The sequence below is a fragment of the Nisaea sp. genome (assembly GCF_017640745.1).
GTDB lineage: Bacteria > Pseudomonadota > Alphaproteobacteria > Thalassobaculales > Thalassobaculaceae > Nisaea.
Genome location: NZ_JAEPQA010000019.1, coordinates 57,324 through 103,071, shown reverse-complemented (window position 1 = coordinate 103,071; position 45,748 = coordinate 57,324). Strand labels below are relative to the sequence as shown.

The window sequence follows — 45,748 nt, the reverse complement described above, 5'->3', positions numbered from 1 at the left end:
GTTGGTGGACTTAACCTCGAACACGCCGTCGCCGATCTCGAGGATCGAGACGTCGAAGGTACCGCCGCCGAGGTCATAGACCGCGATGGTGCCGGTGTTTTTCTTGTCGAGCCCGTAGGCGAGCGCTGCCGCGGTCGGCTCGTTGATGATTCGCAGAACCTCGAGGCCCGCGATCTTGCCGGCGTCCTTGGTCGCCTGGCGCTGGGCGTCGTTGAAATAGGCCGGGACGGTGATGACCGCCTGGTCGACCGTGTCGCCGAGATAGGCTTCGGCGTCTTCCTTCAGTTTGCGCAGGGTAAAGCTGGAGATCTGGCTCGGGCTGTATTTCTCGCCGCGGGCCTCGACCCAGGCGTCGCCGTTCTCGCCGGAGACAACCTTGTAGGGGACCAGATCGTTGAAGCGCTTGGAGGCCTTGTCGTCGAAGCGGCGGCCGATCAGGCGCTTGATCGCGAAAAGGGTATTTTCCGGGTTGGTCACCGCCTGGCGCTTCGCGGCCTGGCCGACGAGACGTTCGCCGCTTTCGGCGAAGGCCACCATCGACGGCGTCGTGCGCGCGCCTTCGGCGTTCTCAATCACTTTCGCGTCCTTGCCGTCCATGAACGCGATACAGGAATTGGTGGTTCCCAGGTCGATACCGATTACTTTGCTCATGTTTTCCTCGTCTTTCAGCAAACGTTGACGGCCTTCTCGAAGCGCCGTTCCCGTTCCCGATTGGTACGTTCAAGCCAACCGCTATATAGGCGTGGTGTGGCCGCGCTGCAACCAAGTGGAATAGGATTTCGCGACCTGCAAGTCCCATTAGAGCCAATTTTCCGGGATTCGGCCCCGATATGATCATCTCCGCGAGCTACCGCACCGACATCCCGGCTTTCTACAGCGCATGGCTGAAAGCGCGGATCGAGGCCGGATACGCTCTTGTGCCCAATCCCTACAGCGGCAAACCGTCACGGGTAGGCCTCAGGCCGGAGGAGGTGGACGGCTACGTCTTCTGGACCCGCAACGCCCGGCCGGCCCGCGCCATATTTGAAGCCCTCGCCGCGGATCGCATGCCGTTCGTTGTGCAGTACACGGTGACGGGATATCCGTCCTCCCTCGAGCAGAGCGTCCCACCGGTCGAGGCTACGATCGCGGATATCGTTTCATTGTCGGAACAGTTTGGGCCGAGGGCCGTGGTCTGGCGCTACGATCCGGTCTTCTGGTCCAGCCTGACACCGCCGGATTTCCATCGAGAGAATGTCGCCCGCCTCGCCCGCCAGCTTTCCGGGAGTGTCGACGAGGTCACCTTTTCCGCCGCGCATATCTATCGCAAGACCCGCCGCAACACGGAGGAAAGCGCCCGGAAAAGCGGCTTCGAATGGCGCGATCCGGAGCCGGAGGAGAAAGCGGCGCTGCTGCAGGAACTCGCCGCCATCTCCGCTGAGGCAGGCCTCCGCCCGACGCTCTGCTCCCAGCCGGATCTTCTCGGCGGAGACCTCTCGCCGGCACGCTGCATCGACGCGGACCGGCTCGCGGACATTGCCGGACATCCGCTCGAGAGCCGTCAGAAAGGCAACCGGCCGGGCTGCCTCTGCGCGGAGTCCCGTGATATCGGCAGCTATGACAGCTGCCCGCACGGATGCGTCTATTGTTATGCGGTGGAGCGGCGGGAGCGGGCCAAGACCGCCCTGAAGCGGCACGATCCGGCCGGGGAGATGCTGCTGCCCCCGGAGCCGGCCGGATGAAGAATGTGCGCGGGAAGCGTCAGGCCGTGGTGTCGACGCTTTCCTTCTTCTCGTCCGGGCTCTTCGAGACCCCGACCATCGCGGCCCGCAGCAGGCGGTCCTGCAGCACGTAGCCCGGCTGCATCACCTGCACGACGGTGCCCGGCTCGGTCTTGGCGTCCGGAACCTCGAACATCGCCTGATGCAGGTTGTAGTCGAACTTGTCGCCGAGCGGATCGATCTTGCGGATGCCGTGCTTCTCGAACACGCCGAGCAGTTCCTTCTCGGTCATCTCGACGCCGATCACGAGGTTCTTCAGGGTGATGTCGAGCTCGTCGCGATCTTCCGGCGCGGATTCGAGGGCCCGGCGCAGGTTGTCGGACGCGCTCAGCAGGTCGCGGGCGAAATCGGTGATCGCGAACTTGCGCGCCTGCGCGATGTCGCGCTCCGCCCGTTTCCGCGTGTTCTCCAGTTCGGCGAGCGTGCGGATCAGCTGATCCTTGAGCTGCTGAACCTCGTCGTCGGCGCGATCGTCGTCGGCCTCCGCTTCGTTATCCTCGTTCTTCAGGCCGCCCATCAGCGCGTCCATGTCGAGAATCCCGTCGTCCGGATTGACAAGCGGCTCGTCGCCCGGCGCGTCCTGGTTGGCGTGTTGCTCGGTTTTCTTGCCTTGTTCGGCCATCGGTCTGGCTCTTTCCCGTTTAGAGATCCTGAAAGTCAGGCCCAAATGTGGGCGGCCGGAACGGGAAATCAATCATTCCGGGCCCGGAGCGCCTGCTTTAGCGCGGCTCGGCCCCCGGATCAACGCTCCTCTGATCAGCCGATGACGCGGCCGATCAGCCGTGCGGTGTAATCGACCATGGGAATGATGCGGGCGTAATTCATCCGCGTCGGGCCGATCACGCCGATAGCGCCGACCACGCGCTTCTTGGTATCGCGGTAGGGCGAAAGGATCATCGAGCAGCCGGTATGCTCGAAGAGCTGGTTCTCCGCACCGATGAAGATCTGCACCCCGTCGGCATCTCCAGTCGCCTGCAACAGCTTCAGCATGCCCTGTTTCTGTTCGAGCTGGTCGAACAGCAGGCGGATCCGCTCCAGATCCTCGACCGCGGTGACATCCTCCAGCAGACGCGACTGGCCGCGCACGATGAGCGAGCCGTCGTCCGGACCGCCAGACAGCAGAGCGAGGCCGTCTTCCACCACGCGTGCGGTGAGCTCGTCGAGTTCGATCCGGCGTTGCTCTATTTCCGCTTTGATGGCCTTCAGCGCCTGATCGAGCGAGGCTCCATGGAAACGGGTATTGAGGAAGTTGGTCGCCTGCACCAGTGCCGAGGCTGGCAGGTCCACCGGCAGCTCGATGACCCGGTTCTCCACCAGCCCGAGCTCGTTCACCAGCACGACGAGCGCCCGCCCGGCGGCGAGCGGGACGAATTCGATATGGCGGAGCGATGGCTCCGATTTCGGAGAGATCACCAGGCCGGCGCAGGAGGAAAGCCCGGCCAGCGCACGTGTCGCCTCGTCCAGTACCTCGTCGTAGCCGCGGCCATTCGCGGCAAGCAGGGAGTCGATCTTGCCGCGCTCTTCCTCGCTGAGATCGCCACCGATCTCCAGCAGGCCGTCGACCACGATACGCAGGCCGCGTTCGGTCGGCAGACGGCCGGCGGAAGTGTGCGGGGCATAGAGCAGACCCGCCTCCTCGAGGTCGGCCATCACATTGCGGATCGTTGCGGGGGACAGCACTTCGCCAAGGCGGCGCGAGATCGTGCGCGAGCCGATCGGCTCGCCCGTCTCTACATAAGTGTCGACAATCTGTTGCAGGATTTCCCGCGAGCGGGCGTTGAGAGCCCCGATGCCTGACATGTGTTCCATGACGGAAAATCTAGGGAGCGCCCGTCGCACCGTCAATGTGCCATGAGCGATGGACGTGCCGTGCCGCCGATAGTAGGTTGCGCGCGATTTTGACCAGACGATCCAGAGACCGGCATGGACCCGCAGGATGCGGGCCTATCAGGCCGGATACCGAAGAGGAGACTTCCATGGCCGGAACCGCCGAACGCCCGTCCGGGCGCCGCCCCGACCAGATGCGCAGCGTCATTCTGGAGCCGGGTTTCGCCAAATATGCCGAGGGGTCCTGCCTCGCCAGATTCGGCGATACCCATGTGCTCTGCACCGCCTCCGTCGAGGACCGCGTGCCGCCCTTCCTGCGCAATTCCGGGAGCGGCTGGGTGACCGCGGAATACGGCATGCTGCCGCGTTCCACCCACACTCGCACCGACCGGGAAGCCGCCCGCGGCAAGCAGAGCGGACGGACCCAGGAGATACAGCGCCTGATCGGGCGCTCGCTGCGCGCCGTCACGAACCTGAAGGCGATGGGCGAGCGGCAGATCAAGGTCGATTGCGACGTGCTGCAAGCCGACGGCGGCACCCGCACCGCCTCCATCACCGGCTCCTTCGTCGCCCTGCATCTCGCCTTCCAGAAGCTGGTGAAGCTCGGCGCGCTGCCGGAGGTCCCGCTGATCGACCATGTCGCCGCGGTCTCCTGCGGCATCTACAAAGGCACCCCGGTCCTCGATCTCGACTATATCGAGGATTCCGGCGCCGAGGCCGATGCCAATTTCGTGCTGACCGGCAAGGCCGGGATCGTCGAGATCCAGGCGACTGCGGAGGAAGACCCGTTCGGCGACGAGGCCTTTACCGAGATGCTGAAGCTGGCCCGCGCCGGCGTCGCTGAGCTGGTCGCGCTGCAGAAAACCGCCATCGGGAGCTGAGCGATGGGCCGCGCCTTTACCGAGAAGAAGCTGGTCATCGCGAGCCACAACCAGGGCAAACTCCGGGAGATCCGCGATCTGATCGGCCCGCTCGGCATCGAGGTGGTCTCCGCGGGCGAGCTCGGGCTGCCGGAGCCGGAAGAGACCGGCTCCACCTATATCGCCAATGCGGAGCTGAAGGCCTGTGCGGCGGCGGAAGGGTCCGGCCTGCCGGCGCTGGCGGACGATTCCGGGCTGAGCGTGGCCGCGCTGGACGGCGATCCGGGGATCTATTCCGCGCGCTGGGCCGGGCCTGAAAAGGACTTCGCGCTGGCCATGCGCAAGGTCGAGGACGCGCTCCAGCAAAAAGCCGCCGACGGAAACACGGACCGCTCAGCCGCCTTCGTCTGCGCGCTTACCATCTGCTGGCCGGACGGCCACACGGAATCGGTCGAGGGACGGGTGCATGGCGATCTCGTCTGGCCGCCGCGCGGCGCCAACGGCTTCGGCTACGATCCGATGTTCGTCCCGGAAGGGCACGACCGAACCTTCGGCGAAGTCGATGCGGATTGGAAACATTCCATCAGCCATCGGGCCGTCGCCTTCGAGAAGCTGCTGAAGCAGGTCGGGCTCGACGGCAAAGCCGGCAATGCCGGATAGGACAGAGATGGAGCGCGCGGCGGCGGAGCCGTTCGGGGTCTATGTTCACTGGCCCTTCTGCCTCTCCAAATGCCCCTATTGCGACTTCAACAGCCATGTCTCGGCGCGGATCGACCATGCGCGCTGGCGCGCGGCACTGAAGCGGGAACTCGCGTATTTCCATGAACTCGCGCCGGAACGCACCGTCTCCAGCATCTTCTTCGGAGGCGGCACCCCCTCTCTGATGGAGCCGGAGACCGTCGCGGCCGTCATCGACGAGATCCGCCGGCTCTGGCCATGGCGCAATCAGGTCGAGATCTCCCTCGAAGCCAACCCGACCTCGGTCGAGGCGGAGAAGTTCGCTGCCTTCCGGGAGGCGGGAGTCAACCGCGTCTCGCTCGGCATCCAGGCGCTGAACGACCGGGACCTCGGGTTTCTCGGCCGCACGCATGACGCGGCGCAGGCGCGCGAGGCGATCGCTGTCGCACGGGACAATTTCGAACGCATGTCCTTCGACCTGATCTATGCCCGGCCGGAGCAGACCGTGACGGCCTGGAAGGCCGAACTGAAGCAGGCGCTGGCGCTTGCCGCCGACCATATCTCGCTCTACCAGCTCACGATCGAGCCGGAGACCCCGTTCTTCGCCCGCCATGCGACGGGCGAGATCGTGCTGCCGGAGGACGAGAACCAGGCCGCGCTCTACGAAGCGACCCAGGAGGTTCTCGAAGACGCGGGTATGCCGGCCTACGAAGTCTCGAACCATGCCCGCGCCGGCGCCGAGTGCAGGCACAATCTGGTCTACTGGCGCTATCACGATTATGCCGGCGTCGGTCCTGGCGCCCATTCCCGCCTGCGTGGCAGTGAGCCCGACGGCGCTCTCGTTACGCGTGCGATACATACTCACCGCGCCCCGGCGATCTGGCTCGACCGGGTCGAGAAGGCCGGACACGGTGTCGCCGCGAGTGAAGCGGTCGACCGCACCGGGCGCCTCACCGAAATGCTGATGATGGGGCTCCGCCTCGCCGAGGGCGTCGAGCGGACGCGGCTCGAGGCGGAAGCGGGGCGCGATCTCGAGTCGCTGTTCGGGCACCCGCTGCTCGCGGATCTCGAGGAGGCCGGCTATATCGAACCGGTCGGCGACCGATTGACGGCTACGCTGGAAGGCCGGCAGCGACTCAATGCGGTGATTGCCGCCCTGACGGCGCGTTTGCCGGATCTTGCCTAGTTCGTCAGCCCGTCAAACCGTTCCGGTGCGGCATCGATAACCTCGAGCGCGCGATCCTTGATTTCGAAGATCGCGAGGCCGCGCTGGTTGGTACCGTCGGCGACGAAGCGGAAAAGGCCGTTCAGCGCCACGAACCCGCTTTCCGCCATCAGCGCGCCGCCGCCGAAATCCGGTCCGGTCTCGCCGCGCTGAAGCGAAACCGTCAGCGCGATGCTGTCATAGGCGAGCGCGGCCAGGCCCGAGGGACGCCGGCCGAAGGCCGCCTCATAGCGCAGCGCGAAATTCTCCCGATAGAGCGCGGGCGGCGCGGCGAACCAGCCGCCGACCAGGCTCGGCTCGGTCCCGAGGCTCGGATCCTCCCATTGCGCCGTTCCGAGCAGTTTCACACGCCGCGTGTCGACATCGTAATAGGCGAGCAGCGGCGCGATGGTCCGCAGCACGTTGCCGCCTTCGGGAATCAGGATCGCGTCATAAGGCGGATCGCCGAGCGTATCCATCGACTGGAGCCGTGCCAGGGTCTGGCGCGAGATCTCGTCCGTCCGTCCCGCGAGTTCGTCCTTCTGGATCTTGAGGGCTTCCCGGCGGCGGTCATATTCCGCGAAGGCACGCGCCGTCTCGGTGAAATCGGTGGCAAGCGGATCATAGTAGGCGATCCTGGTGATCTCGGCGCCGGCGCCGATCGAGGCCGCGCGGGCGCTCTCCAGCACGAGATCGCCATAGCTTCCATGCGGCAGAAGCAGACCGAGCCGGCGATATCCCTTCTGCACCGCGTAGCGGATGACGCGCTCGATCTGCTGCTGCGGCATCAGACCCATCAGATAGACCGGGGGGCCGGCGACGCTGCGGTCGTTGGAAAAGGCGACGGAGTTGATCCCGGCGGCCGCGACAATCGGCCGGACAGCTGCCGCGGAGCGGCCATAGAGCGGACCGAGGACGATCCGCGCGCCGTCCGCGACGGCGAGCCTGGCCGCATCTTCCGCGCCTTCGGGAGTCCCCTGGGTGTCGTAGACCATCAGATTGAAATCTTCGCCCGCGATGTCGAAAACAGCCATCTGCGCAGCATCGAGCATGGCCCGTCCGACGGAGGCGCGCTGACCGCTCAGCGGCAGCAGGAGGGCAATCCCGTCGGGGGCGCCCGGAACCGCGGTCAGAGGGGTTTCGGTCTGGGGGCGCTCGAAAGACAGTTCTGCATCCGGAATGACCGTCCCCGTTTTCTGCGGCGCGGCGCCGGTACCGGAAGGTCCGCCGGTCGCCGGCTGCTGTTGTGGCGGCAAGGTGGCGGACTGGACGGGTTGAGTGGAGGACTCGGGCTGCAGGCCAGGCAGTTGGGGTGTCTGACATCCGGCAAGCGTCAGGCCCAGCAGCATCACGCACAGGCCCGCCGCACGCGGCGGGCGTGAGAAAAGCGCTTGGAGAAAGCCGCCGCTTCCTCCCATAACACGGTCATCGCCCTGACAAAGGCCCCGTGGGTTTCCGGTACGGTATGAAAAAGCGCGCACCTCAGACATCCTCCCGCTCTTCGGCGCCAAAGGCTAATCAAGGCGCGGGCCAGAGTAAACTGCCGCAAGATGGCACCAATGTGACTGCGCCGGTTTTCTCGGAGGAGAACGAGACCCCCGAGGCACCCGCTGCGGTCCCCGTCGAGGGATTGATACTGGTCGCCACGCCGATCGGCAATCTCGGGGATATCTCGCGCCGAGCGCTCGAGACGCTCGCGGCAGCCGACATCGTCGCCTGCGAGGACACGCGGCTGACCGGCCGCCTGCTGCAGCGTTTCGCCATCAAGGCACGGCTGCTCGCCTACCAGGACCACAATGCGGAAAAAAGCCGGCCGGAGCTTCTGCGCCTGCTTGCCGCGGGCAAGAGCATCGCGCTGGTGACCGATGCCGGGACGCCGACGATCTCCGATCCGGGCTACAAGCTCGTGCGCGAGGCGGCGGCCCAGGGCACTCCGGTCACCGCCGTGCCGGGACCGGCCGCGCCGGTGGTCGCGCTGTCGATTTCCGGGCTGCCGACGGACCGTTTCTTTTTCGGCGGCTTTCTGCCGACCAAGCCGGGCGAGCGCCGCCGCATTCTCGAGGAAGTGGCACGTCTCCGGGCCACGCTGATCTTCTTCGAGGCGCCGCGCCGACTGGCAGAGACCCTCGGGGACGCCTTGGAGATCCTCGGCCCGCGCGATATGGCGGTGGCGCGGGAGTTGACCAAGCGGTTCGAGGAGGTCACGCGCGGTCGGATCGAGGACCTCGCCCGGCACTACGCGGAAATCGAGACCCCGAAAGGCGAGGCCGTGCTGATGTTCGGCCCGCCCGAGAGCGACGAACGGCCAAGCGAGGAGACGCTCGACGCATTGCTCGATGAAGCTCTTGGCCGGCTCAGCCTGAAGGACGCGGCGAAGGAGGTCGCGGCGGAGACCGGGCTGCCGCGCAAACAGGTCTATGAGCGGGCCTTGCAGCTTCGCGACGGCGGCGCGGGATGAACGCCGGGACGCGGCGCTCTGCGGACATGGTGCTCGCAAAGAGGCGGGCACAGCGGTTCGGGCTCTATGCCGAAGCCTTCTGCCGGCTGATCCTGCGTCTGAAGGGCTACCGGATCATCGCCACCCGGCTTCGCACCAAGGTCGGTGAAATCGATATTCTGGCCGAACGGGGACAAACCCTGGCGATCGTCGAGGTCAAGGCGCGTCCCGACCTGGATACCGCGCAGGAGTCCGTTACGCATGCGCAATGGCGGCGCCTGCAGAGGGCGGCGCTCTGGGTGCAAAAGGGAAATTCGCGGCTCGCCGGCCACCGCCTTAGATTTGACCTATTCGCGGTGGCACACTGGCGTTTTCCCCGCCATATTCAGAATGTCTGGATCGCCGACCACAAGATGTAGAGTGACAGCATGCCAAGAGCCGCACTTCTCCTCCTCACATTGCTTGCCCTCCCGCTTGCCGCCGGGGGCTGCACCCCGGTCGGCGTTGCGATCGGAGCCGGTGCCACCGCCGCGACCGCGAGCCAGTCCGAACGTGGTCTGGAAGGCACCGCGAAGGACCTCGCGATAAAGACCGAGATCAACCATTACCTCTTTCAGAAGAACGTGGACCTGTTTTCCGCCGTCGGTCTTTCGGTCGAGGACGGACGCGTGCTTCTGACAGGCTCGGTTCCAAAACCCGAGGACCGGATCGAGGCGGCCCGGCTGGCCTGGCAGGCAAACGGCATCCGGGAGGTCATCAACGAGATCCAGGTGGTCGACAAATCCGACATCGTGGACAAGGCCCGCGATACCTGGATCGAAACCCAGCTCGAGACCAAGCTGCTGTTCGACGGCGGGATCAGTTCGATCAATTACGATATCGATACGGTCAACGGTACGGTCTATCTCTTCGGCATCGCCCAGAACAATGCGGAGCTGCAGCGCGTGATCAATCATGCCCGCAACCTCGAATATGTGCGCCACGTGGTGAGCTACGTCCGGATCAAGGGCTCCTGAAACCATGGTCCCCGACCCGGACAACGTCCGCGCCAGGCTGGCGGGGATCGGCGAGAGAGGGGTTGGCGAGACCGGGCTTGCGGAAGCCGCGCTGCTGCTGGCCTCGCTCGACCGGCCGGGCGTCCCGCTGGAGCGATACCGCGACCATCTGTCGGCGCTGGCGAAGAGCGCCAAGGCCTCGGAAGCCGACACGCCGGCAGCCGCACTCGCGGAGACCCTCGGCGGCGAGTACGGCTATGAGGGCGACAGCAGGACTTATGACGATCCACAGAATGCCAACCTGATACGGGTGATCGACCGGCGCAAGGGTCTGCCTGTCGCGCTCGGCATCCTCTATATCGAGACCGCCCGCGGGCTCGGCCTCGATGCCGGCGGGCTGAATTTCCCGAACCATTTCCTGATCCGCGTGCAGGGCGACGGCGTGCGGCAGATCCTCGACCCCTTCCATGGTGGCAAAGCGCTCGATGCACCGGCGCTCCGCCGCCTGCTCGCCAGTTTCCAGGGGGAGAAAGCCGAGCTGAGTCAGGCGCATTACCAGGATGTCAGCGACCTCGATATTCTGTTGCGACTTCAAAACAATATCAAACTGCGGCTCCTTCGGGACGGCCAGTTGGAGCCCGCACTCCAGATCATTCGCGACATGCGGCTGCTCGCCCCGAGGCTCTCCGGGCTGATGCGGGAGGAAGGCATGCTGCTCGCCCGCAAGGGCGAGCGCCGGGCCGCGATCGGCTGCCTCAGGGACTTCCTTGCCAGCGGCAATATCCGCGAGCCCGAACGGCTCGAAGTGGCACGCGTCCTTCAAGTTCTGGAAAGTCAATTGAACTGAGCCGGAAAGGCGGTTGATCCGGCACCGGCAATCGCCACATAGTCGCCGCTCGGAACAATAGTGGCCCGCATCGGGCTCACCGCATGGAGGAAGCAATGGGGCTCGGCGTCGCCATCCAGATGGACCCGATCGAGGCTATCGACATCAACGGGGACAGCAGCTTCGTCATGGCCCTCGAGGCCAAGCGCCGGGGCCACAAGCTCTACCATTACCAGCCGAAGGATCTGAGCTTCCGCGACCGCAAGGTGCTCGCCCGGGTCCGCGCGCTGGATGTGCGCCGCGAGAAGGGCAATCACTTCACGCTCGGCGAACCCGAGATGATCGACCTCTCGGAAATGGACGTGGTGCTGATGCGCCAGGACCCGCCCTTCGACATGTCCTACATCACCGCGACCCACATCCTGGAGCATATCCATCCGAAGACGCTGGTGGTGAACGATCCGGTGCATGTCCGGAACGCGCCGGAGAAGCTGTTCGTCACGCATTTCGAAGACGTGATGCCGCCGACCCTGATCACCAACGACCGCCAGCAGATCATGGAGTTCCGCGCCGAGCATCAGGACATCATCGTCAAGCCGCTGTTCGGCAATGGCGGCGCCGGCGTCTTCCACCTGAAGCCAGGCGACGAGAACCTGAATTCCCTGCTCGAGCTCTTCACCGAGATGTATCGCGAGCCGGTGATCGTGCAGCGCTATCTGCCGGAGGTCCGGCAGGGCGACAAGCGGGTGATCCTGATCGACGGCAAAGCGGTCGGTGCGATCAACCGGGTTCCGGCCGAAGGAGAGGCGCGCTCCAACATGCATGTCGGCGGCCGCGCGGAGAAATCCGAGCTGACCAAGCGCGACCTCGAGATATGCGAGATCATCGGCCCGACCTTGGCCGAAAAGGGGCTGATTTTCGTCGGCATCGACGTCATCGGACGCTATCTCACCGAGATCAACGTCACCTCGCCGACCGGCCTCCAGGAACTCGGCCGCTTCGAGGGCCGCTCGATCGAGGCCGAGCTCTGGGACGCCATCGAAGCCAAGCTCGGCTGACGCTCAGTCGGCAGCCTCGCTGACTTTCACGGCATCGCGGCAGCCGAGCCGGGATCTCAGATCTCCGCCGGTGGCCGTACCGATGCCGGGTGCGAAACCCAAACCGCTCCGCCGCGCGATCTCCACGATCGCGACATTGAAGCTACCGTCGCAATAGTTCGCCCGGCGCGGCGTTTCCTGGTCGAGCACGAAACCCGCGACAAGCAGAGTTCCCGCACGCGTCAGCATGACGATCTTCCAGTATCCGCTCGGCACCCGATGCGGCTCGTCCGCCTCCGGAAGCGGCGGCATCTCGCGTTCGTAGAGCGGGCCGGTCAGCACATGGACCGTGCCCGCCTCCGATTTCGCAAGCGACCGGACGGCCTCCTCGAGATTCTTCCAGGGACCCTGATTGAGCGCGCTCTTCTGCGGCGTGATGTTGGAGAGATAGTTCGTCGTCTCCCAGTCCGGCGCGCCCGTGAAGCTGGCGAGCGGTGCCTGGTGGCCGCGGTCGGTCTTCAGCGCCTTGTGCGCGCCTTTGTAGTCGCCCGGCTCCAGCGTCTGGTCGGCCGGGATCTCGGGATCGGCGCGCCAGACGCGCTTCTGCGACTTGCCGATTGCGGCCGAGGCGACTTCGTAGGCCACCCAGTCGGCGAACTTGGTCTCTGCATTGTTCGAAAGCGTATGGCTCGGCCGCCGGACGATCAGGCTGACGCCCGTCGTTACGGGACAGGCTTCGAGGCAGTTCGGGTCCGGCTCCTCCGCGACCGGCCTGTCGAGCGGCAGCAGAAGAAGCAGGAGGAGCGCCGGTAGAACCGGCCATAGAAGCCGTCGCGCCAGAGCGGACATGAGCAATCGCACCGATGGTTATCGATGCGATTGAATAACATATTATTCTCTCTTTTGAGTAGAAAATTATTCAGCTTATGCGGCCTGCTTCAGAACGATCCCCCTATAGGCCAGTGCTTCGGCCACGTGATGACGGCGAACACTCTCCGATGCCTCCAGGTCGGCGATGGTCCGGGCGACGCGGAGAATGCGGTGATAGCCGCGGGCCGAAAGCGAGAGGCGGCGGGCCGCTTCCTCCATCAGTGCCTGCCCCGCCCGCTCGGGCCGCGCCGTCTGCTCGAGCAGCTTGCCCTCCAGCGCGGCATTGGTGCGATGGAGCGTCTCCACGCCTGCCGCATCGAAGCGCTGCCGCTGCATCTGCCGCGCCCTGGCGACGCGGCCGGCGACGATCTCGGAAGCCTCCGTTTCGAGCGGCGCGGCCAGCGCGCGGGCCGAGACCGGCTCGATCTCGATCCGGAGATCGAACCGGTCGAGCAGAGGGCCGGACAGCCTTGCCTGATAATCGAGCCCGCATTTCGGGGCCCGGCCGCAGGCCTGTGCCGGATCGGCAAGATACCCGCAGCGGCAGGGATTCATCGCGGCGATGAGCTGGAACCGGGCCGGATAGGTCACCCGGTTGTTCGCCCGGCTGACCACCGCCTGCCCGGTCTCGATGGACTGGCGCAGCGAGTCCAGCACGGTGCGGGGAAACTCGGCCAGCTCGTCTAGGAAGAGCACGCCGCAATGGGCGAGCGAGACCTCCCCCGGCCGCGCCTGCAGTCCGCCGCCGACCAGGGCCGGAATGGAGCTTGAATGGTGCGGGTCGCGATAAGGACGCGCCCGGGAGATCCGCCCGCCTTTCAGATCCCCCGCGACGCTGCGGATCATTGCCACCTCCAGCGCCTCGCGCGGCTCCAGCGGCGGCAGCAGGCCGGGCAGCCGGGCGGCGAGCATGGATTTCCCCGCGCCCGGGGGTCCGGTCATCAGGAGATTGTGTCCGCCGGCCGCGGCGATCTCGAGCGCGCGCTTGGCGCTCTCCTGCCCCTTCACGTCGGCAAGGTCCGGCAGCGCGCCAGCCTCCTCCGGCCCCGCCGGATCGGGCGGGGTCAGGACCTGGCTGCCCTTGAAGTGATTGATCAGCGCCAGCAGCGTGCGCGGCGCCAGGACCTCGATATTGCCGGCCCATGCCGCCTCGGGACCGCATTTCTCGGGGCAGATGATCCCGGCCCCCCGTGCCGACGCGCCGAGCGCCGCCGGCAGGATTCCGGAGACCTCCGTCAGCTGCCCGTCCAGCGCCAGCTCGCCGAGCACGAGATAGTTCGCGATTTCGTCCGCCGGCAGCACGCCCATCTGGACCAGGATGCCGACGGCGATCGGCAGGTCGTAATGGCTGCCTTCCTTGGTGACGTCGGCCGGGGCAAGATTGACCGTGATCCGCTGCGGCGGCAGGGCAAGGCCGAGTGCGCTGAGCGCCGCCCGCACCCGGTCCTTGCTCTCGTCCACCGCCTTGGCCGGCAGGCCGACGATGGAAAAGGACGGGATCCCGTTCCCCATATGCACCTGAACGTCGATATCGAGGGTGTCGACCCCCCGGAACGCCACCGTCCGAACCCGCGCAACCATGATCTCTCCCCCCGGGATTGCCTCCCGGGGGTTATGGAGCGGGGTGGGGGGTTTTATTGCTCCAGCAGGGCCGGATCGCCGCCGCGGACGTCGTGGAAGGAACAGGAGCGGATCGCCACTTCCGTAAAGCAGGCGTGGGTCACGTTGGCATGGTCGAAGCAGGTTTCCTCGACCAGGGCGCCGGCGAAATCGGTGCGCTGCAGATCGGCCCCGACCAGCTTGGCACCGCGCAGGTCGGTCGGCCATTCGCGCAGGACCTCGAGCGTTCCAGGCTTCAGGATCGCGATCCGGGAGAGCCGGGCCGAGACCAGCGTGGCACCGCTCAAATCGGTGTCCTTCAGATTGGCGCCGCGCAGATCGGCCCGCGTCAGGTCGGTCTGGGTCAGCACGGAGCCCTCGAGGTTCGAGAGCCTGAGCGAGGCGCCTTTCAGCTTGGTGCCGTTCAGGTTCGCCCGGGACATTTCGCAGGCGCTGAGTTCGGTGCCGCTGAGATCGAGGCCGGAGAGATCGAGGCCACGGAAGTCGCCGCGCGTCCCCTTCACGCCGCCGGAGGAGACCCAGTGGAAATGCTGCACCAGCCGGTCGCGGATATCGTCGGGCAGGTTCTCCATCCCGCTGGCGATCCGGCAGTCGGTCAGGTCCGCGTCAGTCAGATCGACCCCGTCGAAATTGCAGGAGCGCAGATCCGCACCCGAGAGATCGCTGTCGCGCAGCTGTGCCTGGCTGAGATTGGCGCCCTGAAGATTCGCCCCTTGCAGCACCGCCTCGCGGAACACCGTGCGGCTGAGATCGGCATGATGCAGGTTCGCGCCGACCAGTTTCGCCGAGGTGAAATTGGCGCTGACCGCGATCGCACCGGAGAGATTCGCGTTGCTGAGGTCGGTCCGGATCAGCTTCGCCTCGGAAATGTCGCTGTTCTGCAGATCCGCCACCTGCTCGATCGCATGGTGCACGTCGCGCAGCTTCATCGGCCGGAGATCGGCATTGGTCATGTCGGCGGCCATCAGCTTCGCGCCGGCGAGCGAGGCGCCGCGCAGATTGGCACCGACCAGCCGGCTGCCGGAAAGATCCGAATTGCTGAGCCGCGCCGTGATCATCTGCGCGTCGGAGAGATTGGCGCCGGCAAAAACACTGTTCTGCAGGTTGGCACCGGCAAGGAGGGCCTGACGCAGGTCGGCGCCGGGCAGACGGATCGCGCGCAGGTCGCGCTGCCTCAGATCAGCGATTTCGCCGCCCGGATAACGGCGCAAAAATGCCTCGTGTTTCGAGACAATCTTGCTGAGTTCTTGCTGCAGTTCCTCGACCAGCATAGTCCCACCCCGGACCACTTGTGGCACTCAAAAGTTTTCCGACACAAGATATAGATAAAACTACAAAGGTTTTCTCTATATATTGGCCGAAGATTTACTCCTTTACTCTATCGAAATTAGAAATCCCTATCAATCAATAAAATCAACGCATTATGGCGACGCATAAATGCGGCCTTTGAATACTTCAGTCCTGCGAGACCCCGGATCTTCAGTCCGGACAAATAAACAGCAGAAACGCCTGCATGTGATTTTGTTTGCAACACAGCGGACCGGGCCAACATGGAATCGTTACAAGCACCGGCAGGGAGAGCACGCAATGTCAGCAACGGAAACCCGCCCGGCACCCGCGCCGGTCGACGGCGCGATCCGCAATCCGTCCAATCCGGATCACTTCATGGTCCTCCAGCCGGTGAAGCGGCGGGCACGGGTCTATTTTGGGAACACGCTGGTTGCCGACAGCCGCGACGCGCTGCGGGTCATCGAGATCGGGACGAGGGCGTACGAGCCGCGTCTCTACTTCCCGCCCTCGGCAATCAAGGTGCCGCTTGAGCAATTGGAAAAAGCCACGCATTGCCCGCTGAAGGGCGAGGCCGACTATTTCGCGCTCGACGGACGGGAGATCGGCTGGGCCTACCGCGCCTACGATTTCGCCGCGCCGCTCGACGGACTCACTTCCTTCTGGGGCGACGGCATGCGGATTGTGGAAGGGGACTGATCCCCTCTCCGATCAGTCCGCCTTCGGCAGCATCCGCCCGAGACGGCGCCCGCCGAGAACGTGGATATGCAGGTGCGGCACTTCCTGGATCGCGTTGTCGCCGTTATTGACGATCAGCCGGTAGCCCGGGCCCTTCGCGTCGACGATCTCCGCCACCTTGCCGATGGCCCGAACCCAGGCGACGATTTCCGCGTCGCTCGCCTCGGTGCTGAACTCGTTCATCGACTTGTAGGGACCCTTCGGGATCACGAGGACATGAACCGGCGCCTGCGGCTGGATATCCTCGAAGGCGAGGACGTGATCGTCCTCGTAGACGGTCTTGTTCGGAATCTCGCCGCGCAGGATCTTCGCGAAAATATTCTGGTCGTCGTAAGACATCGGACTTCCCTCTCCCAATCGTCCGGCGCCACGCTTCAGGTCGTGCGGCGCGCCTTTTCCTCGATCCCGGACATCCCCTCGCGCCGGGCCAGTTCCTGCCAGACGTCTTCGGGCGTCACGCCCTTGGCGCTCCAGAGCACCAGAAGATGATAAAGCAGGTCGGCGCTCTCGGCGGTCAAGGCTGCCGGTTCGCCCGCCACGCCTTCGATCACCGTCTCGACCGCTTCCTCGCCGACCTTCTCGGCAATCTTCTTCGCGCCCCTGGAAAACAGTTTGGCCGTGTAGGAGCTGTCCGGGTCGGCGCCCTTGCGGCTGTCGATGACGGCATAAAGCCGGTCGAGAACATGGTCGCTCATTGCATCCTCACCGGGATACCGGCATCCGCCATCGCCTGCTTGGCTTCGGAAATCCGGAAGGTGCCGAAATGGAACACCGAGGCCGCCAGGACCGCAGAGGCATGGCCTTCGAGCACGCCCTCGGCGAAATGCTCCAGCGTGCCGACACCGCCGCTCGCCACCACCGGAATGCTCACGGCATCCGAGATCGCGCGTGTCAGCGGCAGGTTGAAGCCCTGCTTGGTGCCGTCGCGGTCCATCGAGGTCAGCAGGATCTCGCCGGCGCCGTACTCGGTCATCCGGCGCGACCATTCGACGGCATCTATGCCGGTCGGCTCGCGGCCGCCATGGGTGAAGATCTCGTACTTGTCCGGACCGACGCTCTTGGCGTCGACCGCCACAACGATGCACTGGCTGCCGAACTTCTCCGCCGCACGGCGGACGAAATCCGGATCCTTCACCGCCGCCGTGTTGATCGAGACCTTGTCGGCACCGGCCAGCAGCAGCTTGCGGATATCCTCAAGCGTCCGCACCCCGCCGCCGACGGTGAGCGGCATGAAGCACTGCTCCGCCGTCCGGGCGACAACGTCAAACAGCGTGTCGCGCTCCTCGTGGCTCGCGGTGATGTCGAGGAAACAGAGCTCGTCCGCGCCCTCGCGGTCGTAGATCTTGGCCTGCTCGACTGGATCGCCGGCATCGACCAGATCGACGAAATTGACGCCCTTGACGACCCGGCCGTCCTTCACGTCGAGGCAGGGAATGACGCGTGCGGTCAGCATCGGGCGCTCTCCCTCGCCGGTTCCGCCAGAAGCCGGACGGCCTCGGCGAGATCGATCCGTCCATCATAGAGCGCGCGGCCGGAAATCGCACCGGCGATACCGGGGGCGCCGGCCGCCTTCAGGGCCGACAGATCCTCCAGCGAGGCGACGCCGCCGCTGGCAATGACCGGGGTCGAGATCGCGTTCGCAAGATCGGCGGTCGCCTGCACGTTCACCCCGCCGAGCGCGCCGTCGCGGTCGATATCGGTGAAGATGATGGCGGCGACGCCGCAGCCCTCGAACTTTCGCGCGAGATCCACCGCTGAGAGGGAGGAGGTTTCGGCCCAGCCTTCGACCGCGACCATCCCGTCCCGCGCATCGATGCCGACGGCGATACGCCCCGGATGTCTGGCGCAGGCCTGTTTGACCAGCTCCGGATCGCGCAGCGCCACGGTGCCGAGGATCACGCGGGCAATGCCTTTTTCAAGCCAGGCATCGATCGCCTTCATGTCGCGGATGCCGCCGCCGAGCTGTACAGGCACGTCCACCGCCTCCAGGATCCGGCTAACGGCGTCTCCGTTGCGGGTCTCGCCGGCGAAGGCGCCGTCGAGATCGACCACGTGGATCCAGGCGCAGCCCGCATCCTGGAAAAGTTTCGCCTGGGCGCCCGGGTCGTCATTGAAGACCGTCGCCGAGTCCATCTCGCCCTTCAGAAGGCGGACGCACTGGCCCTCCTTCAGATCGATCGCGGGAAACAGGATCATGCCGCGTCCAGTTCCTTGTAATAGAAGTGACCGGCGACGTAGCCGTCGCGCACATAGGCATAGTGCGGCAGGGTGCCGAACCGGACATAACCAAGCCGCTCATAGAGCCGGATCGCCGCGTGCTGGGTCTCCCGAACGTCGAGGGTCAGCACCTTGAAGCCCTCCTCCCGGGCGTGACTCTCGGCGATCTCGATCAGTTTCTGCGACAGCCCGTGCCCGCGGCCCCACGGAGCGACGAAGTTGGTCGTCAGCTTGCAGGTATGGCACTGCGCCTCGTTGTTCTTCGGCGGGCGCTGGATCTGGCAGGATCCGGCGATCACCCCGTCGAGCCGGCCGACGAAGAGATGGCGTTCCGGAATGATCAGAACCCCGCGCCAGAAAGCCTCCAGCGTCTCGCGCGGCGGCGGCGCGATCCAGCCGAACCCGCCGCCGTCGATGATCGCCGCCTCGGCCGCGTCTGACAGATCCTGCAGGTCGCCCGCACCGAATTCGCTCAGCATCTCCACCGTCGCCACCGGCGGCAGGCGGGTCTCGCTATTGGTTTCATTCATGGCCGGGCTCCCTCAGGGACGCCAGTCGAGGAAATTGCGGATGAAGGCAAGTCCGTTCGCCTGGCTCTTTTCGGGGTGGAACTGGGTTCCAAAATAGTTCTTACGTCCGACCACGGCGGCGATCTCGCCGCCATAGTCACTCACCGCCGCCAGATCCGTGCGATCGGCGACGTCGAAGAGATAGGAGTGCACATAGTAAACGAAGGCGCCCTCTTCGATGCCTTTCAGCAGCGGATGCTCCGGCTGCAGCAGATTGAGACGGTTCCAGCCCATATGCGGCACCTTCAGCGGCAGGCCGTCCGGCGCCGGTGCCGGCGTCATCAGCTTCACCTCGCCGCCGATCCAGCCGAGCCCGTCAGAGACGACATGCTCAAGGCCGCGCTCGGCCATCAGCTGCATGCCGACGCAGATCCCGAGGAACGGGGTGCCCTGCCCGATCACCGCGTCCGTCAGTGCCTCGACCATGCCCGGCAGGCCGTAGAGACCTCCGCGGCAATCGGCGAAGGCGCCGACGCCCGGCAGCACGATCCGGCCCGCACGGCGCACCACCGCGGGGTCCGAGGTCACCACCACGTCCGTTCCCGGTCCGCGTTCCGACGCCACCCGCTCGAAGGCCTTCGCCACCGAACGGAGATTGCCGGACCCGTAATCGACGACCGCGACGGAACTGGGCCCGCCCGCGGCGGTCACAGCGACCCCCCGAGCGTTCCCTTGGTCGAGGGCACGGCATCCGCACGCTTCGGGTCGATTTCGACCGCCTGGCGCAGCGCCCTGCCGACGCCCTTGAAGATCGACTCCACGATATGGTGCGTGTTGTCGCCGTAGAGATTCTCGATATGCAGGGTCAGTCCGGCCGCCTGCGAGAAGGCCTGGAAGAACTCGCGGAAGAGCTCGGTATCCATCTCTCCCAGCTTCTGCGCCGGAAGCGTCGCCCGCCAGACCAGGAAGGGCCGGTTCGAACAGTCGAGCGCGACACGGCTGAGGGCCTCGTCCATCGGCAGGTAGGAGGAGCCGTAGCGATTGATCCCCTTGCGGTCGCCCAGCGCCTTGGTCAGCGCCTCGCCGATCGCCCAGCCGCAATCCTCCGTCGTGTGGTGCGCGTCGATATGCAGGTCGCCCTTGGCCCGGACCGTCATGTCGATCAGCGAATGTCGCGACAGCTGCTCCAGCATGTGGTCGAGGAAACCCACTCCGGTCTCGATGTCATATCGGCCGGTTCCGTCGAGCTTGAGTTCGGCGGAAATGGTGGTCTCGTTGGTCACGCGCTTCACGCTTGCGCTGCGGCTGTCGGACATGGATTTCTGCTCCGAGGAAATGCACGGCGGCTATGTAGCAGGAACCGCGGGAGAATGCCAATCTCCGGGCACGGTCACCGCGGCTTGCGCGGAGCGCCGCCTTGACGTTATCCCCCGCATGCCCCAATTGGACGGGCACGCAATCAATGGAGCTCTCATGGACAGACAGGGCACGGATCCGATCCAGTGGCACGGCACGACCATCCTCTCGGTGCGCAAGAACGGCCGCGTGGTCGTCGCCGGCGACGGTCAGGTCAGCTTCGGCAACACGGTGATGAAGGCGCAGGCGCGCAAGGTGCGCCGGATCGGCGGCGGTGAGGTGATCGCCGGGTTCGCCGGCGCCACCGCCGACGCCTTCACGCTGTTCGAGCGCCTGGAAGAGAAGCTGGAGAAGCATCCGGGCCAGCTCACCCGCGCTGCGGTCGAACTCGCCAAGGACTGGCGCACCGACCGCTACCTGCGCCGCCTCGAGGCGATGATGGCGGTGGCCGACAGCTCCGCCTCGCTGGTGCTGACCGGCAACGGCGACGTGCTCGAGCCCGAGGACGGTCTGATCGGCATCGGCTCCGGCGGCTCCTTCGCGCTGGCCGCCGCCCGCGCGCTGATCGACCGCGACGACATGGATGCGGAAGCGATCGCACGCAAGGCGATGAAGATCGCCGCCGACATCTGCATCTACACCAACGAGAACCTTACCGTCGAAGCGCTCGACTCCGACAACTGATTGAAATCGCCCGAAGTAGTGGCACTCCCAAACCTGGCCCGAGAGTTGGTAAAACACATGACCGCCTTCAGCCCGCGTGAGATCGTCTCCGAACTCGACCGCTTCATCATCGGCCAGAAGGACGCCAAGCGCGCGGTCGCCATTGCGCTGCGCAACCGCTGGCGCCGGCAGCAGCTCGCAGGCGATATCCGCGAGGAAGTGCAGCCGAAGAACATCCTGATGATCGGCCCGACCGGCGTCGGCAAGACCGAGATCGCCCGCCGCCTCGCCAAGCTCGCCGAGGCGCCCTTCATCAAGGTCGAGGCGACGAAATTCACCGAGGTCGGCTATGTCGGCCGCGACGTGGAGCAGATCATCCGCGACCTGGTCGAGGTCGCCATCGGTCAGGTGCGCGAGAAGATGCGCAAGTCGGTCCATGCCAAGGCCGAGCTCGCGGCGGAGGAACGCGTGGTCAGTGCCCTCGTCGGCGAGACCGCGGGCGCCGATACCAAGCAGAAGTTCCGCAAGATGCTGCGCGAGGGCCAGCTCGACGACAAGGAGATCGAGATCGAGACCGCCGACCAGGGCGGCGGCATGCCCACCTTCGAGATCCCCGGAATGCCGGGCGCGCAGATGGGCATGCTCAATCTGAACGACATGTTCGGCAAGGCCTTCGGCGGCCGCACCAAGAAGCGCCGCATGACGGTCGCGGAGTCGTACAAGGTGCTGGTCGACGAAGAGGCGGACAACCTGCTCGACGAGGAAAAAGTGGTGCGCGAGGCGATTGAGTCCGTCGAGCAGAACGGCATCGTCTTCCTCGACGAGATCGACAAGATCTGCGCCCGCGCCGAGCGCAGCGGCGCCGATGTCAGCCGCGAGGGCGTGCAGCGCGACCTGCTGCCGCTGATCGAGGGCACGACAGTCGCGACCAAGCACGGTTCGGTGAAGACCGACTTCGTGCTCTTCATCGCCAGCGGCGCTTTTCATCTCTCGAAACCGTCGGACCTCCTGCCGGAATTGCAGGGCCGCCTGCCGAACCGGGTCGAGCTGAAGGCGCTCACCCGCGACGATTTCCGCCGCATCTTGACCGAACCGGAAAACAGCCTGATCCGGCAGTACACGGCGCTGATGGCGACGGAGGAGGTCACGCTCGACATCACGGACGAGGCGATCGACGCGCTCGCGGATCTCACGGTCGATATCAACCGGAACGTCGAGAATATCGGCGCCCGCCGGCTGCACACGGTGATGGAGAAGCTGCTCGACGAGATCAGCTTCACCGCCTCCGACCGCGGTGGCGAAACGGTGAAGATCGACGCCGCCTACGTGAAGAAGCATGTCGGCGACCTGGCGCAGGACACCGACCTCAGCAAGTTCATCCTCTGATCAGTGCCGCGGCCCCTTGCCGGGCGGTGCGAGTTCGGCAAGCAGGGTGTCGATCCTGGGGTCGTCGAGTTCGCGGATGCGGTCGGCGAGGGTGTTGGCAAGCTCCGTCGCCTTCGGGCTGAGGCCTGCCGTGTCGATGACGACGCGCGGGTTGGAGCGTTTGGCGAGCTTCTTGAGATCCTCGGCATCGTCCCAGATCAGGCCGAAATACTGGCAGATCTGGTGGATCAGACCCACCGTCGGGCGGCCTTTCTTGCCGTGTTCCAGCGCGGAGAGATAGGCCGACGACACCTGCAGGGCCGCCGCCATCTGCTTCAGGGTGACGCCGCGCTCCGAACGGAGCGCGCGGATCTTCGCGCCGAACGGGGTCATTTGCGGTCCTTCCGGCGCCGCAGCATGACATAGAGCGCACCGCTGCCGCCGTGCTGCGGCTGTGCGGGCGAATAGGCGAGGACCTTTTCCCGGTTCGTTCCGTCGGTCAGCCAGCGCGGCGTCATGCGCCGGAGCACGCCGGCCTCGCGGTCGCCGTCGGCGGAGCGGGTGCCCTTGCCGGTGATCACCAGAACGCAGCGGTCGCCGCGCTTGTAGGCCCCGTTGACAAAGGCGTTGAGCGCCCGGTGGGCCTCGTCCTGGCGCATGCCGTGCAGGTCGATGCGGCCGTCGATCTGTTGCTTGCCCCGCTTGATCTTGAGGGCGGTGCGCCGGTCGATGCCGGGCGCCCGGCCCGGATCGTGCTCGGCCAGCGCGCTCGGCACCTTGATCCGGTCGAGCCCGAGATCGCCAGCCGGCCGGGAATGGTGTCGCGGAGCCGGAGCCGGGCCCGATGCCTGGCTCTCCGCCTGCTTCCGCACGATTTCCGGGACTTTCGGAGCCGCATCCTCGAGCGCCTTGCGACGCTCGGGAGTCAGCGGTTCGGTATCAGCGACGACCTTGCGCCAGAGGTTGAGTTCGTCCGCTGTCGGTCGCCGCGCCATGCCCCTGCCCCGCCGGTGGGTTCAGTCCTTGACCAGCAGGATATGCAGCCGGCGCGGCCCGTGCGCGCCGAGCTGGATGATCTGCTCCACGTCGCCGGTCCGCGACGGGCCGGTGATCAGATTGACTGTGCGCGGCATGCCGGCGCCGTCCTTGAGGCCGAATTTCTGCCGCAGCATGTCCCAGGCGTCCTCGTAGGCGCCGACGATCTGGCTCTCCTTCAGCAGGACGACATGGGTGTCGGGCACGAAATGCAGCGTGGTCGGGGTCTCCGGCGCCGAATGCAGCATCATCGTGCCGGTTTCCGCGATCCCGGCCAGCGCCGGGGTCAGGCTGACCGCGTCCTCGGTGACGGCCCGGCCGCCCTCGAACGTCAGCGACGGCGCCTTTTCCCAGGGAATGTCGAGGGTATCGAGCGCGCCCGCCCGGCGGATATGGGCCGGCAGGTTCTCCCGCCGGAGATAGTCCGCGAGCTTTTCCGGCACGTCAGCAAGGGAGTCCAGCCGGTCGACGGAACATTGGACGGCTTCCGCCATCTCGACGAAGAGGCCGACCTTGTGCGCCTGATCTCCCTCGGAGCGTTTCGGCACCAGGATGCGCTCGTGGCTGGCGAGACGCCGGTCCAGCGCCGCCGCGGCCTCGCCTTCCAGCTTGCCCCGGCCAAGCGACTTGCGGATGCCGGCCAAAATCTGTGCGCGTGCCTCGCTCATGCCCGGTCTCCTTTCTTGCCGTGTCCGCTCATCCGGTAGAGCTGCTGGAAGGTGCGTCCCTCGGGTGCCGGCATGTCGCGGACCGAGGTCCAGCCGGAGGCCAGCGGCAGCGTAGCGATTCTGCCCTTCCGTCCGCCGAGAAATCCGAGTAGCGCAGCGCCGAATTTGGCCGACTGACGATAGAGCCAGGGTCGTTTCGCGAAGTACGACCAGAGCCCCAGACCCGTGCGAACCTGAGGGGTAGTCTTGCCTTCGCGATACTCTTTCGCCCGGTAGTGTCGCATCATCTTCGGCAACGGGATCCGCATCGGGCATACCTGCTCGCAGCGGCCGCAGAAGGTAGAGGCGTTGGGCAGATGGCCGGCCTCGTCGATGCCGATCAGGCTCGGCGTGAGGACCGCGCCCATCGGGCCCGGATAGACCCAGCCATAGGCATGCCCGCCGACCGCGGCATAGACGGGGCAATGGTTCATGCAGGCAGAGCAGCGGATACAGCGCAGCATCTCCTGGTACTCGGTGCCGAGCATGGCGGAGCGCCCGTTGTCGAGCAGAACCACATGGAACTCCTCGGGTCCGTCCAGGTCCGCGCCCCGGCGCGGGCCGGAAGAGAAGGTGGTGTAGACGGAAAACTCCTGTCCGGTGGCCGAGCGTGCCAGGAGCCGCAGGATGCTGCTCGCATCCTCCAGCGTCGGCACGATCTTCTCCAAGCTGGCGACCACGACATGCGCCTTGGCGAGGGTCTGGGTCAGATCCCCGTTGCCCTCGTTGGTGACGATGACGGTGGAGCCGGTCTCGGCGATCAGGAAGTTGGCGCCGGTGATGCCGACATCGGCGGCGAAGTATTTCGGCCGCAGCTGAGTGCGCGCCTCATCCGTGATATCGCCGACCTCCTCAAGGGGACGGTTCGGTGGCAGATCCGTGTGTTTTGCGCGGAAGGCCTCGACGACCTGTTCCTTGTTGACGTGGATCGCCGGCGCGATGATGTGGCTGGGCGGCTCGTTCCGGAGCTGGATGATGTACTCGCCGAGATCGGTCTCGATCGGCTCGACACCGTGTTCCTCGAGATATTCGTTGAGGCCGATTTCCTCGGCCACCATGCTCTTGCCCTTGGTGACGGTCTTCGCGTCCACCGAGCGGCAGATCTCCATGATGGTCCGCCGCGCCTCCTCGGCGTTCCGGCACCAGTGCACCTTGCCGCCGTGCCGCGTGACGTTCTCCTCGAAGCGCTCGAGGTAATAGTCGAGATGTTCCAGCACGTGGTTCTTGATGTCGCGTCCGCGGTCGCGCAGGTCCTCGAACTCCGGCAGCTTGGCGACCACGTCGGCGCGCTTCTGCTGGAAACCCGGCCGCATCTTGGAAAGCGCCTTCTGCAGCTGGGCGTCGGCCAGCGCGTCATGGGCGTTCTGTTTGAAGGAATGGGAGGTCGCCTGCATCAGTTCTCTCCCTCGCCAATCGCCGGCCCGTCCGTCATCCCGGCCAGCACCTCGGCGACATGCCGGACCTTGGTCGGCGCGCCGAGCCGCTTCAGCTTTCCGCCCATGTTCAGGAGACAACCGAGATCGCCCGCCAGGAGATGGTCTGCACCCGTGGCGACAATCTCCTCCGCCTTCTGGGTGACCATCTTGTCGGAGATCTCCGGATACTTGACGCAGAACGTGCCGCCGAAACCGCAGCAGATCTCCGCCCCCGGCAGTTCGGTGATCTTCAGGCCGTCCACCTTGTTCAGAAGCTTGCGCGGCTGCGTCTTCACCTCGAGCTCGCGCAGGCCGGAGCAGCTGTCATGGTAGGTCACCGTGCCGTCGAAGGCGGCGCCAGTCTTTTCCAGCCCCATGACATCGACCAGGAAGGAGGTCAGCTCGTAGGTCCGCTTGGCGAGATGCTGCGCCCGGTGCGCCATCGCCGGATCGTCCTCGAAAAGTTCGGGATAATGCTCGCGGATCATCCCTGCGCAGGAGCCGGAGGGCGCGACCACATAGTCGAATTCCTCGAAGGCGGCGATCACGTTGGCGGCGATGTCACGGCTGTCCCTGAAATCGCCCGAATTGAACGTCGGCTGGCCGCAGCAGGTCTGGGACTCAGGGACCGAGACCTCACAGCCGGCTTTTTCCAGCAGGGAGATGGCCGCGAACCCCACGGTCGGGCGGAACAGATCGACAAGACAGGTCACGAAAAGACCGACGCGCGGACGCGCTTTCACGGACACCGACACAGCAGACTCCCACTCTCGTTTTCTTATCGACACCGCTTCGCCGGACCCGGCGCGCGGCATGCTATTGCCTTAAGGCAATATCGAGATTTTTTGGGAGAAGCACGAAATATCGTCCGCTTGCGGCCATCGGCCCGGCTTTTTCCGCCGCCGTCTCGCCATGGCCCCAGAAGACGTCGCCGCGGACCGCGCCCTTGATCGCGCCACCGGTATCCTGCGCCACCACCAGACGCTTCAGCGGTTTGCCGCTCTCGTCCGGATAGTCAATGTCGAGCCAGACCGGCGCGCCGAGCGGAATGTAGCGCCGGTCGACGGCGAGCGAACGTCCGGGCGTCAACGCGACCCCCTGCGCACCGATCGGGCCGTCTCCGTCGACGGTCCGGAAGAAGATGTAGGACGGGTTCAGATCCATCACCCCGCGCATTTCCGAAGGGTTGGCGCGAAGCCAGTCGCGGATCGTCTGCAGCGAGATCGCGTCCTTGTCTATATGGCCGTTCTCCACCAGATAGCGGCCGATCGGGTAGTAGACATGGCCGTTATGGCCGTCATAGCCGACACGCAGGACACGCCCGTCATCGAGCAGGATCCGGCCCGAGCCCTGGATATGCAAAAAGAAGGCGTCGATCGGGTCCGCGAGCCAGAGCAGAGGTTCGGCATTCTTTCCGAGCGCGCCGGCTTCGATCTCCGCCCGGCTCTCGTAGGGCACGAGACGTCCGCTGCGCAGCCGTCCGGCGATCCGCTCGCCGCGGAGGCCGGACCGCCAATCGCCGAGATTGACCAGGACCAGATCATCCGGGCGCCCCAGCAAAGGCGTTTCGTACCCCGCACGGCGCTGCAGCGCGCCTTTCAGTTCGGGTTCGTAATAACCTGTGAAGAGCCCAGAACCCTCCCCCGTCTTGATCTCGTAAACCTCGAACCAGTCGGAGAGAAAGTCTCGGACAGCTGCATCGTCGCTGCCGTCCGAGAGCCGGGACAGGGCGTCGCAGGGTGCACGCCAGTCCGCGATGGTGCCGCCGATCTCGGCCGGTGCCACCTCTTGTTCGTCATAGCCGCGGCGGATCTTTCCGCAGGACCGCTTCAACGCAGGAAGCGCATCGCTCACCCGGTCCTCAGACCAGCCCGGCAGGGAGGATAAGGAGGTTTTCTCGTAACGCGCCGTTTCCTGGGTCACGCGCTCGGGTTCCGGTTCCGGGGCGCACGCCGCCAGACCGAGAAACACCAGCAGACACAGATAACGCCGGGGCAAGATGCCCTCCCGTCCGTTTCAGGAAGTCAAAGAGACCTTACTCTTCGGGCACGCGGGTGGCGACGAGATGCCAGTTCGGATCGCGCGAGCTGATATCGCGTTCGAAGGTCCAGAGATCCGTCACGGTCTCGATCCTGTCCGGGTCGCCGTCGACGACGGAACCGTCCGCCCCACGGGTCACCTTGACCTGATCGGTGATGAACTCGACAGTTACGCGCGCAACCGATCCAGTCAGCTTCACCTCGCTGATAAGCGCGGAGCGGAAGGAGGAAATGGTGGTTTCCTGACTTTCGCCTGCCTGCTCGCGCGCCTCGACCGCGCCAGAGAAGGCTCCCATCAGATCTTCTCCGAGGAGCGGTCGCAGTCCGTCGAGATCGCCTTTGGCAAAGGCTTCGACGATCCACTCGAATGCCGTGCGCGCGCCCTTGAGGAATTCGATCTCGTCAAAGGACGGATCGGCCATCTTGACCCGCATCAGGTCGGAAAGCTCGGCGTCATCCTGAGTGACGCCCTGCTGGTCGCGCTCGCGATCCGGAAGCTGGATGACATTATCCGACTTGGAAGACCGCTCCGGCGCCGGAGAGAAGGGATCGGTGTGGCGCTCCTCATGTCCGGTCCGTTTGCCGAGCACGTTGCGGAGCCTGAAAAACAGAAACCCTGCAAGCAGCGCGAAAAGAATTATATCGAAGAACGCGATGCCGTCGCCCATATCGCCCTTAACTGCGGGTCCTCGGACCCTTATCCGCCCTTGGAGAAAAATGCCGTCGGCCCTAACAGCTTATCATTGCCGCTTTCGCAGCAGACTTGCCGCTTCCGACCGTCCGGCGACCGTACTACAGCATAGATAGGCTGTCACTTTTGAAAGAACAACTATGGTCCTCATCTTCCTCATCGTTCTGCTCGGTATCCCGGCCCTCGAGATTTTCGTCTTCGCGGAGGTCGGCGGGATCATCGGCGGCTGGGCGACTGTAGGCCTGACACTTCTTACGGCCGCGCTGGGCGCGCTTCTGTTCCGCACCCAGGGAACCGCGGTACTGCAGCGCGCGCAGGAAACCCTGCGCCAGGAGCAATCCCCGCTCGCCGAAATCATCGACGGGGTCGGCCTGCTGCTGGCGGCCGTGCTGCTGTTCCTCCCCGGCTTCGTGACCGACGTGGCAGGCTTTCTGCTTTTCATTCCGCCGCTCAGGATCGTGCTGATCGGCTTCCTGTTCCGCAGGCTGGCCCGCTCTGCGGAGTCCAATGTCTGGATCGTGCGGACCGGCTCGGGTAAAGCTTCCGGTTCTTCCCCGGACCGGACGGTCATCGACGGCGAGTACGAGGACCTGACGGAAGACCGGGAGGACGACTCCTCCGACCGGAAGGACGACGGCAACCGCACCCTGCCGCCGCGCTGACCGCCCATCGACGCCTCGCTCTCGAAAGACCGCCACCATGCTCTTCGTCCGCCACGGGCAATCCGAATTCAACGTTCACTACGGCGCCACCGGCATAGATCCCGGGATCGAGGATCCGGCGCTGACCGATCTCGGCAAGGCGCAGATCCGCCACTCCGCCGAGGCGCTCGCGGGGCGCGAGATCGATCACATCGTCTCCAGCCCCTACAGACGGGCGCTCGAGACCGCGCATATCCTCGCCGACACCCTCCGCCTGGAGATCCGCATCGACCCGCTGATCCGCGAGCACAATCATTTCGTCTGCGATATCGGCCGCACCCGTTCGGTCCTGCAGCGCGACTGGCCGCATCTCTCCTTCGATCATATCGACGAGCAGTGGTGGACCGAGCACCTCGAGCAGGAGCACGAGGTCTTCGCCCGGGTCGACGCCTTTCTCGACGGCAACCGTGCCCGGGAGGACTGGGACCGGGTGCTCTGCGTCAGTCACTGGGGTTTCATCAAGCGGATGACCGGTCTGCCGGTCGCGAACGGGACCGTGGTCAAGGTCCAGAGGGACGGCGCCGGGGAGGTTGTTCACTCCCCGGATCCGTGATACCCACGCGCCTTCGATTTCCTCCGGCAGAGATGACGAACGATGACCGATTCAGCGACCGACGGGGCGAGCAACGCCATCAACACCTTCTCGATGACGGTGAAGGCGCAGTACATCAAGGATCTTTCCTTCGAGAACCCGAAGGCGCCCATGAGCCTGCGCGCCGACATCCGCCCCGATATCGAGATCGGCGTCGATGTCCGTGCCGAACGCATGGCGGAACAGGTCTACGAGGTCCAGCTCCTGCTCAACGTCAACGGCGTCCACGAGGGCGAAAAGGTCTTCATCCTAGAGCTCAATTATGCCGGCCTGTTCCAGTTCGAGAACGTGCGTCCCGATCAGCTGGAATACGTTCTGATGGTCGAGTGCGCGCGGCTGCTGTTCCCGTTCGGCCGGCAGATCGTCGGCCAGGTCACAACCGACGGCGGCTATCCGCCGCTGCACATCCAGCCGATCGATTTCCTCGGCGTGTTCCAGAAGAACCAATTGCAGCGCGCCCAGAACGGGGGCGTCGATGTCGGCGCAGTCGAGACCGAAGGCAACGCCTGATCACTCGGCCGCGTCGGACCGGTTCCAGATCGGATCCTTGAGTTTCTCCAGCAGCGCCGCATGTGCCGCCAGTTCCTCGGCGCTCGGCGCGTGGGGCCGCGGCGGCCGTGCGACCGACGTCCGGATCTCGGGCATCGCCGCCTCGCCGCCCTTGTCCTCGCGGGCGAGCTCCAGGCCCGGCTGCCGCCCCCCGATCAGCTCCAGATAGACAGACGCCAGCAGATCGGCGTCGACCAGCGCGCCGTGCAGGTCGCGATGCGAGTTGTTGATCTCGAAGCGGCGGCAAAGCGCGTCGAGACTGGCCTGCGCGCCTGGAAATTTCCGCCGCGCCATCGCGAGCGTGTCGATCGCCCGCTCCATCGGCATCGGAGGATGGCCGAGGCGCGTCAGCTCGGCATTCAGGAACGCCATGTCGAACTTGGCGTTGTGGATCACGAAGGTCGCATCGCCGACGAACTCGAGAAACTCGTCGGCGATGCCGGCGAAGTTCGGGAAATCGGCGAGAAACTCGGTGGAGAGGCCATGCACCTCGAAAGCTCCCTGCTCCACCTCGCGCTCGGGATTTATGTAGACGTGGTACTTCTCGCCGGTCGGCACATGGTTCACCAGCTCGATCGCCCCGATTTCGATCACCCGATGGCCCTGCTTCGGATCGATGCCGGTGGTTTCCGTGTCGAGCACAAGTTCACGCATGGCGCACTCCCAGTCGATTCAGTGTCTTCTTGATCATCCGCATCGTCGCCGCCCGGCCGAGCCCGGTGGGCAGGACATAGTCCGCCCGGCGCCGTTTCTCCCGGTCGGGCATCTGTTTCTTCAGGATAGAAGAGAGCCGGGATTCTGTCATGCCGGAGCGGGCAAGAACACGCTGCCGCTGCAGGAAGGCAGGCGCCGAGACGACGTAGACGAAATCGCAGACCTTCTCGCCGCCGGTCTCAAAGAGAAGCGGGATATCCAGCACCGCGGCCCGGCGCCGCGCCCGGCGGTGAAGCGCAAGGAACCTGTCGCGCTCGCGCCGCACCAAAGGATGGACGATCTCTTCCAGATCCGTCAGCGCGGCCGCATCTCCAAAGACCAGCCTTCCGAGGATCTCCCGGTTCACCGCACCCTTCTCGACCGCTTGCGGAAAACGCCGCGCGATCGGCACCACTGCCGCGCCGCCGGCGCGGAAGAGTTTATGGACGGACGCATCGGCATCGTGCACCGGCAGACCGAGACGGCGGAACATCGCCGCCGCGGTGCTCTTCCCCATGCCGATCGATCCGGTCAGGCCGAGAACCAGCATCGCGTCAGACCCGAAGCGCGCCGTGCGTCCGCATGAAATCGAGGAGCGGCAGAAGCGGCAGGCCAAGCACCGTGAAGAAATCGCCTTCGACCGAAGTGAAGAGTTGGGCGCCGACGGATTCCAGCTGATAGGCGCCGACGGAGTCGAGGGCGCGGTCGCCGATCGTGTCCAGATAGGCCCTGATGAACTCCTCCGAAAGCGGACGGACCAGCAGGCTGGCCGTCGAGACATGGTGCCAGATCCGGGTCCCGCCCGCCGACACGACGACAGAGCTGATCAGGGTATGCCGCTTGCCGGAGAGTTTGCGCAGATGTTCCGCCGCACCGGCACGATCCTCCGGCTTGTCAAACCAGCTGCCTTCGAGATCGAGCATCTGGTCAGCGCCGATCACGAGCGCTTCCGGTCGCGCCCGGGAAACCGTGTTCGCCTTCATTTCAGCGAGGAATGTCGCAACCTCCGCCGCGCTCGCGCCCTCGGCCCGGAGGCTGCGCTTGAACTCGGATTCGTCAACGGAAGGCTTGCGGATTTCGACCGGCAGGCCCGCCGCCCGAAGCATGTCCGCGCGGGTCCGGCTGCCGGAGGCCAGCACGACCGGCTTTTCCCCGCTGCCGCTGAGGAGCGTCACATCGAGATCAGTGGACATCAGGACTCCAGTCCGTGGAATTTCGCGTATTTCTGCAGCACAGCCGCCGCCGTCTCCTCGATCGAGCGGCGTGTGACGTCGATCACCGGCCAGCCGGCCTTGGTGAATGTCTTGCGCGCCTCGACCACTTCCTCCCGGACTTTCTCGGGATCTACATAATCGGTCTCGTTGCTGTGCTGGAGCATCAGCATCCGGTTGCGGCGGACCTGGGTCAGACGGTTCGGATCGTTGGTCAGCGCGACGACGAAGGGGCGCTTCAAGGTGTACAGCTCCTTCGGCAACGGCACGCCCGGAACCACCGGTATGTTGGCCGTCGCGTAGCCTCGGTTGGCGAGATAGAGCGAGGTCGGTGTCTTTGAGGTACGCGACACGCCGACGATCACGATGTCGGCCTCCTCGAGATCGTGGATCATCTGTCCGTCGTCATGGGCGAGCGTGTAATCCATCGCCCGGATACGGTTGAAATAGGCGGCATCGAGCTCGTGCTGCCGGCCGGGACGGCCATGGCTTTCCTGTCCGAGGAAATTGCCGAGCGCGTTCACCACCGTGTCGAGGACAGAGATACAGGGCACGCGGCGCTGCTGGCACCCGAGTTCGAGCTGCTCGCGCAGGTCCGGATTGACCAGTGTGAACAGCACCGGACCCGGATAGACGCTGACGGCGGCAAGGACCTTCTCGATATGTCCGGCGGTGCGAACCAGGGACCAGACATGCTCGCGGGCGCGCACGCCCTCGAACTGCACCAGACAGGCGCGGGCCACCTGGTGGTTCGTTTCGCCCGTGGCGTCCGAAACCAGGTGAAGATGGATATCCGAGTCGGTCACCGTTCACACCTTGCTGGGGATAAATCTGTAGGACCTGTTTACAGAATGCGGATTCTCTTCCGAAAGAAAAACTGTACCTCTCGATGCCAGCTCTCGGCCCCGGCTTGTTCGCCAGGGGATAAAACTATACCGCCATCCGGCGAATGGGAGCAGCTTGTCCGGCAAAAGAGATATCCCCGCAATCCCCGTGATTCAGATCGGCGGATGCGTTGCAGGTTGCGACGTTTTTACCGCTCCTTATCCCGATACCGGACCTGTAGGGTCTTGTCCGTACGGTCCTGTGGATCACTTGTGTCCAAACGATAATCCACAGGACTCACAGCATCACTACAATCACTTCCTACTTATTTCTAATAAGATTCTTTGTTAGTGAGTGCGCGCGTTGGCAAACCGAACAGGCGATCCATGACCGAGAAACCGATACTGAAAGCGCTGGCAGGCCAGGTGTCAGATGTTCCCCCGATCTGGCTCATGCGTCAGGCCGGCCGCTATCTGCCGGAATATCGGGAGGTCCGAAAGCAGGCGGGATCCTTCGTCGACCTCTGCCTGAACCCGGAAATGGCCGCGGAGGTCACCCTGCAGCCGATCCGGCGTTTCGAGATGGACGGCGCCATTCTCTTCTCCGATATCCTGATCGTGCCCTATGGCCTCGGTCAGCCGTTGAAATTCGTCGAGGGCAGGGGGCCGGTGCTGGAACCGGTGCGCGACCGGGCTGCACTTTCGAGCCTGGATCCGTCTGCTGTCTCGAACCGTGTCGGCAATGTCTACGAAACCGTGTCGCGGGTCCGCGAGGCTCTGCCGGCGGAGACCACGCTGATCGGCTTCTCGGGCAGTCCCTGGACGGTCATCACCTATATGGTCGAGGGTGGCAGCAGCAAGGACTATGCAGCGACCAAGCAATGGGCCTACAGCGATCCCGAGGGCTTCCAGGAACTGATCGATATCGTCGTCGAAGGGACGATCATCTATCTGCTCGGTCAGGCGAAGGCCGGAGCGGAGGTTCTGAAACTGTTCGACTCTTGGGCCGGCGTGCTCTCGCCGCGCCTGTTCCGCATGGCAGTCATCGAGCCGACGAAAAAGATCGTCTCCGCAGTGAAAACGGCCTATCCGGATCTGCCGGTCATCGGCTTTCCGCGCGCGGCGGGCGCCAATTACCTCGATTACATTGCGGAGACCGGTGTCGATGCGGTCGCCGTCGACACGGCGATGCCGATCCGCTGGGCGGTTGAGAACATCCAGACCAGGATGCCGATCCAGGGCAATCTCGATCCGATTGCCTTGCTGTCCGGCGGAAAGGGGCTCGATGAGGAGGTGAAGAGCATCCTCGATGCGGCCGCTTCCGGCCCGTTCATCTTCAATCTCGGTCACGGGATCCTGCCGACGACACCGATCGCGCATGTCGAGCAGTTGCTGCGCCAGGTACGGCGCAAGTAGCGGTCCGCCGGGGAGGAGAGCGCGATGAGTTACGAATGGGTGAAGGCGTTCCACGTCATGAGCATGGTGGCCTGGATGGCGGGAATGTTCTATCTGCCGCGGCTCTTCGTCTACCACGCCGATGCGGCGCCCGGCTCCGAACTCTCCGAAACCCTGAAGATCATGGAGCGCCGGCTTCTGCGCGCCATCATCAATCCGGCGATGGTTTCGACCTTCGTTTTCGGGATCTGGATGCTGGTGCTAATCCCCGAATTTCTCTCGGACGGCTGGTTTCACGTCAAACTGGCCTGTCTTTTCCTGCTCACCGGATTTCACGGAATGATGGCCCGCTGGCGCCGCGATTTCGCGGCCGATGCAAATCGTCGCAGTGCGCGCTTCTACCGGATTGCGAACGAAGTCCCGACCGTCCTTCTGATCGTCATCGTCATCATGGTGATCGTGAAACCGTTTTCCTGAATGTTTTCCATTTTTGTCAATTATTGTTGTTTGACACTCGCGGCCGAACTACTGTAATTGACATCAATCGCCGACCGCCGTGGGGCATGGCGTCAGGTCTTCCCGCACAGAACAAATCATAACAGTCAGCTGATAAAGCGACACTCGTGCGGCCTGCTCAACCGGCCGACCTTCCCAAACATTCGTTTTACCTTGTCATCGACAGGACGATGCATCTTCAAGAGCTAAAAGCAAAAACCCCCCAAGATCTTCTTGCCTATGCGGAAGAATTGGAGATTGAGAACGCAAGTGTTCTGCGCAAGCAGGACATGATGTTTGCCATTCTCAAACAGTTAGCTGACAACGATCTTCCGATCTATGGCACCGGCGTTCTTGAAACGCTGCCGGACGGGTTCGGTTTTCTCCGATCTCCCGAGTCCAATTACTTGCCGGGTCCGGACGATATCTATGTCTCTCCCAGCCAGGTGCGGCGCTTCGGGCTGCGCACCGGCGATACGGTCGAGGGACAGATCCGGGCACCGAAAGACGGCGAGCGGTACTTCGCGCTGCTCAAGGTCAACAAGATCAATTTCGAAGACCCGGATGCGGTTCGCCACCGGATCAATTTCGACAATCTGACGCCGCTCTATCCCGAGCAGCGTCTGAATCTCGAGCTTGAGAAGGCTGAGAACAAGCAGCAGGACGTGACCACCCGGGTGATCGACCTGATCTCCCCGCTCGGCATGGGACAGCGCGGTCTTATCGTCGCGCCGCCGCGGACCGGTAAGACGGTCATGCTGCAGAATATCGCCCATGCGATCGCCGAGAACCATCCGGACGCCTACCTGCTCGTGCTTCTGATCGACGAGCGTCCCGAGGAAGTGACCGACATGGACCGGTCGGTGAAGGGGGAGGTCATCAGCTCGACCTTCGACGAACCGGCCGCACGTCACGTCCAGGTCGCCGAGATGGTGATCGAGAAGGCCAAGCGTCTTGTCGAACACAAGCGCGACGTGGTGATCCTTCTGGACTCCATCACCCGCCTCGCACGCGCCTACAACACCGTCGTGCCGTCTTCCGGCAAGGTGCTGACCGGCGGTGTCGACGCGAACGCGCTGCAGCGCCCGAAACGCTTCTTCGGCGCGGCCCGGAACATCGAGGAGGGCGGCTCGCTCACCATCATCGCGACGGCGCTGATCGATACCGGCTCGCGGATGGACGAAGTCATCTTCGAAGAGTTCAAGGGCACCGGCAACTCCGAGATCATTCTCGACCGCAAGCTCGCCGACAAGCGGACCTTCCCGGCCATCGACATCACCCGGTCGGGCACCCGCAAGGAAGAGCTCCTGGTGGACCGGGCGACCCTCAACAAGATGTGGGTCCTGCGCCGCATCCTGACCCAGATGGGCACCGTGGATGCGATGGAGTTCCTGCTCGACAAGCTGAAGGTCTCGAAGAGCAACCAGGATTTCTTCGACGCGATGAATTCCTGATCTGTTCGATAGAGATCAAAGAAAAGGGCGGAGCCATTGGCTCCGCCCTTTCTGTTTGTGCCGGCTCGTCCCGTTACGGAAGAAGGATGGTCGAGCCCGTGGTCTTGCGGGCTTCCAGCGCCTCGTGCGCCGCGCGGGCCTCGGCAAGCGGGAAGGTCTGGTCGATATGGATCTTCACCGCGCCGGACTTGACCGCGTCGAACAGATCGCCGGCGGTGGCCCTGAGGTCCTCGGCCGTCGAGATGTAGTTGAACAGTGTCGGCCGGGTGAAGAAGAGCGAGCCCTTCTGCGCGAAGATGCCGAGATTGACTGGCGGGATCGGGCCGGCCGCCTGGCCGAAGCTGACCATCAGGCCGCGCGGACGGAGGCAATCGAGGGATTTCTCGAAGGTCGTGGCCCCAATCGAGTCATAGACCACCGGAAGCTTCTTCCCGCCGGTGATCTCGATCACCCGCGCGACGAAATCCTCCTCGTTGTAGAGGATCGGGTGGTGACAGCCGTTCGCCTTGGCGATTTCCGCTTTCTCCTTGCTGCCGACGGTGCCGATCACGGTGGCGCCGAGAGAGCTTGCCCACTGGCAGACGATCTGGCCGACGCCGCCGGCGGCCGCGTGGATCAGGATCGTGTCGCCCTTGGCGACCTTGTAGATCTGCCGGATCAGGTACTGCGCCGTCATGCCCTTCAGCATCATCGCGGCCGCGGTCCTGTCGTCGATACCGTCGGGGATCTTCACCACCCGGTCGGCGGCGATGTTGCGGGCCTCGGCATAGGAACCCGGCGGCGGGGAGGCATAGGCGACCCGGTCGCCTTCCTTGAGGTCCGACACGCCGCTGCCGACGGCGGCGACCACGCCGGCGCCTTCCATGCCGATATTGGAGGGCAGGGGCAGGGGATAGAGGCCGCTGCGGTGGTAGGTGTCGATGAAGTTCAGCCCGATGGCGGTGTGCTTGACCTGGATCTCGCCCGCACCCGGCGCTGCGAGATCGACGTCGGTCATCTCGAGCACTTCGGGTCCGCCCGCTTTCTTGAACTGGATAGCCTTGACCATTTTGGTTGTTCCCTTGTTAGCCGTTTTTATCCGAGGTTGGCCTTGAAGAAGTCCGACGTCCGGCCGTTGGCGAGCTTTGCCGCCGCCGCGTCGTAATGGGCACCGCCCTGGCGCGCGAAGGCATGATCCTGGCCTTCATAGACATGCAACGTCACCAGAGGATTACCCGCGAGACCCGCCTTGATCTTCGCCTGCGCCTCTTTCGGCACGAAACCGTCCTCGGAGGCGATATGGGAGAGATAAGGCTTTGAAATATTTGCCGATTCTCCAAGAAGCTCGTCGAGTCCGACGCCATAATAGGAGACATTGCAATCGGCGTCGGAGCGGGTTGCCATCAGATAGGCGAGCTTGCCGCCGAGGCAATAGCCGACGGATCCGGCCTTGCCGGTACAACCATCCATGCCTTTCAGGTGGGACAGCGTCGCCTTCAGATCCTCGACGCCCTTGTCGACGTCGAAGGCGTTGAACAATTCGAAGGCCTTGTCCCATTCCGCCTGGCTCTGGTCGGTGATGTCGATGCCGGGCTCGATACGCCAGAAAATGTCCGGGCAGAGCACATGATAGCCTTCCGCCGCGTAGGCGTCGGCTTGGTCGCGCATGACCTTGTTCACCCCGAAGATCTCCTGGATCAGGACGATCCCTGGCGCCTTGCCGCCGCCCGGAGGCGCGGCGTGATAGGCCTGGAAGCTGCCGCCGTCGGCGGCCTTGACGGTTACATAGGACATGGGTCTCCCTCCCTTGTGATGCAGCCGATTGGCCCCGAGACTAGGCGCGGGCGTCGCGGCCTGTCCACGCTTGTGGTGGAACGAGTGTTCTTCAAAACAGGGAGAGTTGATCGGACTCGTGATCGAGCAGGCGCTGCTTGGTTGCGATCCCTCCGTCACCGGAAAAGCCGGTGAGCTTCCCGTCGCTGCCGACCACCCGGTGACAGGGGATGACGAGCGGGATCGGATTGGCGCCGCAGGCCCCGCCGACCGCGCGGGCGACGCCGCCAACCCGGTCCGCGATCTCGCCATAGGTCAGCAGCTGGCCAAAAGGGATATCCTTCATCGCATCCCAGACGGATTGCTCGAAAGCGGAGCCCCGGTCGTAGGCCAGCGGCAGGTCGAAGACTTTCAGCTTCTTGTCGAAATAGGCACCGATCTGACGCTCGGCCTCAAGCAGGACAGGACTTGTCTCGGAATCGGAACGGTCCGGAGATGTTTCACGTGAAACCCATGTGAGACGGGTGATCGCTCCGTTCTCCTCTGTCAGATGGATCCGGCCGATCGGGCTGTCGAAGCTGTGCTGCCGACGGTCGCTCATCGCCGGGCCTCGAGAATTTCGCGGAAGCGCTCCGGGTCGGTTTCCGGAGGCGTGCAGGTCTGCTCGACGCAGAGATAGGCCGCCGGGCGTCCGTCGACCGGTCCCTTGCCGCGCGCCGGATGACTCTCGGGGAGGGACTCTTCGCCGGAGACGATATCGAGCACCGAGAGCGCCCGGCCTGCCGTGCGCGCTGTCTGGACAAGCGTCCGGCAATCCGTTTCCGCCGGGTCTCCGGCGATAACGATCTGCCGGCCGTGGCGCAGCCATTCGACGCCGTTGAGCAGGCCCGGAAAGCCGACCGGCTGCTGCTGGAAGGAACCCGCGAACGCGCGCGTGATAGCTTCCGCCCTGAGCGCGTAGGTCGCATCCCCGGTCTTCAGCCAGAGCCGGGACAGAACCTCCACCATCGTGCTGTTGCCGGCCGGGGTGACATTGTCGATGGCCGTCTTGGTGCGGATCATCAGGTCGCTCTGGTCGTCCGCTGTGAAGAAATAGGCGCCGTCCTTCGGATCGAGGAAATGATCCTCCAGAAGCGCCGCCCAGGCGATCGCGTGGTCGAGGTAACGCCGATTGCCCGTCGCGGTCTCCAGGGCGAGGGCGGCGAGGCTCATATTGGCGTAGTCGTCGAGAGTCGCCGCATGTTTTGCCCTGCCGTCCCGCCAGGAATGCAGCAGCCGTCCGTCCGCTTCCATGTGCGAGGTGATAATGGTGAAAGCCGTCTCGGCGCGTTCCAGCCATTCTTCCTCGCCGAAGAGGCTGGCGGCGTCCGCCAATGCGGCGATCGTCAGGCCGTTCCAGTCCGCCAGCACCTTGTCGTCCCAGCCGGGTCGGATGCGGCCGTCGCGGATCTTCAGGAGATGCGTCCGTGCGGCCCGGAGTTTTTCCTCGGTTTCGGCCTCGAACGGGCCTTTGCGATGACTGCGGTTGAGGATCGTCGCGCCTTCCCAGTTCCCGCCCGGGATCACGTCGTAATGCGCGGCGAAGAGCGCGGCATCGAGCCCGGCTTCCGTCAGTGCGCGTTCAATCTCCGCCGCATCCCAGACATAGAATTTTCCTTCCACACCCTCACTGTCGGCATCGAGGGAGGAGGCGAAGCCGCCGCTCTCGGAGATCATCTCCCGGAACAGCCAGCCGACGGTCTCGCGGATGCGCTGCTCGTAGAGCGGGCTGGGTTCCTGGCGCTGCATCTCGGTCATCAGCGCGAGCAGCTGGGCATTGTCGTAGAGCATCTTTTCGAAATGCGGCACCAGCCATTCCGCGTCGGTCGAATAGCGCGCGAAGCCGCCGCCGAGATGGTCGTAGATCCCGCCCTCGCACATGGCTGTCACGGTGGTGCGGACCGCCTGGAGCATCTGCCCGTCCCCGGTTCGCTGGCCGGTGCGCCAGAGGAACTTCAGGATCGTCGGCTGGGGGAATTTCGGCGCATCGCCGATCCCGCCGTGCACGGGATCGTGCTCCGCCAGAAAGCGCCGGGCGACCTCGGGCGCGGCCTCAAGCGGGACGCCGTCGCCGGGGTTGCTGGCAAAGACCGCGTCGAGGCGTTGGGAAATGGCGGTGACGTTGCCCGCGACGCGTCCCGGTTCTTCGCGATAGACGCCCGCGACCTGGCGCAGCACGTCGCGGAAGGAGGGACGGCCATAGCGTGGCTCTGGCGGAAAGTAGGTGCCGCCCCAGAAGGGCGCGCCTTCCGGTGTCAGGAACATCGTGAGCGGCCAGCCGCCCTGCTGTCCGGTGATGGCGAGCGCAGTCTGGTAGATCATGTCGAGATCCGGTCGTTCCTCGCGATCGACCTTGACGTTGACGAAGAGCTCGTTCATCACCGCCGCCGTGTCCGGATCCTCGAAGCTCTCGTGGGCCATGACATGGCACCAATGGCAGGCGGCGTAGCCGACCGAGAGCAGGATCGGCTTGTCGGCGGCGCGGGCGGCGGCGATGGTGTCCTCGGACCAGGTCTGCCAGTGCACGGGATTGTCCTTGTGCTGCAGCAGGTAGGGGCTGGTTTCCTTGTCGAGCTCGTTGCGCATGGGGCAGGGTCCGGTCCGGGAGTGAAAACGATCGCCTCCAACCCAAGGTGAGGGCTGAGGGGCCGAAGGTCCAGCGCTGCGAACGGCACGGGAGTCTGCCAGCTGATGAACGGGTCGCCTGACGATACGATCTATGCGCTCGCCTCCGCGGCGGGGCGTGCGGGCGTCGCTGTCTTCCGGGTCTCCGGTCCGGGTGCCTTCGACGGCCTGCAGCGCCTGACGGGCCTTGTCGGGATCGAGCCGCGCTATGCGGTCCGCGCGACCGTGCGGGACGGGGATGAGATCGTCGATGACGGTCTCGTGCTGGCTTTTGCCGCGCCGGCGAGCTTCACCGGCGAGGACATCGTCGAATATCAGCTCCATGGCGGCCGGGCGGTGGAAACCGCGATGCTCCGGGTCCTCGGACAGCAGCCGGGATATCGCATCGCTGAGCCCGGGGAGTTTTCCCGCCGCGCGGTGCTCAACGGAAAGATGGATCTGACCGCGGCAGAAGGCATTGCGGATCTCGTGGACGCGGAAACAGACGCGCAGCGTGTCCAGGCGCGGCGCCAGAGCCGCGGCGCCCTCGGGGCGCTCTACGCGGACTGGCGGGCGCAGATCGTCAAGATCCTCGCTTATATCGAGGCACTGGTGGATTTTCCGGACGAGGACCTGCCGGAAGAAGTCTGGCAGCAGATCCGCGGTCAGATGGACGCGCTGGAAACCGGTATTGCGGCCCATCTCGACGATGGCGGGCGCGGGGAGCGCCTCCGGGACGGACTTCGTATGGCCATCGTCGGCCCCCCGAATGCGGGCAAGTCATCCCTCCTGAACTGGCTCTCCAGAAGGGATGCCGCGATAGTGTCCGATGTAGCGGGTACGACTCGGGACGTGATCGAGGTTCATCTCGACATAAAGGGATTCCCCGTGCTGGTAGCGGATACGGCCGGGCTCCGTGAAAGTATGGATTCGGTAGAGACCGAGGGGATTCGCAGGGCGAGGGCCTGGGCCGCGAGCGCCGATTTGGTGCTCGATCTCCGCGATGCGGCAGAAGAAGCCCTGCCGGCGGAGACCGGAGAAGGTCGGGAGCGCATCCTGGTGGCGACGAAAGCCGATCAGCTCTCCGTCGAGGCCCGGACCCAGCTTCCTGCCGACAGGATCGCGATCTCGGTCAAGACAGGCGAGGGGCTGGACGCGCTTCTGTCCCGGATTGGGGAGGTGGCGGCCGAGTTGATGGATATCGGGGAAGCTCCGGCCCTGACGCGGGCCCGGCACCGCGAGGGCCTTTCGGAGTGTCTCGAGCATCTGCGCCGGGCCGCGGCGCTCGCGGCCTTCGAAGCGGGCGAGGAAGAGGTGGAATACGGTCTCGTCGCCGAGGACCTGCGTCTCGCCGCCCGCGCGCTCGGAAGGGTCACCGGCGCGGTGGATATCGAAGAGATACTGGATCTTGTGTTTTCAGAGTTCTGTATCGGCAAATAAGCGGTCCTGTTTCACGTGAAACACGCAGGGCCGGTATCGCGAATGAAGCATTGCGTTTTCCCGGGCGGAACCTCATTTTGTGCCGCACCGAGAACCATGCGATCCGGAGACTGGTTCCATGTATGACGTGATTGTCGTGGGCGGCGGCCATGCCGGATGCGAAGCGGCGGCCGCGGCGGCCCGGATGGGCGCCCGCACGCTTCTCGCCACCCACAAGATCGAGACCATCGGAGAAATGTCCTGTAACCCGGCCATCGGTGGGCTGGGCAAGGGTCATCTCGTGCGTGAAGTCGATGCGCTGGACGGTATCATGGGCCGCGCCATTGACCGCGCCGGTATCCAGTTCCGCATGCTGAACCGGAGCAAGGGCCCGGCCGTGCGCGGCCCCCGGGCCCAGGCGGACCGGGCGCTTTACCGCAAGGCGATCCAGGATCTTCTGGCTGAAGAGGACAATCTCACCATCGAGGCGAGTTCGGTCGAGGATCTGCTGCTTGACGAGAGCGGCGCGATTGCCGGGATTGTGGTCGAGGGCGGGCGCGAGATCCGCGCGGGCGCGGTGGTGCTTACCACTGGGACGTTCCTGCGCGGCGAGATCCATCTCGGCGAGGAGCGCCGCCCGGCGGGCCGCGTGGGAGATGCACCGGCGGTGGCCCTTGCGGAAACGCTGGCCCGTTTCCAGTTCCGCCTCGGACGGCTCAAGACCGGGACGCCGGCCCGTCTCGACGGCACGACCATCGACTGGTCGGGGCTGCCGGAACAGAAGGCGGACGATCCGCCGGAGCCCTTCTCCTATCTGACGGACCGGATCGAGGTGCCGCAGATCAGCTGCTTCATCACCTACACCAACGAGCGCACGCATCAGCTCATCCGGGACAATCTGCATCGCTCGGCGATGTATGGCGGCCGGATCGAAGGCGTGGGGCCGCGCTACTGTCCCTCCATCGAGGACAAGGTGGTCCGTTTCGAGGACCGCTCGCAGCACCAGATCTTCCTGGAGCCTGAGGGACTGGACGATCCGACGGTCTATCCGAACGGGATCTCGACCTCGCTTCCGGCCGATGTGCAGCACGAGATGTTCAAGACCATCCCGGGGCTGGAGAATGCGCGGATCATCCGTCCGGGCTACGCGATCGAATATGATTACGTTGATCCGCGGGAGCTCTCGCACACGCTGGAAACCAAGCGGGTGCCGGGTCTCTATTTTGCCGGACAGATCAACGGAACCACGGGCTACGAGGAAGCGGCGGCGCAGGGTCTGATGGCCGGCGTCAACGCAGCGCTCCGGACCGGCGGCCGGGGCGAGCGTTTCGTGCTCGACCGGGCCGACGCCTATATCGGCGTGCTGATCGACGATCTCGTGACAAAGGGCGTCAGCGAGCCTTACCGCATGCTGACCTCGCGGGCCGAGTACCGGCTGCGGCTGCGTGCTGACAATGCGGACCAGCGTCTGACCGCGAAGGGCATGGAGATCGGCTGTGTCGGCGATACGCGCGCGGCGCGTTTCATGGAGAAGCTCGCGGCGGTCGAGGAGGGGCGGGCGCTGGCCCGCAGGCTTGGCGGCACGCCGAACGCGCTTCAGAAGGCCGGGATCAAGGTCAATCAGGACGGCGTCTGGCGCAGTGCGTTCGACATTCTCGGCTACCGCACCGTGAGCTGGGATGGCTTGGTGGCTCTCTGGCCAGAACTCGGCACCCTGGAGCCCGCGGTCGCGGAGCAGGTGCAGATCGACGCGCAATATGCCGGCTATATCGAGCGTCAGGAAAGCGACGTCGCGGCTTATCGCCGCGACGAGGCGCTGGAGATCCCGGGGACGCTCGACTATGCCGCGATCTCGGGACTTTCGAACGAGGTACGCGAGAAGCTGATCAAGGTTGCGCCGCGGACGATCGGCCAGGCGGCGCGGATCGACGGCGTGACCCCGGCGGCCGTCATTCTGCTGCTGCGCCACGTGCGCCGGATCGGCAGGGACGCAGCGTGAGCCCCGAAGAGTTTGCTTCCCGGACGGGCGTTTCACGTGAAACGTTCGAGCGCCTGAAAATCTATGCGGGGATGGTCGAGCGCTATCAGCGCGCCATCAATCTTGTCTCCAAGAGCACGCTGCCGGACATCTGGCTGCGTCATTTCCTCGATTCCGCGCAGATCTTTCCCGAACTGCCGCCGAATCATCGCCGTCTGCTCGATATCGGAAGCGGCGCCGGCTTTCCCGGGCTGGTACTGGCGATCATGGGTGCGCGGGATGTGCATCTTTGCGAGTCGGATCAGCGCAAGGCGGTCTTCCTGCGTGAAACAGCCCGCGCCTGCGGCGCCGAAGTGACCATTCACGCTAGTAGGGTAGAATCGGTCAGCCCACTAGATGTTGATATTGTGACCGCGAGGGCTCTCGCGTCCGTCGATGTATTACTTAACTACTCCAAGCCGCATCTGAAGGATGACGGCATTTGCCTCTTCCTGAAGGGTAGGGCGGTCGAGAAGGAATTGACTACCGCTCGTGAAAGATGGAATATGGCAGAAACCCTCACCCCGAGCTGGTCGGACCCCGAGGGATGTCTCTTGCGCTTGGAGGGCATATCGTATGTCGGAAGCCATGATGCTGAGGGGTGATGCCGCCGTAGCGCCCCGGATTCTCGCCGTCGTGAACCAGAAGGGTGGGGTCGGCAAGACCACGACCACCATCAACCTCGCCACCGCGCTCGCGGCCTGCCAGAAAAGAGTGCTGGTCATCGACCTGGATCCGCAGGGCAATGCGAGCACCGGACTCGGCGTGCCGCGGAAGAACCGGGACGAGGATTCCTATTCGGTGCTGATCGGCGCCTCGGCCATCGCCGACGCGACGCTCGAGACCGAAGTTCCCCGGCTCTCCATCGTGCCGTCCTCGCAGGACCTGTCCGGCGCGGAGATCGAACTGGTGACGATCGAGGACCGAGAGTTTCGCCTGCGCGAGGCGCTGGTCCGGCACATGGCTCCGGGTACGAACACCTATGACTATATCCTGATCGACTGCCCGCCCTCGCTCGGCCTGCTGACGCTGAACGCGCTGGTCGCGGCTGACGCCGTTCTGGTGCCGCTGCAGTGCGAGTTCTATGCGCTGGAAGGTCTGAGCCAGCTGATGCGGACGGTGGAGCGCGTGCGCACCGCCTTCAATCCGGACCTCGAGATCCAGGGCGTCGTGCTGACCATGTTTGACCGCCGCAACAATCTCTCGATCGCGGTGGCCGAGGATGTGCGGGAGCATTTCGGCGACAAGGTCTACCGCACCGTGATCCCGCGGAACGTCCGGGTCTCCGAGGCGCCCTCGCACGGGCTGCCGGTCATCGTCTATGATATGCGCTGTTCAGGCTCGCAGGCCTATATCCACTTGGCCAGCGAAGTCATGAAGCGCGAAAGGAGCATCGCCGCGTGAGCATGGAAAACGGCAGCGCCAGCGCCAAGAACCGGCGGCTCGGCCGCGGGCTCGCCTCGCTCCTCGGTGAGGGCGAGACCGAAGGCGGCTCCGTCGACCGGCTGCAGCAAAGCAAGTCCGTTCCGATCGAGAAGGTTCATCCGGGCCGTTTCCAGCCGCGCCGGATCTTCGACGAGGAGGAACTGGACGCGCTGGCGGACAGTATCCGCGAGAAGGGCGTCATCCAGCCGATCCTGCTGCGCCGCGACCCGGACCAGCCCGGCACCTTCGAGATCATTGCCGGCGAGCGCCGCTGGCGCGCCGCCCAGCGGGCCCAGCTGCACGAGATCCCGGCGCATATCCGCGAGTTCGACGATCGCGAGGCGCTCGAGATCGCGATCATCGAGAACGTCCAGCGCGAGGATCTCAATCCGCTCGAAGAAGCCGAAGGCTATCACCGCCTGGTCGAGGAGCACGGCCACTC

General features: G+C 64.8%; 52 protein-coding genes (1 of these 52 running past the window's edge). 23 read left to right on the top strand and 29 right to left on the bottom strand.

Translation table 11 applies throughout. The features are described 5' to 3' along the window. Nucleotides 1-651 (bottom strand): Hsp70 family protein (locus tag JJ959_RS14445; protein WP_292884777.1); only part of this gene is annotated, 651 nt, incomplete at its 3' end. Between the two features lie 179 nt (nt 652-830). Here JJ959_RS14445 and JJ959_RS14440 point away from each other — a divergent pair. Next, on the top strand, nt 831-1,721 hold the full coding sequence (locus JJ959_RS14440) for a DUF1848 domain-containing protein (protein ID WP_292884774.1): 891 nt from the start codon (nt 831-833) through the stop codon (nt 1,719-1,721). A gap of 19 nt (nt 1,722-1,740) precedes the next feature. On the opposite strand, the gene grpE is transcribed toward JJ959_RS14440, so the two are convergent. Continuing rightward, nucleotides 1,741-2,382, bottom strand: coding sequence for a nucleotide exchange factor GrpE (gene grpE, locus JJ959_RS14435; protein WP_292884771.1), 642 nt, complete (start codon nt 2,380-2,382; stop codon nt 1,741-1,743). A gap of 134 nt (nt 2,383-2,516) precedes the next feature. Next, a complete protein-coding gene (gene hrcA, locus JJ959_RS14430; RefSeq protein WP_292884788.1) occupies nt 2,517-3,560 on the bottom strand; it encodes a heat-inducible transcriptional repressor HrcA in 1,044 nt (347 codons plus the stop codon). 176 nt (nt 3,561-3,736) lie between these two features. Between hrcA and rph the strand changes: the two genes are divergently transcribed. Genes rph through hemW form a run of 3 tightly spaced genes read left to right on the top strand, consistent with a single transcriptional unit; the run spans nt 3,737 to nt 6,311 of the window. Then, on the top strand, nt 3,737-4,468 hold the full coding sequence (gene rph, locus JJ959_RS14425) for a ribonuclease PH (protein WP_292884768.1): 732 nt from the start codon (nt 3,737-3,739) through the stop codon (nt 4,466-4,468). A 3-nt stretch (nt 4,469-4,471) separates the two neighbouring features. After that, nucleotides 4,472-5,107 (top strand): RdgB/HAM1 family non-canonical purine NTP pyrophosphatase, encoded by a 636-nt coding sequence (gene rdgB / locus JJ959_RS14420; RefSeq protein WP_292884767.1) that lies wholly within the window; start codon nt 4,472-4,474, stop codon nt 5,105-5,107. Further along, nucleotides 5,097-6,311 carry a radical SAM family heme chaperone HemW gene (hemW, locus tag JJ959_RS14415; RefSeq protein WP_292884766.1) on the top strand — a complete coding sequence of 405 codons (1,215 nt, stop codon included), beginning with the start codon at nt 5,097-5,099 and terminating at the stop codon, nt 6,309-6,311. The genes rdgB and hemW overlap by 11 nt, the downstream gene beginning before the upstream one ends. On the opposite strand, the gene JJ959_RS14410 is transcribed toward hemW, so the two are convergent. After that, nucleotides 6,308-7,678 (bottom strand): penicillin-binding protein activator, encoded by a 1,371-nt coding sequence (locus tag JJ959_RS14410; RefSeq protein WP_292884764.1) that lies wholly within the window; start codon nt 7,676-7,678, stop codon nt 6,308-6,310. The two genes, hemW and JJ959_RS14410, sit on opposite strands and share 4 nt — an antisense overlap. 212 nt (nt 7,679-7,890) lie before the next feature. On the opposite strand from JJ959_RS14410, the gene rsmI reads away from it, so the two are divergent. The 5 genes from rsmI (at nt 7,891) to gshB (ending at nt 11,645) form a co-directional block, all read left to right on the top strand. Further along, on the top strand, nt 7,891-8,787 hold the full coding sequence (gene rsmI, locus JJ959_RS14405) for a 16S rRNA (cytidine(1402)-2'-O)-methyltransferase (RefSeq protein ID WP_292884762.1): 897 nt from the start codon (nt 7,891-7,893) through the stop codon (nt 8,785-8,787). Then, the gene (locus tag JJ959_RS14400) at nt 8,784-9,185 is read left to right on the top strand and encodes a YraN family protein (protein WP_292884760.1); all 402 of its coding nucleotides are present in this window, start codon (nt 8,784-8,786) and stop codon (nt 9,183-9,185) included. The genes rsmI and JJ959_RS14400 overlap by 4 nt, the downstream gene beginning before the upstream one ends. 9 nt (nt 9,186-9,194) lie before the next feature. After that, the gene (locus JJ959_RS14395) at nt 9,195-9,782 is read left to right on the top strand and encodes a BON domain-containing protein (protein WP_292884758.1); all 588 of its coding nucleotides are present in this window, start codon (nt 9,195-9,197) and stop codon (nt 9,780-9,782) included. 4 nt (nt 9,783-9,786) lie between these two features. After that, on the top strand, nt 9,787-10,608 hold the full coding sequence (locus JJ959_RS14390; RefSeq protein WP_292884756.1) for a SirB1 family protein: 822 nt from the start codon (nt 9,787-9,789) through the stop codon (nt 10,606-10,608). Between the two features lie 95 nt (nt 10,609-10,703). Continuing rightward, the gene (gene gshB, locus JJ959_RS14385) at nt 10,704-11,645 is read left to right on the top strand and encodes a glutathione synthase (protein ID WP_292884786.1); all 942 of its coding nucleotides are present in this window, start codon (nt 10,704-10,706) and stop codon (nt 11,643-11,645) included. Between the two features lie 3 nt (nt 11,646-11,648). Here gshB and JJ959_RS14380 read toward each other — a convergent pair whose 3' ends face one another. The 3 genes from JJ959_RS14380 to JJ959_RS14370 form a co-directional block, all read right to left on the bottom strand. Beyond that, nucleotides 11,649-12,473 (bottom strand): DNA/RNA non-specific endonuclease, encoded by an 825-nt coding sequence (locus JJ959_RS14380; protein ID WP_292884754.1) that lies wholly within the window; start codon nt 12,471-12,473, stop codon nt 11,649-11,651. Between the two features lie 75 nt (nt 12,474-12,548). Further along, the gene (locus JJ959_RS14375; RefSeq protein WP_292884752.1) at nt 12,549-14,075 is read right to left on the bottom strand and encodes a YifB family Mg chelatase-like AAA ATPase; all 1,527 of its coding nucleotides are present in this window, start codon (nt 14,073-14,075) and stop codon (nt 12,549-12,551) included. A gap of 53 nt (nt 14,076-14,128) precedes the next feature. Next, nucleotides 14,129-15,412, bottom strand: a complete 1,284-nt coding sequence (locus JJ959_RS14370) for a pentapeptide repeat-containing protein (protein WP_292884750.1) — start codon at nt 15,410-15,412, stop codon at nt 14,129-14,131. A 289-nt stretch (nt 15,413-15,701) separates the two neighbouring features. Between JJ959_RS14370 and JJ959_RS14365 the strand changes: the two genes are divergently transcribed. Continuing rightward, nucleotides 15,702-16,100 (top strand): DUF427 domain-containing protein, encoded by a 399-nt coding sequence (locus JJ959_RS14365; protein ID WP_292884747.1) that lies wholly within the window; start codon nt 15,702-15,704, stop codon nt 16,098-16,100. Nucleotides 16,101-16,112: 12 nt separating this feature from the next. Here JJ959_RS14365 and JJ959_RS14360 read toward each other — a convergent pair whose 3' ends face one another. From JJ959_RS14360 to hisB, 7 genes are read right to left on the bottom strand one after another with little or no spacing between them, the layout of a single operon-like run. Further along, on the bottom strand, nt 16,113-16,478 hold the full coding sequence (locus JJ959_RS14360; RefSeq protein ID WP_292884744.1) for a histidine triad nucleotide-binding protein: 366 nt from the start codon (nt 16,476-16,478) through the stop codon (nt 16,113-16,115). Nucleotides 16,479-16,513: 35 nt separating this feature from the next. After that, on the bottom strand, nt 16,514-16,834 hold the full coding sequence (locus JJ959_RS14355) for a phosphoribosyl-ATP diphosphatase (protein ID WP_292884741.1): 321 nt from the start codon (nt 16,832-16,834) through the stop codon (nt 16,514-16,516). Continuing rightward, nucleotides 16,831-17,592: an imidazole glycerol phosphate synthase subunit HisF gene (gene hisF, locus JJ959_RS14350; protein WP_292884738.1), complete on the bottom strand. Its 762-nt coding sequence runs from the start codon at nt 17,590-17,592 to the stop codon at nt 16,831-16,833. Before hisF ends, JJ959_RS14355 begins: the two co-directional genes overlap by 4 nt. After that, entirely contained in the window at nt 17,586-18,335 is a 750-nt protein-coding gene (gene hisA / locus JJ959_RS14345) for a 1-(5-phosphoribosyl)-5-[(5-phosphoribosylamino)methylideneamino]imidazole-4-carboxamide isomerase (RefSeq protein ID WP_292884736.1), read from the bottom strand. The genes hisF and hisA overlap by 7 nt, the downstream gene beginning before the upstream one ends. Further along, nucleotides 18,332-18,886: a GNAT family N-acetyltransferase gene (locus tag JJ959_RS14340; protein WP_292884733.1), complete on the bottom strand. Its 555-nt coding sequence runs from the start codon at nt 18,884-18,886 to the stop codon at nt 18,332-18,334. Before JJ959_RS14340 ends, hisA begins: the two co-directional genes overlap by 4 nt. 12 nt (nt 18,887-18,898) lie before the next feature. Further along, nucleotides 18,899-19,576: an imidazole glycerol phosphate synthase subunit HisH gene (gene hisH / locus JJ959_RS14335; RefSeq protein ID WP_292884730.1), complete on the bottom strand. Its 678-nt coding sequence runs from the start codon at nt 19,574-19,576 to the stop codon at nt 18,899-18,901. Next, entirely contained in the window at nt 19,573-20,181 is a 609-nt protein-coding gene (gene hisB / locus JJ959_RS14330; RefSeq protein ID WP_292884727.1) for an imidazoleglycerol-phosphate dehydratase HisB, read from the bottom strand. Before hisB ends, hisH begins: the two co-directional genes overlap by 4 nt. Nucleotides 20,182-20,338: 157 nt before the next feature. Between hisB and hslV the strand changes: the two genes are divergently transcribed. Beyond that, the gene (gene hslV, locus JJ959_RS14325) at nt 20,339-20,905 is read left to right on the top strand and encodes an ATP-dependent protease subunit HslV (RefSeq protein WP_292884724.1); all 567 of its coding nucleotides are present in this window, start codon (nt 20,339-20,341) and stop codon (nt 20,903-20,905) included. Between the two features lie 57 nt (nt 20,906-20,962). Then, nucleotides 20,963-22,270: an ATP-dependent protease ATPase subunit HslU gene (hslU, locus tag JJ959_RS14320; protein ID WP_292884721.1), complete on the top strand. Its 1,308-nt coding sequence runs from the start codon at nt 20,963-20,965 to the stop codon at nt 22,268-22,270. Here the strand turns inward: hslU and JJ959_RS14315 are convergent, their stop codons facing one another. From JJ959_RS14315 to JJ959_RS14285, 7 genes are all read right to left on the bottom strand, one after another. Then, the gene (locus tag JJ959_RS14315) at nt 22,271-22,642 is read right to left on the bottom strand and encodes a helix-turn-helix domain-containing protein (RefSeq protein ID WP_292884719.1); all 372 of its coding nucleotides are present in this window, start codon (nt 22,640-22,642) and stop codon (nt 22,271-22,273) included. Next, nucleotides 22,639-23,244 carry a Smr/MutS family protein gene (locus JJ959_RS14310; RefSeq protein ID WP_292884716.1) on the bottom strand — a complete coding sequence of 202 codons (606 nt, stop codon included), beginning with the start codon at nt 23,242-23,244 and terminating at the stop codon, nt 22,639-22,641. The genes JJ959_RS14315 and JJ959_RS14310 overlap by 4 nt, the downstream gene beginning before the upstream one ends. 21 nt (nt 23,245-23,265) lie before the next feature. Continuing rightward, on the bottom strand, nt 23,266-23,952 hold the full coding sequence (locus JJ959_RS14305) for a lactate utilization protein (protein ID WP_292884713.1): 687 nt from the start codon (nt 23,950-23,952) through the stop codon (nt 23,266-23,268). Next, nucleotides 23,949-25,385, bottom strand: coding sequence for a LutB/LldF family L-lactate oxidation iron-sulfur protein (locus JJ959_RS14300; protein ID WP_292884711.1), 1,437 nt, complete (start codon nt 25,383-25,385; stop codon nt 23,949-23,951). Before JJ959_RS14300 ends, JJ959_RS14305 begins: the two co-directional genes overlap by 4 nt. Next, nucleotides 25,385-26,161, bottom strand: a complete 777-nt coding sequence (locus JJ959_RS14295) for a (Fe-S)-binding protein (RefSeq protein ID WP_292884709.1) — start codon at nt 26,159-26,161, stop codon at nt 25,385-25,387. The genes JJ959_RS14300 and JJ959_RS14295 overlap by 1 nt, the downstream gene beginning before the upstream one ends. Before the next feature lie 61 nt (nt 26,162-26,222). Beyond that, entirely contained in the window at nt 26,223-27,404 is a 1,182-nt protein-coding gene (locus JJ959_RS14290) for a murein transglycosylase A (RefSeq protein WP_292884706.1), read from the bottom strand. A 37-nt stretch (nt 27,405-27,441) separates the two neighbouring features. Further along, a complete protein-coding gene (locus JJ959_RS14285; protein WP_292884704.1) occupies nt 27,442-28,113 on the bottom strand; it encodes a Tim44/TimA family putative adaptor protein in 672 nt (223 codons plus the stop codon). A gap of 163 nt (nt 28,114-28,276) precedes the next feature. Here JJ959_RS14285 and JJ959_RS14280 point away from each other — a divergent pair, with 163 nt between their 5' ends. From JJ959_RS14280 to secB, 3 genes are read left to right on the top strand one after another with little or no spacing between them, the layout of a single operon-like run. Next, nucleotides 28,277-28,798 carry an FxsA family protein gene (locus tag JJ959_RS14280; protein WP_292884701.1) on the top strand — a complete coding sequence of 174 codons (522 nt, stop codon included), beginning with the start codon at nt 28,277-28,279 and terminating at the stop codon, nt 28,796-28,798. A gap of 37 nt (nt 28,799-28,835) precedes the next feature. Then, the gene (locus tag JJ959_RS14275; RefSeq protein ID WP_292884698.1) at nt 28,836-29,390 is read left to right on the top strand and encodes a histidine phosphatase family protein; all 555 of its coding nucleotides are present in this window, start codon (nt 28,836-28,838) and stop codon (nt 29,388-29,390) included. A 42-nt stretch (nt 29,391-29,432) separates the two neighbouring features. Then, on the top strand, nt 29,433-29,939 hold the full coding sequence (gene secB / locus JJ959_RS14270) for a protein-export chaperone SecB (protein WP_292884695.1): 507 nt from the start codon (nt 29,433-29,435) through the stop codon (nt 29,937-29,939). On the opposite strand, the gene dnaQ is transcribed toward secB, so the two are convergent. Genes dnaQ through JJ959_RS14250 form a run of 4 tightly spaced genes read right to left on the bottom strand, consistent with a single transcriptional unit; the run spans nt 29,940 to nt 32,688 of the window. Continuing rightward, a complete protein-coding gene (gene dnaQ, locus JJ959_RS14265; RefSeq protein ID WP_292884692.1) occupies nt 29,940-30,632 on the bottom strand; it encodes a DNA polymerase III subunit epsilon in 693 nt (230 codons plus the stop codon). Continuing rightward, nucleotides 30,625-31,221: a dephospho-CoA kinase gene (gene coaE / locus JJ959_RS14260; RefSeq protein WP_292884689.1), complete on the bottom strand. Its 597-nt coding sequence runs from the start codon at nt 31,219-31,221 to the stop codon at nt 30,625-30,627. The genes dnaQ and coaE overlap by 8 nt, the downstream gene beginning before the upstream one ends. Before the next feature lie 4 nt (nt 31,222-31,225). Then, entirely contained in the window at nt 31,226-31,864 is a 639-nt protein-coding gene (locus tag JJ959_RS14255) for a Maf family protein (protein ID WP_292884686.1), read from the bottom strand. Continuing rightward, a complete protein-coding gene (locus tag JJ959_RS14250) occupies nt 31,864-32,688 on the bottom strand; it encodes a pyruvate, water dikinase regulatory protein (RefSeq protein WP_292884684.1) in 825 nt (274 codons plus the stop codon). Before JJ959_RS14250 ends, JJ959_RS14255 begins: the two co-directional genes overlap by 1 nt. 405 nt (nt 32,689-33,093) lie before the next feature. Between JJ959_RS14250 and hemE the strand changes: the two genes are divergently transcribed. The 3 genes from hemE (at nt 33,094) to rho (ending at nt 36,050) form a co-directional block, all read left to right on the top strand. Next, the gene (gene hemE / locus JJ959_RS14245) at nt 33,094-34,122 is read left to right on the top strand and encodes a uroporphyrinogen decarboxylase (RefSeq protein ID WP_292884681.1); all 1,029 of its coding nucleotides are present in this window, start codon (nt 33,094-33,096) and stop codon (nt 34,120-34,122) included. A gap of 24 nt (nt 34,123-34,146) precedes the next feature. Then, on the top strand, nt 34,147-34,578 hold the full coding sequence (hemJ, locus tag JJ959_RS14240; RefSeq protein ID WP_292884678.1) for a protoporphyrinogen oxidase HemJ: 432 nt from the start codon (nt 34,147-34,149) through the stop codon (nt 34,576-34,578). A 209-nt stretch (nt 34,579-34,787) separates the two neighbouring features. Next, entirely contained in the window at nt 34,788-36,050 is a 1,263-nt protein-coding gene (rho, locus tag JJ959_RS14235) for a transcription termination factor Rho (RefSeq protein WP_292884675.1), read from the top strand. Nucleotides 36,051-36,123: 73 nt separating this feature from the next. Here the strand turns inward: rho and JJ959_RS14230 are convergent, their stop codons facing one another. From JJ959_RS14230 to JJ959_RS14215, 4 genes are all read right to left on the bottom strand, one after another. Further along, entirely contained in the window at nt 36,124-37,098 is a 975-nt protein-coding gene (locus JJ959_RS14230) for a quinone oxidoreductase (RefSeq protein WP_292884672.1), read from the bottom strand. Between the two features lie 26 nt (nt 37,099-37,124). Further along, on the bottom strand, nt 37,125-37,823 hold the full coding sequence (locus JJ959_RS14225) for a dienelactone hydrolase family protein (RefSeq protein ID WP_292884669.1): 699 nt from the start codon (nt 37,821-37,823) through the stop codon (nt 37,125-37,127). Between the two features lie 91 nt (nt 37,824-37,914). Further along, nucleotides 37,915-38,403, bottom strand: a complete 489-nt coding sequence (locus JJ959_RS14220) for a methylated-DNA--[protein]-cysteine S-methyltransferase (RefSeq protein ID WP_292884666.1) — start codon at nt 38,401-38,403, stop codon at nt 37,915-37,917. Further along, a complete protein-coding gene (locus tag JJ959_RS14215; protein ID WP_292884663.1) occupies nt 38,400-40,427 on the bottom strand; it encodes a thioredoxin domain-containing protein in 2,028 nt (675 codons plus the stop codon). The genes JJ959_RS14220 and JJ959_RS14215 overlap by 4 nt, the downstream gene beginning before the upstream one ends. Before the next feature lie 105 nt (nt 40,428-40,532). On the opposite strand from JJ959_RS14215, the gene mnmE reads away from it, so the two are divergent. From mnmE to JJ959_RS14190, 5 genes are all read left to right on the top strand, one after another. After that, nucleotides 40,533-41,885 carry a tRNA uridine-5-carboxymethylaminomethyl(34) synthesis GTPase MnmE gene (mnmE, locus tag JJ959_RS14210; protein ID WP_292884659.1) on the top strand — a complete coding sequence of 451 codons (1,353 nt, stop codon included), beginning with the start codon at nt 40,533-40,535 and terminating at the stop codon, nt 41,883-41,885. A gap of 118 nt (nt 41,886-42,003) precedes the next feature. Next, complete coding sequence (gene mnmG / locus JJ959_RS14205; RefSeq protein WP_292884656.1) at nt 42,004-43,863, top strand: tRNA uridine-5-carboxymethylaminomethyl(34) synthesis enzyme MnmG; 1,860 nt, start codon at nt 42,004-42,006, stop codon at nt 43,861-43,863. Continuing rightward, nucleotides 43,860-44,486: a 16S rRNA (guanine(527)-N(7))-methyltransferase RsmG gene (gene rsmG / locus JJ959_RS14200; protein WP_292884654.1), complete on the top strand. Its 627-nt coding sequence runs from the start codon at nt 43,860-43,862 to the stop codon at nt 44,484-44,486. Before mnmG ends, rsmG begins: the two co-directional genes overlap by 4 nt. After that, nucleotides 44,458-45,285, top strand: coding sequence for a ParA family protein (locus JJ959_RS14195; protein ID WP_292884651.1), 828 nt, complete (start codon nt 44,458-44,460; stop codon nt 45,283-45,285). The genes rsmG and JJ959_RS14195 overlap by 29 nt, the downstream gene beginning before the upstream one ends. A gap of 2 nt (nt 45,286-45,287) precedes the next feature. Further along, on the top strand, nt 45,288-45,748 hold the 5' portion of the coding sequence (locus JJ959_RS14190) for a ParB/RepB/Spo0J family partition protein (protein WP_292884783.1). 604 nt of this gene lie beyond the right edge of the window; only the first 461 of its 1,065 coding nucleotides appear in the window; its start codon is at nt 45,288-45,290; the stop codon falls past the right edge of the window.

What these genes read in the sequence shown, in the direction of transcription:
- JJ959_RS14440 (WP_292884774.1), top strand. Translation starts at nt 831, where the DNA reads ATGATCATCTCCGCGAGCTACCGCACCGACATCCCGGCTTTCTACAGC.
- grpE (WP_292884771.1), bottom strand. Translation starts at nt 2,382, where the DNA reads ATGGCCGAACAAGGCAAGAAAACCGAGCAACACGCCAACCAGGACGCG.
- hrcA (WP_292884788.1), bottom strand. Translation starts at nt 3,560, where the DNA reads ATGTCAGGCATCGGGGCTCTCAACGCCCGCTCGCGGGAAATCCTGCAA.
- rph (WP_292884768.1), top strand. Translation starts at nt 3,737, where the DNA reads ATGGCCGGAACCGCCGAACGCCCGTCCGGGCGCCGCCCCGACCAGATG.
- rdgB (WP_292884767.1), top strand. Translation starts at nt 4,472, where the DNA reads ATGGGCCGCGCCTTTACCGAGAAGAAGCTGGTCATCGCGAGCCACAAC.
- hemW (WP_292884766.1), top strand. Translation starts at nt 5,097, where the DNA reads ATGCCGGATAGGACAGAGATGGAGCGCGCGGCGGCGGAGCCGTTCGGG.
- JJ959_RS14410 (WP_292884764.1), bottom strand. Translation starts at nt 7,678, where the DNA reads ATGCTGCTGGGCCTGACGCTTGCCGGATGTCAGACACCCCAACTGCCT.
- JJ959_RS14400 (WP_292884760.1), top strand. Translation starts at nt 8,784, where the DNA reads ATGAACGCCGGGACGCGGCGCTCTGCGGACATGGTGCTCGCAAAGAGG.
- JJ959_RS14395 (WP_292884758.1), top strand. Translation starts at nt 9,195, where the DNA reads ATGCCAAGAGCCGCACTTCTCCTCCTCACATTGCTTGCCCTCCCGCTT.
- JJ959_RS14390 (WP_292884756.1), top strand. Translation starts at nt 9,787, where the DNA reads ATGGTCCCCGACCCGGACAACGTCCGCGCCAGGCTGGCGGGGATCGGC.
- gshB (WP_292884786.1), top strand. Translation starts at nt 10,704, where the DNA reads ATGGGGCTCGGCGTCGCCATCCAGATGGACCCGATCGAGGCTATCGAC.
- JJ959_RS14380 (WP_292884754.1), bottom strand. Translation starts at nt 12,473, where the DNA reads ATGTCCGCTCTGGCGCGACGGCTTCTATGGCCGGTTCTACCGGCGCTC.
- JJ959_RS14375 (WP_292884752.1), bottom strand. Translation starts at nt 14,075, where the DNA reads ATGGTTGCGCGGGTTCGGACGGTGGCGTTCCGGGGGGTCGACACCCTC.
- JJ959_RS14365 (WP_292884747.1), top strand. Translation starts at nt 15,702, where the DNA reads ATGTCAGCAACGGAAACCCGCCCGGCACCCGCGCCGGTCGACGGCGCG.
- JJ959_RS14360 (WP_292884744.1), bottom strand. Translation starts at nt 16,478, where the DNA reads ATGTCTTACGACGACCAGAATATTTTCGCGAAGATCCTGCGCGGCGAG.
- JJ959_RS14355 (WP_292884741.1), bottom strand. Translation starts at nt 16,834, where the DNA reads ATGAGCGACCATGTTCTCGACCGGCTTTATGCCGTCATCGACAGCCGC.
- hisF (WP_292884738.1), bottom strand. Translation starts at nt 17,592, where the DNA reads ATGCTGACCGCACGCGTCATTCCCTGCCTCGACGTGAAGGACGGCCGG.
- hisA (WP_292884736.1), bottom strand. Translation starts at nt 18,335, where the DNA reads ATGATCCTGTTTCCCGCGATCGATCTGAAGGAGGGCCAGTGCGTCCGC.
- JJ959_RS14340 (WP_292884733.1), bottom strand. Translation starts at nt 18,886, where the DNA reads ATGAATGAAACCAATAGCGAGACCCGCCTGCCGCCGGTGGCGACGGTG.
- hisB (WP_292884727.1), bottom strand. Translation starts at nt 20,181, where the DNA reads ATGTCCGACAGCCGCAGCGCAAGCGTGAAGCGCGTGACCAACGAGACC.
- hslV (WP_292884724.1), top strand. Translation starts at nt 20,339, where the DNA reads ATGGACAGACAGGGCACGGATCCGATCCAGTGGCACGGCACGACCATC.
- hslU (WP_292884721.1), top strand. Translation starts at nt 20,963, where the DNA reads ATGACCGCCTTCAGCCCGCGTGAGATCGTCTCCGAACTCGACCGCTTC.
- JJ959_RS14315 (WP_292884719.1), bottom strand. Translation starts at nt 22,642, where the DNA reads ATGACCCCGTTCGGCGCGAAGATCCGCGCGCTCCGTTCGGAGCGCGGC.
- JJ959_RS14310 (WP_292884716.1), bottom strand. Translation starts at nt 23,244, where the DNA reads ATGGCGCGGCGACCGACAGCGGACGAACTCAACCTCTGGCGCAAGGTC.
- JJ959_RS14305 (WP_292884713.1), bottom strand. Translation starts at nt 23,952, where the DNA reads ATGAGCGAGGCACGCGCACAGATTTTGGCCGGCATCCGCAAGTCGCTT.
- JJ959_RS14300 (WP_292884711.1), bottom strand. Translation starts at nt 25,385, where the DNA reads ATGCAGGCGACCTCCCATTCCTTCAAACAGAACGCCCATGACGCGCTG.
- JJ959_RS14285 (WP_292884704.1), bottom strand. Translation starts at nt 28,113, where the DNA reads ATGGGCGACGGCATCGCGTTCTTCGATATAATTCTTTTCGCGCTGCTT.
- JJ959_RS14280 (WP_292884701.1), top strand. Translation starts at nt 28,277, where the DNA reads ATGGTCCTCATCTTCCTCATCGTTCTGCTCGGTATCCCGGCCCTCGAG.
- JJ959_RS14275 (WP_292884698.1), top strand. Translation starts at nt 28,836, where the DNA reads ATGCTCTTCGTCCGCCACGGGCAATCCGAATTCAACGTTCACTACGGC.
- secB (WP_292884695.1), top strand. Translation starts at nt 29,433, where the DNA reads ATGACCGATTCAGCGACCGACGGGGCGAGCAACGCCATCAACACCTTC.
- dnaQ (WP_292884692.1), bottom strand. Translation starts at nt 30,632, where the DNA reads ATGCGTGAACTTGTGCTCGACACGGAAACCACCGGCATCGATCCGAAG.
- coaE (WP_292884689.1), bottom strand. Translation starts at nt 31,221, where the DNA reads ATGCTGGTTCTCGGCCTGACCGGATCGATCGGCATGGGGAAGAGCACC.
- JJ959_RS14255 (WP_292884686.1), bottom strand. Translation starts at nt 31,864, where the DNA reads ATGTCCACTGATCTCGATGTGACGCTCCTCAGCGGCAGCGGGGAAAAG.
- hemE (WP_292884681.1), top strand. Translation starts at nt 33,094, where the DNA reads ATGACCGAGAAACCGATACTGAAAGCGCTGGCAGGCCAGGTGTCAGAT.
- hemJ (WP_292884678.1), top strand. Translation starts at nt 34,147, where the DNA reads ATGAGTTACGAATGGGTGAAGGCGTTCCACGTCATGAGCATGGTGGCC.
- rho (WP_292884675.1), top strand. Translation starts at nt 34,788, where the DNA reads ATGCATCTTCAAGAGCTAAAAGCAAAAACCCCCCAAGATCTTCTTGCC.
- JJ959_RS14230 (WP_292884672.1), bottom strand. Translation starts at nt 37,098, where the DNA reads ATGGTCAAGGCTATCCAGTTCAAGAAAGCGGGCGGACCCGAAGTGCTC.
- JJ959_RS14225 (WP_292884669.1), bottom strand. Translation starts at nt 37,823, where the DNA reads ATGTCCTATGTAACCGTCAAGGCCGCCGACGGCGGCAGCTTCCAGGCC.
- JJ959_RS14220 (WP_292884666.1), bottom strand. Translation starts at nt 38,403, where the DNA reads ATGAGCGACCGTCGGCAGCACAGCTTCGACAGCCCGATCGGCCGGATC.
- JJ959_RS14215 (WP_292884663.1), bottom strand. Translation starts at nt 40,427, where the DNA reads ATGCGCAACGAGCTCGACAAGGAAACCAGCCCCTACCTGCTGCAGCAC.
- mnmE (WP_292884659.1), top strand. Translation starts at nt 40,533, where the DNA reads ATGAACGGGTCGCCTGACGATACGATCTATGCGCTCGCCTCCGCGGCG.
- mnmG (WP_292884656.1), top strand. Translation starts at nt 42,004, where the DNA reads ATGTATGACGTGATTGTCGTGGGCGGCGGCCATGCCGGATGCGAAGCG.
- JJ959_RS14195 (WP_292884651.1), top strand. Translation starts at nt 44,458, where the DNA reads ATGTCGGAAGCCATGATGCTGAGGGGTGATGCCGCCGTAGCGCCCCGG.